The sequence below is a fragment of the Pseudosporangium ferrugineum genome (genome assembly GCF_003002065.1).
Taxonomy (GTDB): domain Bacteria; phylum Actinomycetota; class Actinomycetes; order Mycobacteriales; family Micromonosporaceae; genus Actinoplanes; species Actinoplanes ferrugineus_A.
The window spans coordinates 1-57,290 of record NZ_PVZG01000009.1 but is presented as its reverse complement, the minus strand read 5'-3'; the positions used below and the strand labels follow the sequence as shown (position 1 = coordinate 57,290).

Sequence of the window (57,290 nt, the reverse complement as noted above, 5' to 3'; positions counted from 1 at the left end):
GGACACCCGGAGACGCTGTCGTCGCGGGCCGGGCTCGCCTTCGACCTGTACGGCCTCGGCGACTACCCGGCCGCCGCGGAGCTGCTCGCCGCCGCGGGGCACTTCGACACGCTGGGCCCCGACCACCCGATGGCGCTCTGGGCGGGACGCTTCGCGGCGATGGCGGCGCGGCGGTCCGGCCGGCCCGACGCCGGGGCCCTGGCCACCACCAACGCCGAGCTCTACCGGCAGAAGTTCGGCGACCTCAACGTCGAGACCCTCGGCGCGATGGTCTCCCTGGCACACTGCGCCCGCGACGCCGGCGACCTCGACGAGGCGCACCGGCTGCTCGAGCGGGCCGTCGCGCGCTACCACGCCGTGCTCGGCGACGAGCATCCGTTCACCCTCGCCGCCGGCGCCGACCTGGCCGGCGTGGTCCGGGCCACCGGCCGGTACGCCGAGGCACGCACCATCGACCAGGAGGCGCTCGGCGGCCTGCGGCGCAGCGTGGGCGCCGACCACCCGTTCACGCTGAGCTGCGCCAACGGCCTCGCCGCCGACCTGGTCGCGCTCGGCGAGGGGCAGCCGGCGCGGGAGATCGCCCTCGACACCCTCACCCGGTCCCGCAGCGTGCGCGGCGGCGACCACCCGGACACCCTGGCCTGCGCCTTCAACGTGGCGCTGGACGCCGGTGACGACCAGTCGGCCGAGGCCGCGATCGAGGAGCTCCAGAAGGTGTACGGCGAGGGCCACCCCCTGCTCGCCCGGGCGCGGTCCGGCGTACGCCTGGAGACCGAGATCGAGCCCCCGCCGCTGTGACGCCGGCGGAGCACGACAACCGGCGGATGCTCCGGGCCCGGGACGCGATGGACCGCGCGTACGCCCAGCCGCTCGACATCCGCGCGCTGGCCCGGATCGCGCACGTGTCGGAGGCGCACTTCATCCGTACGTTCCGGGCCACCTTCGGCGAGACGCCGCACCGCTACCTGCAGCGCCGCCGGGTCGAGCGGTCGATGTTCCTGCTGCGCGAGACCGGCCGCAGCGTCACCGACATCTGCTTCGAGGTCGGCTTCGGCAGCCCCGGCACGTTCAGCCGCACGTTCCGCGCGATCGTCGGCCGCTCGCCGCGGGAGTACCGCCGCCGGGCGGCGACCCTGGCCGTGCCGACCTGCTTCGCGAAGGCGTGGCTGCGACCGAGCAGTTTCGGATAAGTTTCCCGCCGCCCGGCTCAGTACCGTGAGCAGCATGTTCACCGAACTCACGCACTCGCAGATCTACGTACTCGACCAGGATCAGGCCCTCGACTTCTACGTGGGCAAGCTGGGGCTGGAGGTCAACACCGACGTCGACCTCGGCTTCATGCGCTGGCTCACCGTCAACGTGCCGGGCCACCCCGAGCGCCAGATCCTGCTCGAGCGGCCGGGCGCCCCGGCGCTCTCGGAGGAGACCGCGCGGCAGGTGCGCGACATGGTGACCAAGGGCGCGTCGGGCGGGTCGCTGATCTTCGCGACCGACGACTGCCGCAAGACCTACGAGACGCTGCTGGCCCGCGGGGTGGAGTTCACCGACGAGCCGACCGAGCGTCCGTACGGGATCGACTGCGGCCTGCGCGACCCCTTCGGCAACAACATCCGCTTCACCCAGCCGAAGCCGGCCTAGCTGGAGAGGGCGGCCTGGCGGGCGAGCAGGTCGGTCAGATCGCCGGCGGGCATCGGGCGGGCGAAGTGGTAGCCCTGCGCCTGGGCGCACTCGAGCTCGCGGAGCCGGGACGCCTGGGTCGCGTCCTCGACGCCCTCGGCGACCGGGGCGAGCTTGAAGGTCCGCGCGATCTGCAGCACCGCCTCGGCCACCGACGCGCCGGAGCCCTCCTGCATCGCCTGCACGAACGACTTGTCGATCTTCACCACGTCGACCGGCAGGGCGCCGAGGTGGCTCAGCGAGGAGAAGCCGGTGCCGAAGTCGTCCAGCGCGATCCGCACGCCGAGGGTCTTCAGCGCGCCGAGCACCCGGGCCGACTCGACGAGGTCCACGAGGGCGACCGACTCGGTCAGTTCGAGCACGAGCAGGGACGGCGGGAGGCCGGTGCGGTCGAGCACGCCGCGTACCTCCTCGACGAGGTCCGGGTTGCCGAGCTGGCTGGCCGAGAGGTTGACGTTCAGCTCGAAGCCCGGGTTCTGCTCCTGCCAGGCCGCCGCCTGCCGGCACGCCTCCTCCAGCACCCAGCCGCCCAGGCGGGGGAGCAGCCCCAGCGACTCGGCCATGTCGAGGAACGCGATCGGCGGGATCATGCCGCGCTCGGGGTGGTTCCAGCGGACCAGGGCCTCGACGCCGACCGTGTGCTCGCCCTCGAGGTCGACGATGGGCTGGTAGTGGACCTCGAACTCGCCGGCGTCGAGGGCGCGGCGCAGGTCCGCCTCCTCGCGGCGGCGGCTCTCCGCGGCGGCGAACTGGGCCGGGTCGAAGCGCCGGGCGAGGCCCTTGCCCTCGGCCTTCGCCTGGTAGAGCGCCAGGTCGGCCTCGCGGACCACCTCGTCGACCGCGGTGCCGGCGCCCCGGGTGATGGCGATGCCGGCGCTGGCCGGGATGGTGAGCACCACGTCGCCGATGATCAGGGGCTGGGCGAGGTCGCGCAGGATCCGGTTCGCCACGGTGTCGGCGATCTGGTCGTCGACCAGGCGGGGGAGCAGCACCACGAACTCGTCGCCGCCGAGGCGGGAGACGGTGTCGTTGGTCCGCACGTTGGCGGTCAGCCGCTCGGCTGCGGCGCGCAGCAGCTCGTCGCCGGTGGCGTGCCCGTACGTGTCGTTGACCTCCTTGAACCCGTCCAGGTCGACGAGGATCACGGCGGTCATGGTGTCGTCGGCGTCGGCCAGCGCGTCGGTGGCGTGGTCCATGAACAGCTTGCGGTTGCCCAGCTCGGTGAGCGGGTCGCGGGACGCCTGCCGGGCGAGCTGCGCGCGTTCCCGGGTGAGGTCGCGGACCAGGTCCTGGTTGGTGCGGGCGCCGAGGAACTGGCGGATCAGGATGATCGCGGCGACGGCGATGGTGAGCCAGGTCAGGCCGGGGCCGATGGAGCCCTCGCGGCCGAACCGGACGCCCGCCACGAGCACGGCGGCGGCGACCGGGGCGTACTGCACGAGCGGCCAGCGCCGGGCGAGCAGCAGGACGATCAGGGACAGGCCGGCGACCAGCGCCGTACCGCCGACCAGCGCCGCCGTGCCGCGGTCGCCCTCGAGGAGCATCGGCCCCGCGATGAGCAGCAGGGACGTGAGGATCATGGCGCCGTCGACGACGCGACGCACACGATCCATCACCTTGCCGGTCCGAGCCATGTCCACCTCCAACGGGCACCATGATCGGTCCGGCCGTCCGCGACTTTAGGAAACCCACTTCACCATGGCGAGCGGGTCCGGGCGTTCCTGGTCACCCAGCGCCCGGTAGGCGGCCGCGGCGAGCTCGGGGGCGGCGTCCAGCCCGCCGGCCAGGACCATCCCGGCCCAGGCGGCCCGGTCACCCGGATTTTTCCGGTACGCCGAGAGCGCCGCACCGTCGTCCCCGCGCACGTACGCGAGATCGCCGGCGGCGCCGTCGAGGGGCAGCCCGCGCAGCAGCCGGTGGGTCAGATCCAGCCGGGCGCTCGCCTCCAGGGCCCGCCGGGGCGCGGGGCGCAGCACGGGCGTGACCGGCGGCGGTCGCTCACCCCGGCGCCAGGCGTCGGCCAGCGCCGCCGCGTCCGCCGGCCCGACGTGCAGATTGCGCAGCCGCCAGCGCAGCCGGTGGTCGCGGTTGGCGCCCTCGGCGAGGCGCCGGACCCGCGGGTCGACCGGCTCGTCCAGCCACGGCCGCACCTCGCCGAGCAGGGCGCCGACGAAGCGCTCGCCGGCCGGGGTCAGGCCGCGCAGGTCCCCGGCGGCGGTCGCCACGGCGGCGCGCCAGCGGGCGAACTCGAACTGTCCGAGCGGGTCGCGGCGGGTGCGCCAGAAGCGGGTGACGGTCAGGTACGCGTACGCGCCGTGCAGGATGCCCGAGGCGGGCCGGGGATCGTCGCGCCAAGGCGAGTAGCCGAGCTCGCCGGGCTCCTCGAGCAGGTCGAAGAGGTATTGCACGCCGTTCAGGATGCTGTGCTGGATCTCGTGCAGCAGCCCCACGGCGAGGGCGGTCGCGTCGGCGGGCTCCGAGATCGCCACGGCGCCGAACGCGTCGGCGGAGGTGGCGCTGATGCCCCGGGCGGCCGGGTCGGTGCGGACCGGCACCACGCAGTCGAGGAGCCCGGCGAGCACCTCGGCGTCGGGGCGCACCCGGTCCACCAGCAGCCGCCACGCGCCGGCGAACAACGTCTGCCAGCGCTGGTGTTCCGCGGCGTCCAGCGCCGCGGTGGGCGGCAGGCCCAGTTCCGCGCGCAGCGGGTCGGTGTCCTCCAGCCGGACGGTGATCCGCAGCCCGTCGTGCTCGGCGGTGAGCTGCCGTCCGTCCTCGCGCCGCGGCCGCGGGATCCGGGCGCGGGCGGCGAGCTCGCTCAGGTGGCCGGTGCCCGCGCTGTCCGGGGTCGCGCCGGCGCGCAGGGCGGTGAGGCAGCGGGCCGCCCACACGCCGAAGAGCGGCCGGGCCAGCAGCTCGCGGACCCGGTCCGGCGCGGCACGCTCGGCGGCGGCCAGGGCGGCGAAGTCTTCCGTACGCGCGAGCACCGCGATCTCCCGCAGCAGCAGAAGGTGCCGGCTGAGCCGGGCGCGGCGCAGCTCGGCGAGGGTCGCGGGGCCGGGCCGGCCGGCGCCGAGCGAGGCGAGCGCCGCGTCGCTGAGCCGGTGCGGCCGGGCGGCGGTGACTCCGGTGGCTCCCATCCGTGCCCTGCCTCCTACAAGGCCGAGTTGAATCCGGCGATCGGCTCGCCGGGGTGCGCGAGGTCCGCCGCGAGCCGGCGCAGGCAGTACGCGAGCGGGCTCTGGTCCGCCGGGTCGCCGTCGGCGTCGGCGTCCGCGGTGAGTTCGGTGAGCGACAGCCCGGAGACGTCGATCATCGCCGACCGCCACTCGGGTGTCGCACCGGTGGTGCTCGTGCCCCCGTCCACGTCCGCCTACCTTCGTCAGGTGGTGCTAGTTGTCGGCCAGCAACGATCAATCTATTGCCGCCACATTACGGCGGTCGTCGGGTCGGGTGATGTCCGGGCGTGTCCCAGGTCGGGGTCGCCCGGGTGGCGCCGACGTGATCTCATAGGACGCCAACACCGCGAAAGTCGGCAACGGAGGACAAACTGTGCTGGGGCGTAATGCCGGAGAGACGGGAGAGCGGGTGCAGGAACAGGCAGAGGACGAGGCGACCGAGGACACCGGCGCCGAGGACGCCCCCGAGGCGCCGGTGATGCCGGCACCGCCGTTCCCCACCTTCCGGAACATGCCCACGCTGCCGCACCAGAACCCCGGCGTCGGGTTCGAGAGCGGACGGGACAGCCGTGCCCGCTGAGGACTCGCGGCCGCCGCTGCCCCGCCGGGGTCCCGCGCCCGCCGTCGACCGGATGGACAACGCCGAGCTGGCGCGCATGGTGGAGGCCGAGCACCCGTACCGGGGCAAGGCGCTCTTCGAGCTCTCCGACCGGGTCCCGCACGACGACGACGCGGCGACCAAGGTGGCGATGCTGAGCCGGCTGCGCTCGCTGCGCCAGGCGCGGCTCTTCGACCGGGTGTCGCTGGCCTGGTCGGCGATCATCGCGCTGCTGGCGGCGGAGACCCCGCACGCGCGGGCGGCCGCCTACGAGGCGTTCGGCGCGCTGGACCTCGAGGAGCAGCGCGACATGCTGGACTATCTCGAGGTGACCGCCATCGAGGAGGCGCACCCGCGGATCGGGTAGGCGGCGCGGGCGGGTGCCCGCGCCGGCACGCGTCAGGCCTCGACCTTCACGTCCTTCCGGAAGGCGACCCGGTCCCGGACCGCCTTCGCGTCGGGTTTCGGTTCCGGGTAGTACCAGACCGCGTCCTCGCTGACGTGCCCGCCCGCCTCGAGCGTGTAGTAGGAGGCCTTGCCCTTCCAGAGGCAGACGGTGTGCGTGTCGGAGGGTCGCAACACGTCCTCGCGCACCGAGGAGCGCGGGAAGTAGACGTTGCCCTCGACTACCACGGTGTCGTCGCTCTCCGCGATGATCTCGTCGTTCCAGATGGCCTTCGACATACCCCGAACGTAGCGCGCCGTCCGGGCGCCGTCCGATATGTGCGACTTATTCGCCTCTCGGGGGTGAAACGCCGTCGTACATTCGGACATTGCCCCCGCCGTACACGACGATCTAAGGTCGATCCGCCCAGGACCCCACCCACGGGAAGCGCCGCCCGCCATGATCACTTCACCCACGCTCCCGGGCGTCCGCGAGCAGGCCCGGCACGCGTTGCTGCTGCTCGGCGCCCCGGCCCCCGCCCGGCTCGTCGTGGACGTGCACACCGCCCTCTTCGACGGCGACCTGTCGATGGCCGGCCTGGCCACCGTCCTGCGCGAGGAGGAGCGGCACTACGACCCGGACGCGCTCACCGCGTACCGGATCTGCCCGGCGCTGCACCACGACCTGACGGTGGCCCGCGGCCAGGTGGCCCTCTCCGGCTGGCCGGCGGCCAAGCGGCTGGTGTCGCCGCGGTCGGCGCGGGCCCACGCGCTCGCCGCGGTCGTCCGGATCGCCGAGTTCGTCGCCATCCGGGCGCACGCCGGCAGCGCCGTCCTCGACCTGCTGCGCCGCCTCGCCGACACGGTTCCCGGCGGCGCCGAGGCGTTCCTGGTGCACGACCCGCGGGCGCTCGCCGACGCCGCCCGCGCCGCCCTCGCCGACGTCCCGGCCGAGCCGGTGCCCGAGGCGGTCGAGCGGCGCTGGGCGGCCCTCGACGAACGGCAGCGGCTGTTCGGCGTGATGAGTCTGCCCCACCAGCGAGGGCGCGGGTGACCGCGGCGTTCGACCGGCTGCGCGGCGGCGTGCCCGCCAAGCGGCACAACGCCCGGACCATCGCCGCGCTGACCGCCAACCCCGGCTGCACCCGGCGCGCCGTGCTCGACGCCGCCGGGATCGACAAGCCGCGGCTCGCCGAACGCATCGGTTTCCCGGGCAACTTCGGGCAGTCCCGGTTCGCGCTCGCGCGCGGCAACGGCTTCGAGGCCATGCTCAAGGCCGACGGCTGCGCGCTGCTGCTGTCCGTGCTGCGCGACGTGCTGCACCTCGACGAGCCGGCCGTCTCGTACGACGACCTCGGCGAGGACGACGACGCCACGCTCGGCGCGCGGCACGGGCGGACCCGGGACCTGCTCGCCGCGGCGGCCGGGGCCGCGCTCATCGACCACCCGCTGCTCACCCTCCAGGTGGCGGGCCGGTCGGTCTTCCTGGAACCGGACCTCATCGCCTTCCACGCCGGCGGCCGGCTGCACGTCGTGGAGATCAAGTCCTTCGCGATCGTCGACGGCCAGGCGGACAGCGCCAAGGTCTCGGCCGCCGCCGTCCAGGCCGCCGTGTACGTCCTCGCGCTGCGCCGCCTCCTCGCCGACCTCGGCCACGACCCGGCACTGGTCAGCCACGACGCGGTGCTGGTGTGCCCGCGCGACTTCTCGCTGCAGCCGACCGCCGTGCTGGTCGACGTCCGCAAGCAGCTCTCCACCCTCAAGCGGCAGCTCGCCCGGCTGGCCTCGGTCTCCGAGCTGGCCGCGGCCCTGCCGGACGACCTCAGCTTCGACACGGCCCTGCCGCCGGAGACGCTGACCGCCGCGCTCGCTCGGGTCGGGGCCAAGTACGCCCCCGAATGCCTCTCCGCCTGCGAACTCGCCGCCTTCTGCCGCCACGAGGCAACGGGCACCACCGCGGCGCTGGGCCGGCCGGTCCGCGACGCGCTCGGCGGGGTCGACACCGTGGCGGAGGCGCTCGCGCTCGCGGCGGGCACCGCCACGCCCCCGGAGGAACTGGCCGAGGCCGCGGCCCTGCTCCAGGCCGCCGCCCGGCTGCGCGCCGAGGCCGTCGGGGCCGCAACGCCTTGAGCACCCTGACGGCGCTCGCCCGTGCCCGGGCCCACGCTTCGGAGAGTGCGTTCTGAGCACGCTGACGGCGCTCGCCCGCGCTCAGGCCCACGCGTCGGGGAGAGCTCAGCCGATCGCGACCGTGCGCCACCTGCATCTGCACGAGCGGCCGCTGGTGCTCGTCCCGTACACGATGGCCGGCGAGCCCAACGCCCCGCTCGCCGCGATGGTCGGCACCGCCGAGGACGACCCGCGGCTGCTGGTCGTGGCGCAGCCGCGCAACCGCGACGACCGGTTCGCCTTCGCGGCGCGGCTGGCCGAGGTGCTGGTGCCCTACGCCGACTCGTTCACCGCGGTCGCCGAGCCGGTGGCGGTGGACCGCGGGCGCGACGTGCGCTGCCGGTTCACCGACGCGCCGCAGCTCTGGGTGCCCAACCCCGGCGGCGTCGACTTCCTGCGGCTGTTCGGGCGCTCGACCCGCTTCCGCACCACCGAGGGCGAGTACGCCGTCCCCGCCTCGGTGCCGCTGCTCGGGCGGTGGCTGACGTTCTTCGCCAACTCCGCCGAGGTTCCGGGCTCGTCGCTGCTGCTCAACGCCGTACAGGCGCTGACGTCGCATTGGGTGACCGGGCAGAGCAGTGCCGAGGACGCCCAGCTCGCGGCCCTGATGGGCTGGCTCGCCCCGCCGCCCGGGATGTCCGTCTTCGCCGCGGCCGCGCGGGCCGAGGACCCGGCGGTGACGCCCCCGGCCGGCCCGGCCACCGACCCGTCGTTCGACAACCACGTGCTCGCGCCGCTGCTCTCGGTGGCCGAGCCGGACGTCGCGGCGCTGACCGAGGTGCTCCGCGGCCAGCTCCTGCCCACCTGGACGCTGATGTGGCGCGCCCTCGGCCTGCTGCGCACGCTGCCGCCGGGCTCCCGGGTCGCCGGCCGCTGGGACGGCGACCGCGACGCCTACTCCGCGTTCGTGCAGCACCTCGCCGACGGCGGCCCGCCCCAGCCCCGCCGCGACGGCGCCGTCGCCGCGGCCGCCCGGCTCAGCCGCCTCGAGAACGCCGCCGCCCGGTACGCCGTCCAGCGCGCCTTCGACGACCCGCTGGTGATGGCCGAGTACCGGCTGGCCGGCGCCGCGTTCACCGCCGAGGTCACCCTGGCCAAGGCCGACCGCATCGACGACACCGGCAAGCGCCCGGTCCTGCGCCCCCGCATCATGGTCGTCACCACCGAGCCGGTACGCGTCGCCCCCGGCGCCGCCCTGACGTCCCCGGCGCGGCCGGCGCAGAAGGCCACGGTGATCTCGGTGACCGCGGCGGACGGCCCGAAGACGGAGGTGCTGCTCGAGCTCTCCGGCGGGATGGGCCGCAAGCTCGTCGCCGAGCCGGGCAGCGTCCCCGAGGTCGGCGAGCGGCTGCTGCTGACCACGCTGAGCGAGGCGTACCGTCCCGGCGCCGCCTTCCCGGAACCGGACCGCACCCCGTGGACGCACGGCGGGCCGCCCGGCCCGGACTAACGTGGGGTCATGTCTGTGATCAACAGTGGGACCGTCGAGCTCGGCGGACGCGAGGTCCACCGGCTCGGCTTCGGCGCGATGCGCATCACCGGCCCCGGCATCTGGGGGCCGCCGCACGACCACGACGAGGCGATCCGGGTGCTGCGCCGGGCGGTGGAACTCGGCGTCGACTTCATCGACACGGCCGACTCCTACGGCCCGTACGTGTCCGAGGACCTGATCCGCGAGGCCCTGCACGACGGCACCGGCTACGGCGACGTGGTCATCGCCACCAAGGGCGGCCTGACCCGCAGCGGCCCGAACGTGTGGCCGCCGCTGGGACGCCCCGAATACCTGCGGCAGTGCGTCCTCATGTCGCTGCGCCGGCTCGGGGTCGACCGGATCGACCTGTGGCAGCTGCACCGGATCGACCCCAAGACCCCGCGCGAGGAGACGTTCGCCGAGGTCAAGTCCTTCGTGGACGAGGGCCTGGCGCGGCAGATCGGCCTCTCCGAGGTCAGCGTCGAGGAGATCAAGGCGGCCCAGGACGCCGGCCTCCCCGTCGCGTCGGTCCAGAACCGCTACAACCTCGGCGACCGGCGCGCCGAGGACGTCCTCGACTTCTGTACGGACCAGGGCATCGCGTTCATCCCGTGGGCGCCGGTCGACGCGGGCACCCTCGCCCGCCCCGGCGGACCGCTCGACAAGGTGTCGGTGCGGCACGAGGGCGCGTCCACGGCCCAGCTCGCGCTGGCGTGGCTGCTGCGCCGCTCCCCGGTGATCGTGCCCATCCCGGGCACGTCGTCGGTCGCCCACCTGGAGGACAACCTCGGCGCGGCGGACGTCGTCCTCACCGACGAGGAGTTCGAGCTGCTGTCCCGGCGCCCGGACTAGCCTCCGCCGTCCTCTACCCCATCCGGTCTCGGCCGTCTTCTACTGCATCCGGTCTTCGCCGTCTTCTACTGCATCCGGATCAGCAGGAACGCTATGTCGTCGGCGCGGCGGGCTGCGGCCTCCACGAGCAGGGAGCACAGCTCGTCGCCCGGCAGCCCGGCGTTGCTGCGCAGCACGTCCTGGATCCGGGCGATGCCCTCGTCGAGGATGTGCCCCGGGTCCTCGACCAGCCCGTCGGTGTAGAGCAGCAGCACCGAGCCGGTAGGGACGGAACGCCGGTGGGTGGCCCGCTGCAGCCGCGGCACGACGCCGAGCAGCGGTTCCGGGTTCACCCACCAGATCTCGACCGTGCCGTCGGGGCGTAACAGCAGGGGCGGCGGGTGACCCGCGTTGGCGAAGGTCACGTCGTAGCCGTCGGCCCGGGGACGCACCCGGGCCAGCACGGCCGTCGCCGCCGCCGGCACCCGCAGACCCCGGATCGCCCGGTCCAGCTGGGTGAGCAGGTGCCCGGCCTCGTCGTCGCGCCCGTACGCATCCCCGCGCACCAGGTTGCGCAGCTGCCCCATGGTGGCGGCGGCCTCGATGTCATGCCCCGACACGTCCCCGACCGCGAGCATCACCGAGCCGTCGGGCTGGGCGAACGCGTCGTACCAGTCCCCGCCGACCGCGGCGCCGTCCTGCGCGGGCAGATACCGGGCGTGCAACTCCACCCCGGGGATCGTCGGCAGCTCGGTGAGCAGGCTGTGCTGCAACACCTCGGCCACGTGCCGCTGCTGCCGGTACAGCCGGCTGTTGTCGATGGCCAGCCCGGCCCGCCGCGCGATGTCCAGCGCGGTCCGCTCGTCGGCCTCGGTGAAGGCCGCCCGCCGAGGCCCGTTCACCAGCGTGATCGACCCGAGCACCCGCGGGCTGGCGGGCGCGGCGACCGGCACGACGACGAACGAGGAATACCCCAGCCGCCCCGCGATCTCGGCCATCTCGGGATTCGTGGTCCGCGCCAGAATCATCTCGGCGGTCTCCCCGTCGCGCCGGATCGGCTGCCCCGTCCGCTGCACGGCGAGCACGGCGGACCGCGCACCGAGCCCGGTCGCCATCAACTCGGCGAACCGCTCCACCTCGGCGGCGGCGCCGGCATCCCGGTGCGAGGCGGCCACATGCCGCACGACGCCGTTCGGATCGACGAGCGTGACCAGGCACCAGTCGGCGAGCCGGGGCGTGACGCCGGCGGCGAGCAGCCGCATCTCCTCCTCGACGTCCAGCGTGCTGGCGAACGCCTCGGTCACCTCGGCGAGCATGGCCAGCTGATCGTGCGCACTCTCGGCGTGCCGCCGCGCCTCGTCGGCCACCTCCCGCGCGATCCGCAACCGCAGCTCGGAGGAGCACGCCTCGGCGAGATCGGTCAGAATCGCCAGCTCATCGGCGGTCCACGCCCGGGGCCGCGTATCGATGGCACACAGCGACCCCAGCGTCCGCCCGTCCGCGTCGGTCAACGGCATCCCCGCGTACGCGACCACCCCGAGGTCAGGAATGGCCAGATTGTCCCTGACCTGCGCATCCCGCCGGGCGTCGGGAAAGACCTTCGGCGCCCCCTCGACGACAACATGCTGGCAGAACGAGTGGGAGAGTGGCGTCTCCCGCTTCGTCCCCCACGGCTCCCCGAGCCCCACCTGCCCGGGAAAGAACTGCCGCTCCCCGTCGACGAGCGACACCAGAGCCACGGGTACGCCGAGCAGCCGCTTCACCAACGAAGCAAACCGGTCGAAAGCCTCATCGGACTCCGCCCCGACACAAACCCGCTGCAGCGAACGAAGACGCGCGGCATCAGCAAGCACACCCCGATCCGGTGCGCCGGCTTCGAAGCGCTCGGCCATGCCCCTCCAACCGTCGCCCCCCGGCGGGTCGGGAGCCAGGCTACCCCCAGAAACCCCGGACCATGCAGCGTGCAGCAACCGGATCCCGCAGCCACGCCAACAGCCGTTCACCCCTGCCGTCCACCCCGCATCGCCCCCGTGCTGCCGGCGCCGGCCCGCTGCTGCCGGCGCTGGCCCGCTGCTGCCGGCGCTGGCCCGCTGCTGCCGGCGTCATCCCGCTCGTGCCGCGGGGTCCGCTCGTGCCGTCGTCGGCCTGCTGCCGGCGGTGGCGCCGCTCCTGCCCACGTCGGCCTGCTGCCGCTGGCGCTGGCTCGCTCCTGCTGGCGCCGGTTCGCTCCTGCTGGCGTCGGCTCGCTCCTGCTGGCTGCCGCCGGGCGTCTGCCGTTGGCGGGTCTTGGCGTGGCTTGCTCCGGCCCTGCCCGGCCGATCCCATTCCTGGGCCGCTCGCCCTCTCGGGTCCGCGGGTGTCAGGGAGCGGGCGTGTCGGCAGTCGTGACCTTGGCTCCTCGTGCAAGCGGCGCCCAGCGTTCCTCCCATCGCTTGCGCACCACCTCGAAGGCGGCGTCGTCCAGTCCATACGTGGACACGGTCACCTCCATCGGGCCCACGGCGGGGCTGTCCAGCGGCTCCCGGCCGGCGATCACGATGAGGTGCTCGTCCGGGTCGACCAGCCACGCGACCCGCGTGCCGGCCCGCTGCGGGGCGCCGCCACCGTCACCCGCGGCGAGGTCGAGCGCCTGACGCCCGGTCGTCGCGCCGGTCAGGTAGATCGTCCGGCGCGCACCCCGGGGCTTCTCTTCCAGCAGGTGGCGCAACTGCACGAGAAAGGAACGCCAGCCCTCCTCGATGGCGTCGTACCGGTCGGCGCCACTGGACGACGTCCCCTCCCGGACCGCGCGCACGGTCGAGCGGTTGCTGTCCCCGGTCACCTCCACATAGGACCCGTCGGGCCACCCCATCTGCCCGGGGGCGAGCGCGATCGCCGCGTCGACGAAGATCTGGCGGATCTCGCCGTCCAGCCCGTCGTAATCCCACCCGAACCACCGTCGCAGAACGGCGGGCCGGGTGAACGCCTCCCACACCGCATCCCGCCCGGCGGCCACGCCAATTTCCACCTCGTACGGTTTCGGCGTCTGTTCATAGGTCACGCTCACTATCCTGCCGTATTGTCCGTATCACGCCACCCGATGCGGATCGATGTCTCGAACTCGTTGCGAAGCCCCGCCCCGCTCGCCGACCCGCGCCCTGCCGGCCTCCTCCGCGAGCGGCGAGCGCAGGCCGGCCGACGGCCTCCCGGGCTCGTGCGGAGGCGGTGGGTGGCGGCCGGTGTGTGGGCTCCCGGGCTCGGGCGGGAGTGACGGGCTGCGGGCGGTGTGCGGCCTCCTCGACTCGAGTGGGAGCGGTGAGCGGCGGCCGGCGTTCAGTCCCGAGCGGATGGTCCTGATCGTCTCCGTGCGCCCGAGCCCGGCCCAGGCACCCGCGGCCGTCAGCTCGCGCCCGACGGCGGAGGCATCGAGCAGGCCCGCCCCCACCAGCCGGCCGAGGGCGAAGGCGGCCCGGTTCAGGGTGTCGTTGCGAGTGCCGACGACCGCGTGCGCGACCCGGTCGGTCTCCGCCTCGAGCGCCGCCGCCGCATAGCGTTCGGGATGCAGAATCGCCGCCGCCGCACAGCCCTGGGAATGCGAGTTCTCCGGCGCCGCCCCGCGCTCCGGACGCGGGCTCGCCACCGCGCCGCGCTCGGGGTGCGGGCTCGCCACCGCACCACGCTCGGGACACGGGCTCGCCACCGCGCCACGCTCGGGATACGGGCTCGGCGCCGCGCCGCGCTCCGGATGCGGGCTCGCCGCCCAGTAGCGCCCCGGATGCGGGCTCGCCGCCGCGTCGCTCTCCGGGGGCGGGATCGTGGCCGGGTCGAACCCTCGTCCGCCCGTGGACGGCGGATCCGGGCCCGCTATCAGGCCTCGCAGCGGCTCCGGCGCCTGTGGTGGATCGGCGGTCGGCCGCACCACCCAGTAATAGAAGGTGCCTTCGGCGTGCCGGGACGGTGGCGCCACCACGTATCCGCCCGTGCCGCGCCAGTCGACGCCCGGCAGGAGGTGGACGCGGTTGCCGTACCCGAGCGGGGTGAACCAGAAGTGCCAGCCGCCGCCGCCCGTGCGGACCTGGGGGCCGGCCGGCAGGGTGCCGTCGAGGAGGTGACGCAGGCCGTGCCAGCCGGCCGCGGAGTCGACGTCGGCGACGTCCATGACTATGCCCGTACGCAAGCCGATGTTGGCTTCCGGCCAGCGTGACCACCACATCTCGATCCGGCGGGGGTCGACCGTCGCGTCGGTGAGGCCGCGCCGCAGGCGGGGATGCTTGCCCGGGCGGTCGCAGTCCGCCCTGCCGCACGAGCATGCGCCGTCGCGGCCGGGGGTGTGGACCGGCAGGACCGGGATCCCGTGCCGGGCGTAGGCGAGGGCAGCATCGAGCATCATTCGAACAAGTGTACGAGGTGAGCGAGCGTCCCGCAGCTTGTCCACAGGGGGGTCAGCGCCGTTCGTCGATGCCGCTTATGCTGCCTCGCAACCGCAGACCCGGCGACCCGTCCGGGCCCCCGCCGACCGTGATCGAGGTGAGCCGCCGCCGTGACGAAGGAGCCCCCCGCCGACGCCGTACCTCCGGTCGAGAGCTACGAGCCGGTGCCCCCGCCCGACGACACCATGCTCGCGCATCCGGGCGACGGTGACCGGGCGGCGGAGCCGGACATGAGCCCGGAAGAGGAACGGCCGGGAGCCGCCGCGGACGATTCGGCGTCCGGGAAGGACGACGGATCACGCGAGCCGGAGGTCCGCCCCGCAGGTGGCGCCCGCGAGGACCCGCCCGCTGCGCGGGGCGACGCGGGCGAGAGCCGGGCGCAGCCGTGGCCGGGCCTGGCCGCGGAGGACCAGGGATGGCTGCATCCGGAGCCGGCGGGTCCCGCTCCGGCGAGCCCGCACTGGACCTCCCAGGACCCCGCGCACCTCGAAACGGTTCCGGCCGCCGCCGTGCCCCCGCCGGGCCCGGTCAAGCCGGTCCGCATCGGTCGCGGCACGGGACGGCTCTCGTCCCGGCTGATCACCGCCTACTTCGCCGGTGGTCTGGCTCTGCTGCTGGCCGGCACGGTCGCCGTCTTCTACCTCGCGTTCAAGGCGTACGGCGGGGAGCCCGGCACCACCGTCGCCGATCCTCGGACCTACCCGTCCCAGAGCCGGCCCTTGGCACGTCCGCCGGCCGCCGCGCCGGTGTCGCCCGGGTCCGCCCGGCCGTCGGTGCCGTTGCGGGCGCGGTTCGGGCCGCAGCAGTTGGCCAACGGGCAGTCGTTCGTGGTGCAGGGGGAGGGTGATGCCCGGTTCAGGATCACCGTCAAGGCGGGCAAGTTCCGCAAGGGCGGCTGTGATGCGTATGCGGTGAAGCCGGAGGAGGGCGGCTATCTTCCGGTCGAGCTCAAGCTCAAGGTGCTGCAGGGCGAGCCGGAGGTCAGCGAGTACGCCTTCCGCTTCCAGAAACCGAACGGGGAGTGGCTGCCCTCGGTCGGCGGGAGCGGGTGCGACGGGCGGAACTACGGCGGGTTCTTCCGGCGGCTGTCGGCCGGGCGGACGTACACCTCGTCGGTCGTCTTCGATGTGCCCAGCGCGAAGGGCGACATCGTCTTCGTCTATCCCCTGATGGACGTCGTGGCCGCGTGGAAGGTGAGGTGATCGCGGGGATCAGGTCGGCGTGAGCGTCCGCAGGACGTGGGCGATGTGGTGTGACGTGCTCCAGGCGATCCAGCTGGCCGAGCTGCCGCCGCCCCGCGCGCTGCGGGCACGGCGGGCGATCTCCGCGTCGCCCCAGGAGAACCGGGCGCCGGCGGACGGCCAGTGCGGGGAATCGACGAGGGTGCGGCACAGGTCGTGGCAGCGGTCGTCGCTGCGGCCACCCCGGCGGGCCCAGCGGTAGATCCACCAGTCGTGGTCCGCGGTGTAGCGCAGGGTCGGGAGCTGGCGGTGGCTGACGCCGTTGCGGCGTACCGGGGAGGTCACGCCGTAGTCGCCGTAGCCGACGCCCGGCTCGCTCAGCCGGGCCAGCACCTGCGCGTCGAGGCGTCCGACGGTGACCGGCCTGTCCGTGGGCAGGCCGTCCAGGTTGGGCGGCATGGCTCCGGCCGCGACCGTGACCGAGCGCCACGGCGTCGAGCGGGCCCAGCGCAGGACGTGCCGGGCGCGTTCCTCGAAGCGGTCCGCGTGGGCCGCGCAGGCCGTCTCGGCGAGGTCGATGACGAGGTCGACGCGTTCCGCCTCGAGTCCCGCGGTGGCGAGCATGCGGGCGGTGGTCACGGTCGCCGCCGCCGCGTTGTGCGCGTCGACGTGCGGCTGAAGACGAAGAACCGCCCGCATCAGGTGCATGCGAGCGGCGAGGCCGTGCTCCACCAGGCGGCGACGGCTGTCGTACGCCCTGAGCACCGGCAACATGGCCACGCCCAGTTCCGCCAGCTCCTCGGCGAGGTCCAGCGGCGGTGACACCAGCGGACTCGGGGGATCCGGCACGGCACCGAGGTCCACGGCGATCGCGCCCGTACGGGGTGGGAGCTGCCGCACCAGCGGAGGCAGCCGTTCCGCGGGGGTGACCTCGACGATCGGGGTCACCCGGCGGGCCGTGGCCGGGTCGAGGTGGTGCAGGGCGGCCATCTCGCCCCGGCGAGGGCGCAGGATGGGGCGGTACACACCGTCCTCCGTGACCTCGGGTCCCGTGAATACAGTCCTTGAACCTTTTTCGACGTGGCGGGGCCGGCTGTGCCCGCCGCTGGTCGACGGCCTGGCACCATCGGGCTCGATGCCAGGTGGAAAAAGGTTCATTCACTCAAAGTAGCGAAAGATCTCGGCCCCGTGCGGATGCAGAGTCCATTCCTCACTTCAGGTGAACTTGCGTCTCCCGGATTGTGTCGGAGGTGCCGGATACGGTGGTCGCCGTGACCGCATCGCTGGAGAGTCCCGCCGCCGAGGCCACCCGGGTCGTCGACGCCGTCCTGCACGACCTGGCGACGTCGCAGCACCGGGGCGTCGTCGTCGACTCGCCGCCCGGCGCCGGCAAGAGCACCCTCGTGGTCAAGGCCGCCGGGGTGCTGGCCGCGACCGGCACCCCGTTGATGATCGTGGCGCAGACCAACGAGCAGGTGGACGACCTGATCGCCCGTCTCGGCGTGGCCTCGCCCGAGCTCGGGGTGGGCCGGCTGTCGGCGGTGGACTACGCCGCGACCGAGCGCGTCCGCTCCCATCCGTCGTGCCGGGTCGCCGCCAAGGTGGCCGACCTGGGCGGGGCTCCGGTGACGATCGGCACCGCCGCCAAGTGGGCGACCGTCACCGACGGCACGTGGCCGTGGGCGATCGTGGACGAGGCGTACCAGATGCGCTCCGACGCCCTGCTCCGCGTGGCACCGCGGTTCGAGCGGGCGCTCTTCGTCGGCGATCCGGGCCAGCTCGACCCGTTCTCCACGGTGGAGGTGGACCGCTGGACCGGCCTCTCCTGGGATCCGACGCAGAGCGCGGTGGCGGTCCTGCTGCGACACAACCCCGATCTGCCCGTACACCGGCTACCCGTGTCGTGGCGGCTCCCCGCCTCCGCGGCGCCCGTGGTGGCCGAGGCGTTCTACCCGTTCACCGGCTTCCGCTCCGGCACCGGCCCCGGCGACCGCACGCTGACCTTCCCGGAGCCGGGCGGCTCACCCCTAGACGACGTGCTCGACACGGCGGCGGCCACCGGTTGGGGCCTCCACGAGCTGCCGGCGCGGTTCACCGTCCGTACGGATGCCGAGGCCGCCGCGGCCTGCGCCGGTCTCGCCGCCCGAGCCTTGGCCCGAAACGGCACCGCGATCTCCGAGGCCGGAACAACCCCGCTCACCGCCGACCGCATCGCCATCGGCGCGGCCCACCGGGACCAGGTCGCGGCGATCCGCTCCTGCCTCCCACCCGAGGCCGCGGACGTGACGGTCGACACCGCCAACAGACTCCAGGGCCGCGAGTACGACCTGACGGTGGTCCTCCACCCACTCTCCGGCCGCCAGGACGCGACCGCCTTCCACCTCGAATCGGGCCGCCTCTGCGTCCTGACCTCCCGCCACCGTCACGCGTGCGTGGTGGTGGCCCGCGCCGGCATCGCCGAGCTCCTGGACGCCCACCCCTCGACGGAACCGGTCCACCTCGGCGTGCCGGTCAAGTTCCCCGACGGCTGGGAAGCCAACCAGGCCATGCTCGCCCACCTCTCCCGCCCCACCTGACCCCGCCCCACCGAACCGGCCTGGCTCGGCTGGGCGGCGTGGTCGACTTAACGCCGTCGCACCTCGCAGCATCGACCCGCGCGCCGTCCGATCGCCGGTCCGGGTCGCTCCGGGTGACCTCGACGGGGGCGTAGCGAGTTTCGCGCGCCTCGCCGGCGCTGCCGTGGAGCCGGACGTCGATTCCGCCGAGGGGTGTGTTTTTCGCCGAAGCGTCAGACCGAGCCGAGGGGCGTGCTTTTCGCGGAAGCGTCAGACCGAAAGGCGCGTCCGTCCGATTAGGAGATTCCTTTCCACTGCAAGCTTTTGTACGCCGACAGCCTCCGCACCGGCAACTTGAGACCGTGCCAACTTCGGTGGCCGTGATCACCTTTCGGTGATGTTCGCATCGCTGTCATGAGCTCGAAATATGGACGCGATTGACTGTCAAATAGAGGACTGACTCGTGAGCCGACATGCAACTTGCACGTGCGGTTCGCCGTGCAAGTTGCATGTTCACGAGTCTCGGACCTGCTGCTCCAGCGTCGCCGCGAGGGTTTGAGCCTCCTGCCGGGTTTTATTGACGAACGTTTCTGAGATCTCGGACGAACCCTCTTCCTGTCGATCTCCGGAGATGAAACTCTTCTAGCCAGACGTAGCGCCAGCGACACGGACGGTGGTGGTACCGAATGCGTCCAGACGTTCTGGTCGGTCCTAGCGAGTGGGTGGTCGAACAGTTCGGTGACAAGGTCGCCGCCGAGCTCTGGACCCGGGTTCCCGAGGCCTTGAGCACGGCGATCGACCGTGAGGTCAGCGGACACCCCTCGACGACGCAGACCGCGGAACGAGTCCTCGCCAACCCGCGTTGGCCCCTGCCGTACGAGGAACTGGTGCTCTTCCTGGGCACCCTCCCCGGCGCCGAGATCATCAGTGTCCCCAAATCGGTCTATCAGCTCGTTGTCATCAACGGGCACGTCGTCGTCCCCTGGTGCTACGGCCAGTCGGCGCGCGACTCCATGCGGGACGCGCCGGTCGGCCGCTCGTTCGGCCGCCTCGCCCGCGAACTCCTCGGCCGCTTCGGTCCACCCTGGCGTCGCTCCCAGGCCGAGTTCCCACTCCCGCTCGACGCCGTCGACGAGCGCGAGGTCGCCAAGATCTGCGCGGCGATCGCCCGCATCGAGCCCACCCCGGAAGTGGTGATCGCCGGCTTCGCGGGCGCCCCGAACCTCGGCCTGCTGCGCGCCTGCCTGGGCGAGATCAAGTCCACCGACAACGGCTCGCTCAACTGGAGCCACATCGACGACCTTCCCCTGCCCCCACCGGTGATCCCGCGCCCGCGCCGCATGCAGTTCCCCTGACCCGACCACCCCGCCACCCGTCGCCCGCCCGGACCCGGTCCAGGCGGGCGACGGCTGTGCGCGGCCCACTCCAGCCGGCCGGCGTTTGTGGATGGCTCGCGCCGGCCGGGCGGCGTTTGTGGATGGCTCGCTCCGGCCGGGCGGCGTTTGTGGATGGCTCGCGCCGGCCGGGCGGCGTTTGTGGATGGCTCGCGCCGGCCGGGCGGCGTTTGTGGATGGCTCGCTCCGGCCGGGCGGCGTTTGTGGATGGCTCGCTCCGGCCGGCCGACGTTTGTGGGAGGCTCGCTCCGGCCGGGCAGCGGTTGTGGGAGCCCCGCTTCGGCCCGAGCCCGTGGGATGGTCGCCGCAGGGAAGCCGGGATCGGCCGGGCGGGCCAGGCGCCCGATCGGCCATGCGCCCGATCGGCCGGGCGCGCGATCGGCCGGATGCCCGCCCGATCGGCCGGATGCCCGCCCGATCGGCCGGATGCCCGCCCGATCGGCCGGATGCCCGCCCGCCCGATCGGTCGCCCGGCCGCGGCACAACACGGCGAGGATGGCTTACCGCGAGCGCGGGAACCCCCCCAGGCCGGCCCGGAGCGGCCTCACGCGGTCGGGCCGCAGCCCTCCGGAATGGCCACCGTGCCCGTTGACGGGGTCTGGGACGTCTGACCGGTCGCGGTGAAGTAGAACCACACGTTGAGCGTCGCCGATCGCAGGCCCGTCGACCACGGGATCACGCTGTGTCCCTTGCGCATGAGGTTCGTCCAGCCGGCGGAGGAGCTCAGGATGTAGACGCCGGGCCGGGTGATGGCGCCGCTGGTGCTGGTCGGGTTGAGGCCGACGACCTCCCAGCGGACGATCGTGCCGGTGGTGAACTCGTTGGTGCCGACGAGCCAGTCGACGGTCCATTCCTGACGGTCAGGGTTGCAGGTCGCGGTGCCGACGACCTCTTCGAGAAGGATGGGACCGTCGTCGGGGTCGTCGGCGGCGGCGGCCGGGGTGGCGATCACCGCGGCGCCTGCCAGGGCGGCGAGGGAGCCGGCGAGCGCGGCCATCAGCCGGCGCACGGGGGTGGAAGACAGCACGTCTGCTCCTGAGGGTAGGCGGGTGGGTCCACTGTGGAGATCGATCACAGTGACTATATGGATAGTGGCACCCTCCCTCAATGCGCCGGGCGGGCGAGGGCTCACACCGCGGTCGGCACGCTGACTCCGGTCAGGCGTTCCGCCTCGGCCCACAGCCGGGCGCGGGCCTCGCCGTCCAGAGCCCGCCGCGGCACCCGCGCCGCCGCTGCCGGGCCGGTCAGGCCGAGGGGGCCGCCGGGGCCGTAGTGGCCGCCGGCGACCGCGTCGGGGCTGGTCGCGGCGTACAGGAGGGGTTCCGCGCCCTGTGAGACCGGCTGGGACGGCAGGAGGCGCCAGATGATCCGGCGGGGCAGAGAGGCCCGGTCCCGGCCGAGGGCGGGGCCGGTCGTCGTCAGGTTGGTGCGGGTGTAGCCGGCGTCCGAGGACGTGCTGAGCAGGGGCCAGCCGTGGCGTCGTGCCAGGTCGGCGAGGTGCAGGGTGAGCATCAGGTCGGCCAGTTTGGACTGGCCGTACGCGCCCTGGGGCGAGTAGCCGCGTTCCCATTGGAGGTCGTCCCAGCGGATCCGGGCGAAGTGGGCCGCGCCGCTGCTCATGGTGGCCACGCGGGGGTTGTCCGCGGCGAGCAGGCGGGGCAGGAGCCGTACGGTCAACGCGAAATGGCCGAGGAAGTTGGTGCCGAACTGCAGCTCGAAGCCGTCGGCGGTGGTGTGCCGGGCCGGCGGTGTCATGACGCCGGCGTTGTTGAGCAGGAGGTCGACCGGCTCGGTGAGGCCCTCGGCGAACTCGCGGACGGAGGCGAGGTCGCCCAGGTCGAGGCGGCGAACCTCGACGGCGGCCCGGGGGTGGGCGTCGAGGATCTCGGCGCGGGCCCGGTCGCCCTTGGCGGGCGTGCGGACGGCGAGCACGACGTGGGCCCCGGCGGCGGCGAGGCGGGCGGCTGCCTCCCGGCCGGTCCCGCTGTTGGCGCCGGTGACCACGGCGAGTCTGCCGGTCTGATCGGGTACGTCGTACATTGCCCACTCCTAAGAGACTGCCGGTCTGTTATTTCGGAAGTTAACAGACTGACGGTCTCTTAACAAGGTCGGTAGCATCGTGCCGTGGTCACCTTCCAGCGCGCCCGCAGCGACGAGCAGCGTGGCCAGCGCCGGCGGGTGATCCTGGACACGGCCGCGGCGATGCTCGCCGAGATGCCCGTGGTCGAGCTCAGCCTCAACGAGCTCAGCCGGCGGGTCGGCCTGGCCAAGTCGAACGTGCTGCGCTACTTCGAATCGCGCGAGGCCGTCCTGCTGGAGCTGATGGAGGAGCAGACCCGCGCCTGGGTCACCGGCCTGGAGCAGAGCCTCGCCGTCGACGCGGCCGCCGATCCCTATCGACGGGCGCACCGGATCGCCACGCAGCTCGCGGCCTCGCTGGAGGCGTACCCGGTGCTCTGCGATCTTGCCGGCACCCAGGCCGCCGTCCTCGAACGCAACGTCTCCCCGGCCATGATCGTGCGCTCGAAGCGCGCGACGGCGCGGGACGCCGCCCGGCTGGCCCGTCTCGTCCGGCGCCACCTGCCCGAGCTGGGCGAGGACGACGCGCTGCGGTTCACGGCCACCGCGGCAATGGTGGCCGGTCCGGTCTGGAACCACACGCACCCGTCGCCGGCGGTGATGGCCGCGCTCGACGCGGAGCCGTCCCTCGCCGGCCTGCGGGCCGACTTCACCACTCGGTTCGGGGAACTGCTGGAGCTGCTGCTCAGGGGGCTGCTCGCCACCGCGTCCCGCTGACGGCGACCGGCGGCGCACATCGGATAACCTGCGAAGAATGCCCGAGCCTGAGTCGCCCACCGTCATCCGGGACCGGGCCGTCTCCGTCGCCGACTACCTGCTCGCCGTGCGCGCGCAGATGGAACGCCCGGCGCGCACCGTGCCCGCGGAGGCCTACTGGCTCGACACCCTGCCCGCCCACCCCGCCTGCCGGCACGGCCCGGCCGCCGACGGCACGACCTGGCTGCGGGTCGGCCTGCCGGAGCTGCCCGGGCCGCCGCCGGTGCCCGCCGAGCTGCGCCGCCGGCTCAACGAGGTCACCCCCGCCGACGAGCCGCGGCTCGACGACGAGGACGACGGCTTCGCCGCCTGGCGGGAGGAGGTCTGGCGGCCGTGGTCGCTGCTGAGCCGCAGCGCCGAGCAGACCCGTACCCTGCATCGTCGGCTCTTCGATCTCATGCACCAGATCGACATGACGGCGGCCACCACCGAGCTCGTGTGGGGCCACGGCATCCTGGAGACCGTCGTGGACGGGCAGCGGGTGCGGTATCCGCTGGTCGCGACGCCGGTGATCATCGAGTACGAGCCCGACCGGTCGCTCATCACGGTCTCCCCGCAGGGGCCGTCGCGGCTACAGACCGACGCGCTGACCGGGCTCGACGAGCGCTACCTGGGGCAGCTGCTCGCCCTGGCCGGGCCCGCCGGGACGATCGAGGCCGACCTGTGGAACGACCTCGAGCGGCGCGAACTGTTCGAGCGGGCGCTGGGCCGGCTGGGCTACGACCGGGTCGTCACCGGCCCCGGCGACGTCGTGGCCGGGCCGCACATCGCCGACACCGGCGTCCTGTTCGCGCGCCCCCGGCAGCGGCTGCTGCGCGGCTTCCTGGAGAGCCTGCGGGACCGGCTGCTCGCGGGCGACACCGCGAGCATCGGCGCGCTCGCCGCGATCGTCGCGCACGAGCCGAGCCGGCTGCGCATGCCCGACGACCGGCCGGAGGAATGGCACCGGGTGGGGGAGCGGCTGCTCATGCCGCTGCCCACGAACGAGGCGCAGGAGTCGATCGCGCGCCGGCTCGCCCACCACCGCAACGTCGCCGTGCAGGGCCCGCCCGGCACCGGCAAGACGCACACGATCCGCAACCTGATCTGCCATCTCATGGCGAACGGCAAGCGGGTGCTGGTCGTCGCGCAGAAGGAGGACCCGCTGCGGGTGCTCCGCGACGGGCTGCCCGAGGAGGTGCGGGCGCTGTGCCTGGCGGTGCTCGGGCGTACGACGGACCAGCTGGTGCAGTTGCAGCTCGCCGCCCGGGAGCTGTCCGACCGGGCCGCCACCCTGGACAAGGGCGCCGAGGCGAACCGGGTCGCGCGGCTCACCGAGCGGCTGGAGGAGGCGGAACGGGAGCTGGCCCGGGTGCTGGGCGGTCTGCGCGCGATCGCGGAGAGCGAGTCGGCCACGTACAGCATCGACGACGTCGCCCTCTCACCCGGGGACGTGGGCGCCTGGCTGCGGGAACGGGCCGCGACGCACGGCGGCATCCCGGACGCCGTCGATCCGTACGATGCGCCGCCGCTGAGCGCCGACGAGTTCGCCGCGCTGCTCGATCTGGCCGCGGGCCTGGCGCCGGCGGACCGGGCGGCGGCGCTGCGCGACCTGCCCGACGTCGCCGTCCTGCCGGACGCCGCGCAGGCGAAACAGGACCGGGCCGACCGGGCGTCGGCCGCGGAGCGGGTGTCACGCTTGGCGTCGGCCGGCGTCGACCCTGATTCCGTACGGGCACACGGCTCAGAAGCCCTGGCTGACCTGATCGACAAGTTGAGGGACGCCGTCGCGTGGCTGCACCGGCGCGAGGGCACGTGGACGGACCGGCTGGGCCGCCTGCTCGCCGACCCGCACTGGGCCACGGTGTGGACCGACCACGTCGCCGCCACCGAGGAACTGCAACACTCCCTCGCCGGCCTGACCCGCCGCCTCGCCGGGCACCGGGTCGCCGTGCCCCCGCCGCTCGCCGCCGAGCCCCGGCGTCTGGCCGCCACGCTCGACGAGGTGGCCGAGCGCTTCGCGGCCGGCAAGGGGCTCAACCGGCTGCTCCACGCCACGCTGTGGAAGGTCGCCGACGAGGTACGCGTCGACGGCGAGCCACTGCGCACGGCCGACGACGTGGCGATCGCCGCCGCCTGGGTACGCCGCACGCAGGCGCAACGCCGGCTGGGCGAGCACTGGTCGGAGTGGATCCAGCGCCTGGGCATCCCGCCGCGCGAGGGCGATCCGGAGGTGTGGGCGGGCGGGCTGCTCGCCGAGGCGGCGCAGTCGCTGGGGTGGGACGCCCGGCAGTGGCCCGAGTTGTCCGGCCGGCTCGCTCTGCTCGTACCCCAGGAAGAGCTTGCCCTCGACGCCGCCCGGCTGGCGGAGATCTCGGCGCTGCTCGACGACGGCCCGGTGGTCTTCGAGCTCGACCGGCTGGACGCCGCCGACCGGGCGATCGCCGATCACCTGGCCCGGTGGCCGCGGATGGCGGAGGCGTGGCGCACGCTCGACGGCTGGGACGACGCGCTCGCGGAGGCGCACCGGCTGCTCGCCCTGCGCCCGGACGTGGCGCGCTACCTGGAGCTGCACGGACGCCTGGTCGCGGTCGCCCCCGAGTGGGCCGGCCAGGTCGCGGCGGGCGTGGTGCCCGCCGTCTCCGGCGCCGCGTGCCTCCAGGCCTGGCAGTGGCGGCAGGCGCAGACGTGGTTCGACCAGGTGGTCGGCAGTGTCGACCCGGCGGTGCTCAACCGCCGCGCCGAGCAGGGCCGGGACAGGATCCGCAGGCTCACCGGTGAGCTGGTCGTGGCGTCGGCGTGGCTCGAGGTCGCCCGCGCGCTCGACGACCGCCGCCGCGCCGCCCTCGCCGACTGGACCACCGCCCTGCGCAAGATCGGCAAGGGCACCGGACGCAGCGCCGCCGCCTGGCAGGCGCACGCCCAGCGGGCCATGGAGTCCGCGGTGGAGGCCGTGCCGGTCTGGGTCATGTCGGTGGACCGGGCGATCGAGCAGTTCGCCGGCGGCGCCCGCTTCGACGTGGTCATCGTGGACGAGGCGTCCCAGGCCGACCTCTTCGCGCTGCCGGTGCTGTCGCTCGCCGAGCGGGCCGTCGTGGTCGGCGACGACCAGCAGATCGGGCCGCAGCTCGGCTTCGTCGGGTCGGTCGGCGGCCTGATCCACAGCCACCTCGACGACATACCGTCCGCCGAGCACTTCGACCCGGAGTCGTCGCTGTACGACCACGCGGTGCGGCGCTCGCCGGAGCGGATCCTGCTCACCGAGCACTTCCGGTGCGTACCGCAGATCATCGAGTTCTCGTCGCGGCACTACTACGACGGCAAGATCCAGCCGCTGCGCGCCGACCGCCCGGCCCTCGATCCGGTCCGGGCGGTCTTCGTCGCGGACGGCGTCCGGCAGCCGCTGGCGGCCTTCGGAGACGTCAACCTCGCCGAGGCGGACGCGCTGGTCGAACGGGTCGCGGCGATCGTGGCGGACCGGGCGTACCGGGGGAGGACGCTCGGCGTGATCAGCCTGCTGAGCAGCAGCGGACAGGCGTCGTACCTGCTGTCGCGGCTGCGCGAGACCATCGGCGAGGACGAGATGGAGGCGCGCCGGCTACGGGTCGGTGACGCGTACACGTTCCAGGGCGACGAACGCGACGTGGTGCTGGTCTCGATGGTCGTCTCCGACAACGACGGCCGGGTGGCGGCCTTCACCAAGCGCGAATACCACCGCCGGATCAACGTCGCCGCGTCCCGCGCCCGGGACCAACTGTGGATCTTCCATTCCGTACGCCCGTCCTCGCTGCACGCCGACGACGCCCGGGCGCTGCTGCTGAACTACGCGCTGAACCTCACCGCCTTCGGCTCGCAGACGGACGCGGAACTGCTCTGCGAGAGCGACTTCGAACGCGAGGTCCTGCGCCGGCTGGTCGCCCGCGGCTACCGCCCGACACCCCAGTTCCGCATCGGCGGCTACCGCATCGACTTCGTCCTCAACGCGCCGGACGGCCGGCGGCTGGCCATCGAGTGCGACGGGGACGCGTACCACGGCCCGGAGCAGTGGGAGAGCGACATGCGCCGGCAGGCGGTGCTCGAACGGGTGGGCAACTGCGTCTTCGTCCGCATCCGGGGCAGCATCTTCGCCCGCGAACCGGAGGCGGCCCTGCGCCCCCTCTGGCAGCGCATCGAGGAGCTGAACATCACCCCGTTCGTCCCCGAGCCCGCCGTCCCTCAGCCCGCGGTCCCTCAGCCCGCGGTCCCTCAGCCCGCGGTCCCTCAGCCCGCGGTCCCTCAGCCCGCGGCGCCTTCAGCCGAGGCGCCGCGGGCGGAGGGCGGCTGAGGCGCCGCGGGCCGGTGGGTCGCTAGACCGTGGCCGCCCGGTCGGCGGGTTCGATGCGGGCCTTGACGCCGGAGTGCTCCGCCAGCAGGTTCAGCAGCGCCGGGCCGTCGAGCAGCTCGAGGGGCCGGCCCGCGACCGCCTCGTGGGCCTCGGGGTCGAAGCCGTCCGTCGCCACCAGGATGCCCTTCGTGGCGCCCGCCTCGGCGACCGCGGCGGCCAGGGCTCCGGCGGTGGCGGCGTCGACCGGGCGGCCCCGTACGGCGTGGATCACGACCTGGCCGCCGAAGATCGGCCGGGGATCGGTGGCCACGCAGCGGCCGTCGGCGATCGGGCCCACCGACAGGCCCATGTTGGCGAACAGGTCGGCGACCGTCTGCTCCCACTCGGCGTCCGCCATGGTCGTCAGGTTGGGGCGCTGGTCGATGTCCGCCAGCACGTTGAACTCCTGGGTGAAGTCGCGATCCGCCTCGCGGTCGAACTCGAGCACCGGGCGTACCCCGTCGAGCTGGTCCGGATTGTCGGAGAGGCCGGCCTGCAGGTGCTTGAGACAGGCGACCGGATCGACCCGGCGCAGCTTGATCGCGGCGAACGTCGCCCGGTCGGTACGCAGCGAGACCAGGCACGGACGGACGAATTGGCCGGTACGCCGGTCGATGGTGTCGACGATGCCGTTGAACAGCACCTCGGCGACCAGGCCGCCCCGGTCCGCCTCGATGATCTCGTGCACCGTCCGCAGCGCCACCATGGAGATGATCTCCGTGTAGCGGCGGCGGACCTCGTCCTGGTCGCGCGGCACCGCCACCAGATCGTCCCGGACCCGGTCGTAGCGGTATTCCTTGACCACCGGGATCACCTCGACCGGCGGCAGGTGATACTCGATCAGCAGATGCTGCTTCTTCGGCAGGTACGCGAGCCGGAAGTGCTGAGGGAAGTCGTCCGGGTACACGGAGTTGCCGAGCACCATGGCGAAGTATTCGACCACGGAGGCCGGGTCCGCGCTGGCCACGGCGGCGGCGAACCGGTCCACCTCCGCGTTGTACGCCAGCAGCTTCGCCTCGTACCGCCGGCGGTTCTCCTCGTACTGGCGGCGGCGCGCCTCGAGCTGGCGGGTCCGGCGGGTCTCGTTCTCCGCCCAGCGCGCCTTGGCCTCCTCGAACGCCCGCTGGGCCTGGGCGAGCTGCTGCTGGTGGAGGCGTTCACCGCCGAGGATCTTGCCGACGCCGCGCGGCTCCGGCGGCGCGTAGCTCGGCCAGGACGGCTCGGGCGCCGGCCGGCCCAGCGGACCCGGGTCGAACGGCGGCGCGGCGATCGGCTTCTTGAACCGGTCGAGGTCGATGTGGTCGTCCACGTCCAGCGTGGACAGCAGCAGGGAATCGAGGTCGGACAGCCGGGCGCGGAGGTCCGCGTTCGCCACCGCGGCATCGGCGCTGCGGGCCTCCGCGTACAGCCGGCGATGCTCGCGTTGACGTTCCGCGTCGGCGGCGGCCTGCTGCGCCGCGGCGATCGCCAGGTCGGCGTTGCGCCGGATCAGCTGGCGTTGCTGCGTGGCCGCCGTACGCGCCCGTTGCTCGGCGGCCGCCTGCGTCGCGTGCGCCCGCTGCATGTCTCGAATGATCCCCATGCGTGGTCCTCGCTCACGTGTCCGAAGGGCCACCATATCCACCGTCTCGCGATCTCGTTACGGCGAGCACCGCCCCGGACGCGGTGGGTGCATAGTGAGCATGGTCACTGGGTAGGTGTCGCACATGGTTCCACAGTCAGCACACGCAGTGACTGTCCGTCATGGATAGGGGGACTTTGTGCTGCTCGACCGCCGTGTCCAGGGCGTCGGCCGATCGGCTAAATTCACGCTCTGATCGGCCGAAGAGCCCCTGATCGTTGTTTTGTTGGGCGAGCTGCGAAAACATTGACGCGGCCGCCCCCTGTTACACAGAGCGGTGACGGGTCGTAATAGGTCAGGGGCATCGTTCATTCGGGAGGGGAGGTGGCGGCGGCGCATGACGGCACCAGACGAGCGTTTCCCGCGTCCGCGCGCCCTCCGCGACCGGCTCTCCCGCCGACCCCGGCTCAGCCCCAACGCGGCACCCACCCAGCCGCACCTGCCCGAGTCGCGCGCGGCCGTGGATGACGAGGCGTGGTTCACGTACACGGCCGACGGCGACCGGATCGTCTGGTCCGAGGCCCTCGCCGCGCTGCTCGGCCGGCCGCCCAGGGACCACGAGCTCAGCCGGCAGCTCCTCGCCCGGCACGTGCACCGCGACGACCACGCCAAGGCGCTCGGTTCGATCACCCGCGCCTGGACGGCGCGCGAGCCGGTGCGGACCACCGTACGGCTGATGCGCGCCGACGGCGGATGGTTCGACGTGGACTGCCGCCTGGAGCCGATCAACGCCCCGGACGGCACCGTGAGTGGCATCCGCGGCGCGTTGCGTGACGTCTCCGCCCGGGAGCGCGCCCGCCGCGAGGTGGCCCGCCTCACCCGCCGCGGCGAGACCGTCCAGGCCTCCATCGTCGACCCCGACCCCGCGACCGGACTCCTCACCCGCGCCCGCTTCGCCGACGAGATCGACCGCACCCAGCGCTCCGGCGGGGGCGCGCTCCTGATCGTCCGCGTCGAACCCGACCGGGCCGACGGCATGCGCTTCGACCTGAACGCTGATCTGCTGCACCGGGCCGCGCGCGTACTCGAAGGCCTCGTCCGCCCGGACGACCTCCTCGGCCGCGTCGGCCCGAACGAGATCGGGGTGCTGCTGCCCGGCGCCTCCTGGGTCATGGCCCGCCGCCAGGCCGACCTCTTCGTCGAGGCGCTCCGCAGCCAGCCGTTCGTCCTGCCCGACGCCTGGGTCCACGCCCGCGCCTGGGGCGGCCTCGTCCGCTTCCGCCCGCACGGCGACGCCGGAAGCCACGACCTGCTCATCGACGCCGAGCACGCCTGGCGCCAGGCCCGCGAGGCGGACCGCCCGCTGACCCTGGTCGCCGACCCGGTGCCGGCCAAGGACCGCCAGGGCTCCTACCGCAACCGCGTCGCCGACGCCCTCGGCACCGACCGGTTCACCCTGTTCGCCCAGCCCATCCTGGAGCTCCAGACCAACCTGGTGCCCCGCCACGAGCTGCTCCTGCGCGTCCTCGACGAGCACGGCGAACCGCAGTCGCCCGCCCACGTCCTCGACACGGCGGAACGCCTCGACGCGGTCTACGACATCGACCTCTGGGTGGTCGAGCGGGCGATGGAGGTCGCGGCGTCGCTGCCCGCGCACTCCTTCCAGATCAACCTCTCCGGGCGTACGGTCGGCGACCCGCGCCTGACCGCGGAGGTCGAGGCCCTGATCGAACGGTACGCGGTGAACCCGGAGCAACTCACCTTCGAGATCACCGAAACGGCGCTGATCGGCAACCTCTCCGAGGCCCGCAACTTCGCCGACCGCATCCGCGACCTGGGCTGCCAACTCGCCCTCGACGACTTCGGCTCGGGCTACGCCTCGTTCCGCTACCTCCGCCTGTTCCCCATAGACCTCGTGAAGATCGACGGCGAGTACGTCCGCAACCTGGTCAACAGCCCGCAGGACCAGGTGCTGGTCAGGGCCCTGGTCCAGGTCTGCCAGGCGTACGGCATCCACACGGTGGCCGAGTTCGTCCAGGACGAGGCGACAATGCGGATGCTGCGCGAGTTCGGGGTCGACTTCGTGCAGGGCTACCTGATCGGCCGGCCGGGGCCGCTCTCGAACCTCGGCCCGGCACCCCGCCTCCGCCGCTCCTGACAGCGGCCTCCCGCCGCCGCCCCACCCCGCGCACTCCCACCACCGTCCGTCGTCTGGCGCCGGTCACCCCTCACCGGTCACCCCTCGCCGGTCACCCACCGCGCGTTGGCCACCGCGCGTTGGCCACCGCGCGTTGGCCACCGCGCGCTTCCACCGCGCGCTTCCACCGCGCGCTTCCACTGCGCGCTCCACTGCGCGCTTCCACTGCGCGCTCCACTGCGCGCTTCCACTGCGCGCTCCACTGCGCGCTCCACTGCGCGCTCCACCGCGCGTTGCCCACTGCGCGTCTTCCACCGCGCGTTGCCCACCGTGCGTCTCCCACCGCCATCTCCCACCGCGTCACCCACGTCCGTCGCCCGTCGTTTGTCCGTCGCCTGGCGCCTTTCACTCGCTGGCGGCAGCGTTGGGTGCCGTTGCCCGTCGCCTTCCTGGCGCTGCGGCCGGCCCGGCCGGCGTGCGGTCCCTGCCGTTCTGTTGCGTCTTGACCGCGGCTTTCGTCCCGTTTCGGCGGGCTGAAGCGGGAGGATTGCGGACCGCAGGATCCGGGTATCGGGCCTGCATGGAGCACTACACGATCGCCACGATTGCCGAGAAGAGCCCGGACTTCCGCCGTGTGCTGTGGACGGGCAAACACACCCAGCTTGTGATCATGACGATCCCGCCGGGCGGCGAGATCGGTGAGGAGGTCCACGAGGTGGACCAGATCCTGACGTTCGTGAGCGGTACGGGTGAGGCCAAGGTCAGCGGCCAGACCCGCAAGGTCAACCAGGGCGACCTGGTGGTGGTGCCGGCCGGCCACAAGCACAACTTCACCAACGAGGGCCCGAACCCCCTGGTCCTGTACACCGTCTACGGCCCGCCCGAGCACGCCGAGGGTGCAGTCCACAAGACGAAGGAAGAGGCGGACGCGCTGGAAGAGGCCGGCAAGGACGAGCCCCCGCAGTCCTGAGCCCGGAACAGCCGCATCCCGCCGTGCCGCCCCGTGGGGAGCAACTTCCCCAAGGGCGTCCGGCGCGGCGTGCGACTTCCGAAGGGCCGGCCACGCTCGTAGGCGGTGGCGGCGGGCCCGAGGAGCGTCAGGCCGAGAGGTGCGAGTTCCGGAAGACCGTCCGGCGCGGTGTGTGACTTTCCCCCCGAACGACACAGCGCCGGGATCGGCCGAGGCCCCCCAGCCAGCCGATCCCGGCGCCGTGCCGGGGTGGAAAGTCCGGCTCGAACATTACCCTTGAGCGTTCAAGGAAGTCGATCGCGCTTGCCCGTTTGTTGGGCTTCTGTTCCCCAACGTATGCCGTGCCGTCGCAGCTCAACGGCCTTGTTTCCGTATTCGTCGAAGTCGTTGCCGGCAGTGGACCCCGGGCCGCCACCACGCCCGCGCGGCGACGACCGACCGCTCCGGACGTTCCGAATCGGACAGTTCCGCGGGCGGCTTTCGGCGTACGCGAGTGTTGGTTCTCGGGGGTTTGTCGCCGGGCCGGAGCAGGCAGCGGGTGCGAACCGGGGTTCGGCCGCCGGGCCGCGACGATCAAGCCACCCGGTCGATGGTCGCTTCCGGGCAGGTCATTAACCTGCTGCCATGGACGAGCCGCGGTGGTTGACGGACGAGCAGCAGCAGGCGTGGCGCAAGTTCGTCGAGGTCCTCGTGAAGGTCCCGGCCGCCCTCGAGGGCCAGCTCCAACGGGACTCGGGCGTGACCCACATGGGCTACCTGGTGCTGTCCACCCTCTCGGAGCGCGAGGACCGCCGCCTCCCGATGAGCCGCCTCGCCAAGAAGGCCAGCGCGTCCCTCTCCCGCCTCTCCCACGTGGTCGCCCGCCTGGAGGCCCAGGGCTGGGTACGCCGCGAACGTGACCCGGAGGACGGCCGGGTCCAGATCGCGGTCCTGACGGACGAGGGCTACAACAAGATCGTCGAAACGGCCCCGGGCCACGCGGACGCCGTCCAGGAACTCGTCTTCGACCGTCTCACCCCGACCCAGATCCGCCAGCTCACCAAGGTCTGCGAATCCCTCCTGGAAACCCCGCCCGACTCCCATTGACCCCGTCCGCGCGGGCGGGGTCAATGGGAGTCGGGCGTCGCGGGATGCTGCTCGCGCGCGCGACGGGATGCTGCTCGCGCGGGCGTGGGTGTCGCGGGATGCAGCTCGCCCGAGCGCGGGCGTCGCGGGAGGTCGCCCGCACGAGCGCGGGCACTCGGTGGGGAAACGCGGGCATTCGGTAGGGCGACCGGCGCGGAGGTCGGTCAGCGGAGGTCGGTCAGAAGCGGCCGCCGCCGCCCCGGCGACCGCCGCCTGCTCCGCCGCCGCCCGTGCGGCGTCCGCGGCTGGCGCTTCCGCCGAAGCCGCCGCCCGACCAGCCGCCGCCCCGGCCGCCGGAGTGGCCGTGGGACCGGCTGCCGCCGGAGAGGATGCCGCCGAGCACGGCGCCCGCGAAGGCTCCTGCGTCGAAGCCACCGGCCCCGCCCCGGCCGTAGCCGCCCGAGCCGTAGTCACCGGGACCGTAGCCGCCCGAGCCGTAGCCACCGGGACCGTAGCTGCCCGAGCCGTCGCTGCCGTAGGCCGCCCAGCCCTGCACGTCGGAGTGGGCGGCGCTGCTCGCGGCCCCGGCCTGGCGCTGGGCCTGCTGGGCCTCGGCGAGCGCGGTGATCGGGTCGGACTCCGCGAGGCTTTCGGCCAGCGCCAGGTGGCGGAAGGCCTCGGAAAGGGACGCCCGCGCGCCGGTGCCCACGGCGCCGCGACGGGTGGTGATGAAGTCGGAGGCCGTGGCGACCTCGGCCCTGGCTACCGGTAGGGCCTGGGTGAGCTGGGCGCGAGCCCGCGCGAGTCGCTGCGCCGCGTCCTGGGCCTCGGCGAGGGCGCGGTCGAGGATGGCGTCGGCGGCCTGGAGGGCGGCGACGGCCACGACCGGGTCCGGCTGCTCGGCGGCCAGGTGGCCGCGCACCTCGGCGACCGTGCGCTCGGCGCCGGCAACCGCCTCAGCGAGCCCGGGCGGAGCAGCCATCCCGCCACCAGCCATCCCGCCACCGGTCGGGCCGCCGCTGGCCGGGCCGCCGCCGGCTGGGCTGCCGCTGGCCATCCCGCCACCGGCTGCGGTGCCGCTCCCGTTCCCGCTGGTGCTGGTGCTGGTGCTGGTGCTGGTGCTGGACAGCGTCGCGCGGCCGGTGGCGATCTCCGACTCGAGCTCGGTGATCAGCGCGTCGGCGGCCGATCGCGCCGCCTCGAGGTCGGTCGCGGCGCGGTGAATCGCGGCCACCAACTGCTCGGCCTGCTGAACGGCCTGCTCCGCCGCCCGCACCGCCAAAGCCGCCTCGGCCCGCCCACCGGAAACCCCGCCCGAGGCGGGCCCGGCGTGTTGGGCAGGGCCCGCGTCCGGGGTGGCGGCCGCATCGGGGGTACCACCCGCCCCCAAGGCCGCGCCCGCGCCCGAGCCTGCGCCCGAGCCTGCGCCCGAGCCTGCGCCCGCGCCCGCGCCCGAGCCTGCGCCCGAGCCCGAGCCCGCGCCCGCGCCTGCACCCGCGCCTGCACCCGAGCCCGAGCGCGCGCCCGCCCCCGAGGCAGGTCCGGCCGCGCTGTCGGGAGTTGGTGGGGTGGTCAGTGCCGCTCGCGCCCGTGCGATTGCCGAAGTTGTGAACTGGAGTCTCTCTCGGGCCTGGTCCACGTTTCCCGACACCGCCGTTACCGTCTGGCCTGACCAGCGCCGGCTCAGTTCGGTCGCCGTGGTGGTGGCCGCGGGCAGGGCCGCCTCCAGCGCAGCGAGGCGGGTTTCCAGCTCGGCGGCCACCTGCGGCGCGCGGGTTTCGAGGTCGCGGAGGCGGTCGAAGGCCTCCGATTCCGCGTCCAGGCGGTCGTCGGCCGCGCGGCAGCGGGCGATGATCTCGGTGAGGGTGCGGCGGCGGGTCTCCTCGTCGGGGGCGGGGTTCTCGTCGAGGCTCATGCGCAGGCGGAAGGCCTCGGCCACGTCCTGGCGGGAGGCCTCCAGCGCCGCGCGGAAGCGGGCCGTCTCGGGGTCGCCGTACTGGGCTGTGGCCAGGTCGAGTTCGCTCTGGCTGGCGCGCAGGTCGTCGTCGAGCTCCAGCAGGAGCGCGTTGGCCTGGGCGGTCAGGTCGGCCGTGGGCGGGCCGGCCCCGAGCACGGGCGGGGCCTGGGCGCGCCGCCTGCGGCGGAGGAAGACCCAGAGCAGGGCGCCGGCGATGATCGCCGTGAGGAGGATCAGGACCCAGGCGTACGAGGAGGAGCCGCCGGCCGCCTGCTCGTAGCCGGTGGCCGCCGCGATCACCGCGCCGGACCAGTCGCCTCGGGCGAGGGCCGGTTCGATGTCCTCGGCCGCGACCTGTTCCAGCTCGTCGTCGGTGATGCGGGCGTAGGGTGGGAAGGAATACGCGTACGTCCGGTCGTCGGTCGCCACCGCGAGCAGCGCGTCGCGGTCGCCGAGGTCGCTGAGCTGGGCCGTCTGGTCCGTCCACTGCTGGGCCGCGGTGTCGTCGAAGGAGTCGACGAGCACGACGAAGAGCTGGATCCCGGTCTCGCGCTGGAGCGAGGCGAGCGCGCGGTCGATCTCGGCGCGCCCGCCGAGCGCCCCGGCGTCGTCGGTCACCTGGGTCGCCAGCCGGCCGGGCGGGTCGGCGCGCGCGGGGGCCGGGATCAGCACGAGGGCCAGGATCAGCAGGAGTACGCGGCGCGCGAAGGTCACCCGGACACCGTAGATGCTCGGTCCGACACTTCGCGCCCACCGCACGGGGTGGCAAGGTGGTCGCATGAGCCAGCGAGTCAACGGAGTCATCGCCCGGGCGAAGGGCGCACCCGTCGAGGTCACCACGATCGTCGTGCCGGATCCCGGCCCCGGCGAGGCCGTCGTCAAGATCCAGGCGTGCGGCGTGTGCCATACCGACCTGCACTACCGCGAAGGCGGCATCAACGACGATTTTCCCTTCCTGCTCGGCCACGAGGCCGCGGGGGTCGTGGAGTCGGTCGGTGCCGGGGTCACCGACGTCGCCCCGGGCGATTTCGTCGTGCTGAACTGGCGCGCCGTCTGCGGTGACTGCCGGGCCTGCCGCAGGGGCAAGCCGTGGTACTGCTTCAACACGCACAACGCGAAGCAGAAGATGACGCTGGAGGACGGCACCGAGCTGTCGCCCGCCCTGGGCATCGGCGCGTTCCTGGAGAAGACGCTGGTGCACGCCGGTCAGTGCACCAAGGTCGATCCGGCCGCCCGGCCCGCCGCCGTCGGCCTGCTGGGCTGCGGCGTGATGGCCGGCATCGGCGCGGCGATCAACACCGGCGGGGTGACCCGCGGCGACTCGGTGGCGGTCATCGGCTGCGGCGGCGTGGGCGACGGCGCCGTGGTGGGTGCGGCGCTCGCCGGGGCCACCACGATCATCGCGATCGACACCGACGACCGGAAGCTCGAGTGGGCGCGCAAGTTCGGTGCCACCCACACGATCAACGCGAAGGGCGCCGACGTGGTCGCCGCCGTACAGGAGCTGACCGGCGGGAACGGCGCCGACGTGGTCGTGGAGGCGGTCGGCCGGCCCGAGACGTACAAGCAGGCGTTCTATGCCCGTGACCTGGCCGGCACGGTGGTCCTGGTGGGGGTGCCGACCCCGGAGATGACCATCGAGCTGCCGCTGCTGGACGTCTTCGGCCGCGGCGGGGCGCTCAAGAGCAGCTGGTACGGCGACTGCCTGCCCACCCGCGACTTCCCGATGCTCACCGAGCTGTACCTCCAGGGCCGGCTCGACCTGGACGCCTTCGTGAGCGAGGAGATCCGCCTGGACCAGGTGGAGGAGGCGTTCGCCAAGATGCACACCGGCGGCGTGCTGCGCTCGGTGGTGATCTTCTGATGGGCGTACGCGTCGGTCACACGGTCACCAGCGGCACCTTCTCGCTCGACGGGGAGACGTTCGACGTCGACAACAACGTGTGGGTGGTCGGCGACGACTCGGAATGCGTGGTCATCGACGCACCTCATTCCGTACGGTCGATCCTGGAGGTGGTGGACGGCCGTGACGTGGTCGCGATCGTCCTCACGCACGCGCATGATGATCATGTGCGGGTCGCCCCCGAGCTGGCCGCGGAGACCGGGGCGCCGCTGCTGCTGCACCCGGCCGAGGACGTGCTCTGGAAGCTGACGCACCCGGGCGTGCCGATGCCGGCGCCGCTGAGCGACGGCCAGGAGATCGCGGTGGCCGGGACGACCCTGCGGGTGCTGCACACGCCCGGTCACAGTCCCGGCGCCGTCTGCCTCTACGCCCCCGAGCTGGGCTGCGTCTTCACCGGCGACACCCTCTTCCAGGGCGGTCCCGGCGCGACCGGGCGTTCGTACAGTGACCGGCCCACGATCGAGCAGTCGATCCGCGGCCGGCTGCTGTCCCTGCCGCCGGAGACGATCGTGCACACGGGCCACGGACCGGACACGACCATCGGCGCGGAGAAATTCTAGGCGGCTTTCGCGTACGCCGGCACGGAACGATCCGCGAGCAGGTCGAGGGAGAGGGCGGCGGTCCAGCTGAACATCGGGGCGCCGATGCCCGCACCGGTCTCCGGGTGGAAGTACTCGTAATGCCCGGAGTCGTGGACGAGTCGCACCATGGCTTCTCGCAGGTCCTCGGCCTCGCCGCGGTATCCGTGCACCAGCATGCCCCGGCGCAGCAGCCAGTTGACGTTGATCCAGATCGGGCCGCGCCAGTAGCGCAACGTGTCGAAGCCGGGCGCGGTCCGGTCGTAGCTGGGCACCGGCAGCCCGGTCGTGCCCGGCAGGCCGAAACGCGGTGACGCCGCCTCGGCCATGATCGCCTCCGCCTGCTCGCGCGGCAGGTCGGGCAGCAGCAACGGCATCAGGCCGCTGACGCATCGGGCCGGGCTGAGGGTTCCCGTACGCACGTCGCGCGAGCGGAAGGTCGCGGTGCGCTCGTCGTACAGATGGGTGGAGATGGCTTCGGTGATCCGCCGCGCGCGCCGGCGGTGGATCATCGGGTCGGCGCCGACCACCGCGGCGATGTGCACGAGGGCCAGCTCGGCGGCGGCCAGGATGGCGTTGAAGGACGGGCACTCCACCAGGAACGCGTGCCGGTGCGCCAGCCCCGCGTCCTCGTAGCCGCCGTCCCGGTAGTTGATCACCAGGCCGAGGTAGCGCGCGTAGTCCACGTCGGTGGGGCGGTGGGCGGCGTCCGCGACCTGGAGGTCGCGGCGCCGGTAGCGGTCGAGCAGGCCGAGGTCGGCCGGTACGCCGGACATCGCGGCATCCCAGGACGGGCTGTTGTCGAGGCCGGACTCCCACGGGTGCACGATGCTCGCGAGGCCGCGCCCGCCGGTGTCGCGCCGCCCGGTGAGGTATTCCTGCTGGGCGACGAGCCGGGGATAGAGCCATTTGAGCTGCTCGCCGGCCTCGTGGGCGCAGCGGGCGCCGTGCGAGGCCGCCCGCCGGTACACCTCCCAGGCGGCGATGGCGTGCATCGGCGGCTGGACCAGCCCGGTGCTGCCGCGGGCCGGACGGTTGCCGTACGCGGGAACGTCCCAGAACGCCGGCCCGGGGAAGTAGTCGCCCTCGGCGGTGAGGGGGTCGAAGACGATGTGCGGAACCCGGCCGTCCGGCCACTGCGCCTCGAACAGGCTGCGCAGGTCGCGCCAGGCCCGGGTGGGGTTCACGTACGCCAGCCCGATGGCGATGAACGCGGCGTCCCAGCTCCACTGGTGGGGGTAGAGCCGGCGGGACGGCACCATGTGGTCGTGGGCCCAGTTGCCGTCGAGCACGGAAGCGGCGGACTTCCAGAGATCAGCAGACATGTCCGTGTGCATCCGTAGACCTTTCCGCCGGGGCCCTGGCAAAACCCTCTTGATCGGATGATGCCGCCTCCGCTGAAGGAATATTGCCTCGCGGATACCGGCGCGCGATCATCCGGACGGTCAGCTCGCGCCGACGGTGAGCCAGAGGCGGCTGCGGCGCCCCGGAAGGTACGGCGAGTCGAGGCGCTTCGCCACCACGCCGGACAGCCCCTGCGCCGCCGCGGTCTCCAGCGCGAACTCGCCGCCGCCGGGGAAGTAGGGCGGCGTCTGCCAGTTGTCGCCGGCCAGGTTGAGGCCGTCGAGCAGCTCGCGGCGTTCGGCGTAGCGGACGAGCTCCAGTGTGGAGTGCCCTTCCAGCCACAACAGGTCGTAGATCAGGTACTGCACCGGCGTGCGTTCCGCCGCGCGCCGGGCGGCGGCGGAGTCCCGCGGGGCCTTGCGGCGCTCCAGCGACTGCGGCGACACCGCCGGGCCGTCGAACGCCACGATCTCACCGTCGAGTACGGCCTCCAGCGGCGCGAGCGCCTCCCCGAGCGGGCGGATCTCCGGATACCAGGAGGTCACGTCGGTTCCCGTGGCGTCGGTGAGGCGCACCCGGCCGCCCGACACGTACGCGAGGGTGCGGCGGCCGGCCCAGCTCAGCTCGTACCCCCAGTCCTTGTCGTCGGGCGGCAGGCCGGCGGCCCGGGCAGCGAGCATGGGTTCGACGGCCTCGGGCATGCTCTCCCAGCCGGGTTCCGGCGGGTCCATCCGCCGGACCATCCAGTCCTGCCCGCCGGTCCGGAAGAAGACGTAGCGGCCGGACGTGCGGTCACCGTGGAACGTGACACCTATCTCATCGTCGCGCCACTTGTCCGCCTCGTAGGTGCCGTGGTCGTGGATGGTCATGTGCCCGCCGCCGTATTCGCCGGCCGGGATCTCCCCGGCGAAGCCGAGGTATTCCAGCGGGTGGTCCTCGGTGTGTTTGGCCAGGTGGTTCCGGGCGCGGTCGCGGGGGAGACCGCGCGGCACTGCGAACGACACGAGCACGCCGTCCCGTTCGAGCCGGACGTCCCAGTGCAGGCTGCGGGCGTGGTGCTGCTGGATGACGAACCTGTTCCCGCCGGTCGGCCGGGGGCGGGTGCGGGGCACGGGCTCCGGGGTACGGCGGGCGTCGCGCTTGCGCCGGTACTCGTCCAGGCGGTCGGTCATGTCCCGATTCTCTGCCCGAACTACACCGTTGTCATTCACGGATAAGTGTCGTACCCCCGTGCCAGGGTCGACCCATGTACGCCGAACGGGCATCGAGACTGCCGCATGTGATCGCCTGGCGCAGCACCGTGCCGCCGGGCTCGCCGGCGAGCCGCATCCTGCCCGACGGCTGCCTCGACGTGATCTGGCAGGACGGTCGCGTCTACGTCGCCGGTCCGGACACGACCGCGCAGGTGGTCTCGGCGCCGGCCGGCAGCAGGTTGTTCGCGCTGCGCTTCGCGGACGGGGCCGGTCCGGGCGTGCTGGGCGTTCCCGCCGACGAGCTGACCGACCGCCGGGTCCCGCTCGACGACCTGCTCCCCTCCGCCGTCGTGCGGGAGCTGGGGGAGGCCGAGGATCCCGCCGCGGCCCTGGAGGAGTTCGCGCGGCGACGATGGCGGACCCCGGAGCGGGCGATGGTCGCGGTCGCGGCGGGGACGCGGGCCGGTGCGCCGGTCGGCGCGATCGCCGATGCGTGCGGCCTCAGCCCGCGGCACCTGCAACGACGATGCCGGGCCGCTTTCGGGTACGGGCCCAAGACGCTCGCGCGCATCGTCCGGATGCAGACGGCCGTCGGACTCGCCCGGCGTGGCCGCCCCTTCGCCGACGTCTCCGTGGCGGCCGGCTATGCCGATCAGGCGCACCTCTCCCGAGAGGTGAAAGCCCTGGCCGGAGTGCCCCTCGGCGAGCTGCTCCGATGACCCGGCCGCCGCGGCGGCCTCGCTCGCCGCCCGCACATCGGACTGTCCGTATTGAACAAATCGGACAGGACGGTGATCGCGGGTTTCCTGGTTCGGTGGCGCCGGGTAGTGTCTTGGCTCCGACGCGTATCGAATACCCCTCGGAGGCGTTGCTGCGATGACCTTGCGCATCCTCGTCGTGGGCGCCGGCATCAGCGGCCTCGCGGCGGCCCGAGGGCTGCGGATCGCGGGCTTCCGGCCCGACGTGGTGGAGGAGCTCCCCGCCAGCATGGCGCCCGGCGCCGGCATCTACCTGCCCGGGAACGCCTCGCGCGCGCTGCGCCTGCTCGGCCTCGACGCGCCCCTGCGCCCGCTCGGCGACCTCATCTTCCGGCAGGTCTTCCAGGACAGTGCCGGTCACGAGCTGTTCGAGCTGGACGTCGCCGGGCTCTGGGCCGGGGTGGGGGAGTCGCGCGCGCTGTCCCGGGCCGATCTCCAGCAGGTGCTGCTCACCGGCGTCGGCGGCGCGGTCCGCTACGACACCGCCGTGCGCGACCTCGACCTCATCGACGGCGCCGCCAAGGTCGAGTTCGGCGACGGCAGCGTCGCGGAGTACGACCTCGTCGTCGGCGCGGACGGCCGGCGCTCCATGATCCGGCAGAAGGCCGGCCTGGGCGGCCCCGCGGTGCCGACCGGGCAGATCGTCTACCGCAGCGTGGTCGGCGGAGGGCCCGCGCTCAGCGACTGGACGGCCCTGCTCGGGCACCGGTCCCAGTTCGTCGCCATGCCGATGGGCGGCCGGCGGCTCTATATCTACGCCGACGAGACCGCCGCGCCCGACACCCCCGGCCCCGCCGACCCTGTCGTGCGCCTCCGTGAGCTGTTCGCCGACTTCGGCGGCTGCGTGCCGGCGATCCTCGACGCCGTCGAGAAGGTGCAGGTGGCGCGCACGGACGAGGTGGCGATCGACCGCTGGTCCGCCGGGCCGGTGCTGCTCGTCGGCGACGCCGCGCACGCCACCGCCCCCAGCCTGGCCCAGGGCGCCGCGATGGCCATGGAGGACGCCGTCGTGCTCGGCGAGGTGCTCAAGGGCGCCGGCGGGGATGTGGGGGCGGCGCTGCGGGCGTACGAACAGCGCCGCAGGCACCGGTGTCACCAGGTCCGGGAGCGGACCCACGAGCGGGACCGGACCCGGGACGTGCCGCCGGAGGAGCGCGACGCGCTGCTGCGCAAGGGCGGCCAGCAGATCTTCGCCGATCACTACCGAGCGCTGGTCGAGCCGTTCTGAGACCTGGGTGGTCTTTGGTCACCCCGCGCCCGCCGGGGGTCGGCCGGGGACTATTCTGCCTGCGAGGTACGCCTTTCACTACGGGCGTACGCAGTGGGACGAACGAGACATCGGAGGCTATCCGTGACGACCGTTGCGCCTAAGCCGATCGTGACGCGGCCCTGGCCGGTCCGACAGCAGGTCAAGGGCTCGGCCCTCGCGCGGATCCTGCGGACCACGGACGCGAAGCAGATCGGGATCATGTACATGATCACCGCCTTCGTGTTCTACATCCTGGGCGGCTTCATGGCCCTGCTCATGCGCACCGAGCTGGCCCGCCCGGGCATGCAGCTGCTGTCGCCGGAGCAGTACAACCAGCTGTTCACGATGCACGGCACGATCATGCTGCTGTTCTTCGCGACGCCGATCGTCTTCGCGTTCGCGAACTTCGTGGTCCCGATCCAGATCGGCGCGCCCGACGTGTCGTTCCCGCGGCTCAACGCGTTCGCCTACTGGCTGTACCTGTTCGGCGGCACGATCACTATCGGCGGGTTCCTCGCGCCGGGCGGGGCCGCGGACTTCGGCTGGTTCGCGTACACGCCGCTGAGCAACTCGCTGCACTCGCCGGGCGTCGGCGGCAACATGTGGGTCGTCGGCCTGGCCCTCTCGGGTCTCGGCACGATCCTCGGTGGCGTCAACATCATCACGACGATCATCACGCTGCGCGCACCGGGCATGACCATGTTCCGCATGCCGATCATGACCTGGAACATCCTGGTCACCAGCCTCCTGGTGATCATGGTCTTCCCGTTCCTGGCCGCCGCGCTCTTCGCCCTCGCCGCCGACCGCATCCTCGGCGCCCACGTCTTCGACGTCGACACCGGCGGCCCGATGCTGTGGCAGCACCTGTTCTGGTTCTTCGGCCACCCCGAGGTCTACATCATCGCGCTGCCGTTCTTCGGCATCATCACCGAGGTCATCCCGGTGTTCAGCCGCAAGCCGGTCTTCGGCTACAAGGGCCTGGTCGGCGCGACCCTGCTGATCGCGGCGCTGTCCATGAGCGTGTGGGCGCACCACATGTTCGTCACCGGCCAGGTGCTGCTGCCGTTCTTCAGCTTCCTGAGCTTCCTCATCGCCGTGCCGACGGGCATGAAGTTCTTCGTGTGGATCGGCACGATGTGGCGCGGCCAGATCAGCTTCGAGACCCCGATGATGTTCGCGCTCGGCTTCCTGGTGACGTTCCTCTTCGGCGGCCTCTCCGGCGTGCTGCTGGCCGCCCCGCCGATCGACTTCCACGTCTCGGACTCGTACTTCGTCATCGCGCACTTCCACTACGTGCTCTTCGGCACGATCGTGTTCGCCGTGTTCTCCGGCATCTACTTCTGGTTCCCGAAGATGTTCGGGCGGATGCTCGACGACCGCCTCGGCAAGATTCACTTCTGGCTGACGTTCATCGGCTTCCACGCCACGTTCCTGGTGCAGCACTGGCTCGGCGCCGAGGGCATGCCCCGCCGCTACGCCGACTACCTGGACACGGACGGCTTCACGTTCCTCAACACGTTCTCGACGGTCGGCTCGTTCGTCCTGGGCGCCTCGACCCTGCCGTTCATCTACAACGTCTGGAAGTCCTACAAGGTCGGCCAGCTCGTCACGGTCGACGACCCCTGGGGTGCGGGTAACAGCCTCGAATGGGCCACGTCGTCCCCGCCGCCGCTCCGCAACTTCGACCGCATGCCCCGCATCCGCTCGGAGCGCCCCGCCTTCGACGCCAAGTACCCGGAACTCGCCGCCGGCGAGCAGTCGATCGCGGGCCCGCCGGAAGGCGGCGCCCGCCCCCTGACCAGCGAATCCGACGGCGGCGCCACCTACCGCGAGGACGCGTCCAGGTAGCCACCGCAGCATCGACGAGCAGCCCGTCCCGGCCAGGCGCCGGGGCGGGCTGCTCGCTGTTTCGGCCCCGCGCCGAGCCGTCGTTCCCACCCTCGACGGCGTCCACGGCTGCCCAGTGTTCCCGGCCCGCACCTCGTCCGGTCCGGGGTGGTGTGTCCGAAGTCGTCCGGGCGGGTGGGTTTCCCGGGGGCTTCCGGGCGGTAGTGGCTTCCCGGGGCCCGCAGTGAGCTCCATCAAATCCGTTGGGAATGTCGTACCCCTCACGGAGACTGGCGGGCGGAGGTTAGGACCCCGATGACACTCACGCCTTACCGCGAGACCCTCGCCCTGCGCGGGATCCCGTCGCTGCTGTTCGTGGCGACGCTGGCCCGCATCCCGATCACCGCGGGGACGGTCACGATCACCCTGCACGTCACCCAGGACCTGCACCTCGGGTACGGGGCCGCCGGGCTGGTCGGCGCCTTCTTCACCATCGGGAGCTCGGTCGGGGCGCCGGTCATGGGCCGGATCACCGACCGGAAGGGGCTGCGGCCCGTCCTCGTGCTGACCACCGTCGCCGAGGTCACGTTCTGGACCGCCGCGCAGGCCATGCCGTACTGGGCGCTGCTCTTCGCCGCGCTGGTCGGCGGGTTCCTGACGCTGCCCGCCTTCGCCGTCGCGCGGCAGTCGATCGCCGCGCTGGCACCCGAGTCGCACCGGCTGCCGGCCTTCGCGCTCGACTCCATCACCACCGAGCTGTCGTTCATGGCCGGGCCGGCGCTGGGCGTGCTGATCTCCACGACGGCCGGGGCCCGCACGGCGATGTTCGCGGTCGGCGCCGGCATTCTGCTGTCCGGCGTCGGGCTCTACCTGCTCAATCCGCCGATCCGCGGCAAGGGCGAGGCGCCGATCTCGGCCGGCGAACGGGTGCCCCGGCGCGCCTGGCTGAGCCCGCGGCTGATCGCCGTGCTCGCCATCAGCAGCGCCGCCACCCTGGTGCTCAGCGGCACGGACGTGGCGGTGGTCGCCGTGCTGCAGCACTCCGGGGAGGTGCAGTGGACGGGGGCGGTGCTCGCCATGTGGGCGTGCTACTCGTTGCTGGGCGGTTTCGCGTACGGAACGGTCAAGAAGGGTTTTTCGCCCCTGACCCTGCTGGCGCCGATGGCCCTGCTCACGATCCCGGTGGGGCTCGGCGGCGGCCACTGGTGGCTGCTCGGCCTCCTGCTGCTGCCGGCGGGAGCCCTGTGCGCGCCGACGATCACGGCCACGGCCGACGCGGTCAGCCGCCTGACCCCCGCGGCCGCCCGCGGCGAGGCGATGGGCTGGCACAACTCGTCGCTGACCGTGGGCGTCGCGCTCGGCGCCCCGCTGGCGGGCGTGGTGATGGACTCGACCTCGCCGTCCTGGGGCTTCGTGGCGGTCGGCGGTGTGGGTCTGCTGGTGGCGGTGCTGGTGCTGCCGGCCGAGGCCCGCAGGCGGGGGCGAAAGGCGGCCGGCACACAGGCGGGGGACGCCCACGCGTGGGAGAACGGCATGGCCGGCCCGGCCACCGACCTCCCCGCGCCGGACGACGCTGCGTCGCCCGCGAGGTGAGGTGAGGGTCGCCGGTCAGGCGGGGAGGACTACCGGCCTGCCCGTTGTGGCGATCTCGGCCTCGGCGAACTGGGTGAGGGCCGTCGCCGTGGTCGCCTCGGCCACGCCGGCGGTCAGGTCCAGCAGGACGGTCGTCGTGAAGCCCGCGGTTCGCGCGTCCAGGGCCGTGGCGCGCACGCAGTGGTCCGTGGCGATGCCCACCACGTCCACCTCCGTCACGTCGCGGGTGCGGAGCCAGCCGGCCAGTTCCTCGCCGGTGTCGGTGTGGCCCTCGAAGCCGGAGTACGCCGCCGCGTGCTCGCCCTTGTGGAAGATCGCCTCGACGCGGCCGGTGTCGAGGGCCGGGTGGAAGTCCGAGCCGGCGGTTCCGGCGACGCAGTGGGCCGGCCAGGAGTCGACGAAGTCCGGGTGCGAGCTGAAGTGCGGGCCCGGGTCGATGTGATAATCCTTGGTCGCCACGACGTGGTCCCAGCGCCCCGCGGAGCCGGCGAGCGCGGACGAGATGGCCGCGGCGACGCCCGCGCCGCCCTGGACGGCGAGGGAACCGCCCTCGCAGAAGTCGTTCTGGACGTCGACGATGATGAGCGCGCGCGGCACGGAACCTCCGAAAAGAAGACGGTCAGCTGGTCGGGACGACGGTGACCGGGATGGCCGGGTCGCCGGCGGAGAGCTTGAGGCCCTCCCACGGGATCGAGATCAGGCACTGCCGCAGGTGGTCGCGGGATTCCGCCAGCGTCGGCGCCTCGACGATCTCGCCGGCGGCCACGTACGAGCGTTGCAGCAGCCGGTCGTTCGCCTGGTGGTCCGGCACGCCCTGGGAGACCACGATCTCCTCGGTCGCCGTACCCGTGGGCTTGTGCCGGCGGATGGCGGTCTTGCGGCCGCCGACCGTGGCCTTGTTCTCCGAGCGCTTGACGACCGCGCGCCCTTCGACCTCGACGAGCTTGTAGACCAGGCCCGCGGTGGGCGCGCCGGAGCCGGTCACCACCGCGGTGCCGGCGCCGTACATGTCGACCGGTTCCGCCGCCAGGGTGGCGATCGCGTACTCGTCCATGTCGCCCGAGACAATGATCTTGGTTTCGGTGGCGCCGAGGGAGTCCAGGAGTTCGCGGGAGTGCTGGGCCAGCACCGAGAGGTCGCCCGAGTCGATGCGGACCGCGCGCAGGTCGGGGCCGGCCACCGCGATCGCGTTGCGGATGCCCTGGGCGATGTCGTACGTGTCCACGAGCAGCGTCGTGTTCTTGCCCAGCGCGGCCACCTGCGACGCGAACGCGGCCGGCTCGTCGTCGTGCAGGAGCGTGAACGCGTGTGCCGACGTACCCGTGGTCGGGATGCCGTAGCGGCTGCCCGCGGCAAGGTTGGACGTGGTGGCGAAGCCCGCGAGGTACGCCGCCCGCGCCGACGCCACCGCGGCCTGCTCGTGGGTACGCCGGGAGCCCATCTCGATGATCGGCCGGCCCCGAGCGGCGGTGACCATGCGGGCGGCGGCCGAGGCGATGGCGCTGTCGTGGTTGAGCACCGACAGGATGAGCGTCTCCAGCACCACGCATTCCGCGAAGCCGCCGGACACCGTCAGGATCGGTGAGCCGGGGAAGAACAGCTCGCCCTCGGCGTACCCGTCGATGTCGCCCGTGAACCGGTAGTCCGCGAGCCAGGCCGCCGTCGTCTCGTCGACGATGCCGGCCTTCCGCAGGAAGGTGATCTCCTGCTCGGTGAAGCGGAAGTCGCGGATCAGCTCGATCAACCGGCCCTGGCCGGCGGCGACGCCGTAGCGGCGGCCGGTGGGCAGGCGCCGGGCGAACACCTCGAAGACGCTGCGGCGGTGCGCGGTGCCGTCCTTGAGGGCCGCGCTGACCATGGTCAGCCCGTACTGATCGGTCAGCAGCGCGGGGGAGAACTCGTCCGTCACGCCCCCACCCTATTGCGGAAGCAGGCGGAGTGCGGGGGCAAGCTCGTTGCGACCGTTCACTCCCAGCTTGGTGTAGACGCGCTGTAGGTGATTCTCCACGGTACGTGGTGAGAGGAAGAGCAGGTCGGCGATCTCCCGGCTCCGGACGCCGCCCGCCGCCAGCTCGGCGACCTGCCGTTCCCGTACGGTCAGGGTGGGCTGCACCGCCATCAGGGCCGGGGTCCGCAGCACGTCGCAGCGGGCCAGCACGTCGGCGAGCAGGGTGCTGGCCGCCAGCGCCTGGGCGTCCCGGGCGGCCCGGAAGATGCGGACCGCGCCCGCCGCCGCCTCGGCCGCGTACACCTGGTAGCCGAGCGCGGAGAGGTCGCGGGCCACCGCGAGGTGGGTGCCGCCGTCGGTGCCGGCGGTGGCGTGGCGGATCAGCACGGGTGCGGCCCGGCCGCCGACCGTCGGCGCCATCGCGGCCATCCGGTCCGCGACCAGGTCCGCCCGGCCGAGCCGGACAAGATCGTACAAAGCGATCAACTCGATCGCGTGGAAGCCGTCCTCACGCAGCCGGTTGGCGAGCTCCAGCAGCATCCGTACGGCGCCGGTCACGTCCCCCGCGCACGCCTGCGTCCACGCCCGGGCCTGCTGCCGCCACGCGTAGTAGAGCCCGGAGGGGCGGGCGGCGGCGGCCTCCGCGATCGTCAGCGACGCCCGGGCCAGGGGGTGGTCGCCGCGCTGCGCCGCGATGATGGCCCGCGCGAAGTGGGCGCTGCCGTCGTAGACGCTCGCCATGGACAGCGTGGCGCAGGCCTGCTCGACGGCCCGCAGCGCCTCGTCGGTGCGGCCGCGCATCCACGCCGCCCGGGACTGGAGCAGCGACACCCACGCCGAACCGAAGCCGAAGCCGCCGGCCTGTGCGAGGTCGGCGAACTCGGCGGCCAGGATCCGGTCGATCGCCGGGAGGTCCAGCGACACCGTCACCAGCGTGCCCTCGGCCATCTGGAGCGCGTACTGCAACGCCGGGATGTCGCGCCGCCAGGCGATCGTCTCCGCCCCGGCCGCCGTCAGCAGCGCCCGCGCGCCGTCCTGGTCGCCGCTGAGCGCCGCGAGCAGGGAGAGCACGCACTTCGCCAGCCCGCGCGCCGGAGTGCTCGCCTCGGGCGCGTCGGCCACCAGCGAGGCCAGCTCCCGGGCGTGCGGGACCTGGCCGATCTGCAGCCGCAGGAACGCCTCGACCGCGTGCGCCCTGGCAGCGTCGGCCGGGTCGGTGAGGGTGACGGCGGCGAGGTCGTCGGCGGCCTCCGTGCGGCCGAGGCCGAAGAACTCCACGGTCGCGCGGGCGGTCATCCGGCGTACCCCGTCGTCGGGCGCGCCGTCCAGGACCGCGAGCGCCGCGTCCGCCTCGTCGGCGAAGAGCAGGGCCGTGGCCAGCAGGTCGGCGGCCGGATAGCCGGCGCCCGCCTCGTACGCCGCCGACGCCAGGCGCCGGGTGAGGGGCACGTCGAACCGGGCGAAGGCCTGCCCCGCCGCGTCGAGCAGCAGGGCGCCGTCCTGGGCCGTGCCCGAATCGAGGCGCCAGACGGCGACCCGCAGCAGGTCGTCGCGGCGCCGGCCACCGGCGGTCTCGACCAGATCGGCGAGCTTCGCCAGCAGGCGCCGGGACCGGGTGACCGGGCATCGCCGCCGCACCACCTCGCCATAGAGCGGATGCGCCAGCCGGACGTCGTGGCGGCGTTCGTCGCGGTCCACGCGGATCAGCCCGCGCTCCTCCGCCGCCTCCACGTCCGCCGGGTCGGCGGCGCGCAGCAGGACCTGTAACCCGATCGGTTCGCCGAGCGAGACCATTTCCAGCACGTCACGGACGCCGGTACTCAGGCTCCCGACGCGGGCGTCGACGAGCTCGGCCAGGCTCGGCGCCAGCGCCAGGCGGCCGGTCCAGCGCCAGAATCCGTACGCCTGGAGCAGCGCGCCGCCCCGCAGTGCCGCCATGATCAGCTCGCGCAGCAGCAGCGGGTTGCCGCCGCCCAGGTGGCACAGCCGCCGCGCCGATCCGATCTCGACCGGGCCGCCGACCATGGTGTTCAGCAGCGCCCGGCTCTCGTCGATGCTCAACGGCGCCACCTCGGCGTGGTCGACCAGCCCCTCGGTCCACAATGCGGTGATCGGCGCGGGCACCGGCTCGGCGGCTCGCAGGGTGGCGAGCAGCGTGGCACCCTCCCGGACCAGCAGATGCACCAGGGCGGCGGACGGCGGGTCGAGCAGGTGGGCGTCGTCCACGGCGAGCACGGTCGGCCGGCCCCCGGCATCCGCGTGCAGGCCGTCGACGGCCCAGCGCAGCAGGCCCGCGGGGGAGAGCCCGGCCGGGGGATCCGGGGGCAGGATCTGCGCGAGCCCGCCGAACGGCAGTCCGGAGCTGGCGGTGGTGGCGGAGGCGAAGTAGACCGCCCGGCCGTCGGCGGGCAGGGGCGAGACAGCCTCGTGCAGCAGCCGGCTCTTGCCGATGCCGGCCGCACCGCTGAGGATCAGCCCACGTTCGGAGTCGCTCGTCGCGACGCTACGGAGGCGGGCCAATTCGTCGGTTCGGCCGACGAATCCCCATTGCTCCACGAGAGTCAGCATATCGAGATGCGTCACAGTCAGTTCACTGCCTGTACCCCTTCTGGCATTGAGTATGAGCCGGTCAGGGGGTGAGTAACCCGGCATCTGTCCCGCGGGACCGCCGCCGTTTACGGTTCGGCGGTGCCCCGCGCGACGTGCCCGGGTGCCGCCTGGCGGGGCGGCCCCGGGCGCCTGCCCGTACGCCCATCGGTCCTCCGCTTCCCGCCGGGATTCCGGCCGTTCCCGGGCCGGATCCCTTGTCGTTTCCGGTGTCGTTCCCCGGCGTTTCCGGTGTCATTCCCCCGCGCTTCCGGTGTCATCCCTCGGCGGTGGAGGCTTCGTCCGGGAGGGCGTGGCACGATGGGGGGCATGGCGTTGCCTCAGGTCGCTCCCGTCGAGACGCCGCAGATCGAGGAGGTACCGGCTGATGACCGGCCGTGGGTGACCATCGTCTGGGACGATCCGGTCAACTTGATGTCGTACGTGACCTGGGTGTTCCAGAAGCTCTTCGGCTACAGCCACGAGAAGGCCGAGCAGCTCATGATGGAGGTGCACAACAAGGGCAAGGCGGTGGTGTCCTCCGGCGCGCGCGAGCGCATGGAGATGGACGCCTCCCAGCTGCACGGCTACGGTCTGTGGGCGACGGTGGACCGCGCGTGACTTTTCAGCTTCAGCTCGATACGGGGTTGGTGATCGACTGATGTTCCGGCGCAACGGCGACCTGTGTGTGGCCTCCTTCGCCGTGGACGAGGTGCGGGTGCTGCGCAAGGTGGCCGGCGAGGTCGTCGGCCTCCTGATGGACGGCTTCGACCACACCGACCCGGTGGTGTCCCGGCTCTTCCCGGACATCTATCCCGACCGGCCCGACGACTCCGCCGAGTTCCGCCTCTACACCGAGGGCGACCTCAAGACGGGCAAGATCGACCAGGCCGGCGCCATCCTCGCGGCGCTGCCCGACGACGGCCCCGGCGAGGTCCGCCTGGACGGCGAGGAGGCCGAGGCCTGGCTCCGGGCGATCAACGACGCCCGGCTGGCCATGGCCACCCGGCTCGACATCAGGGCGGACACCGACCTCGGCGAGGAGCTCGACGAGGCGGTCATCCACGATCCGGCATCGAGCCGGGTGTTCCAGCTCTCCGTGTACGCGTACCTGGGCTACCTGCAGGAATCCCTGCTCAACGCCCTCCCGGGCATCGACCACCGCGCCTGACCGGCAGGGCCGCCCGGCCCGGTTGCCCACTCCTGCCCGGCAGGACCGGCTTCCGGGCGGGCCGGCTTCCGGGCGGGCCGGCTCCCGCGGGGCCGCCCCTTCCTTGCCGGGCCCGCTCGGCCTTCCCCTGCCGGACCCGGCAGGTCGGCCCTGCCCCCTGCCTGGCTGTCTTGGGCGGCTTGTCCGCGGCGCCGCCCGGCCCCTGGTCGGCCGTTCTGGGCGGCTTGCCGGGCGGCGCCGCCCGGCCCCTGGCCGGCCGTTCCGGGCGGCTTGTCCGTGGGTGCCGGGCGGGCGGGCATCAGGCGGCGTCGAGCTCGCGCAGCTCGGTGTCGTCCAGGGTCAGCTCGGCGGCCCGCACCGAGTCGGTGATCGATTCCGGGCGGCTGGCACCCGGGATCGGGATCACCACCGGGCTCTTGGCCAGCATCCACGCCAGGGTGACCTGCTGCGGGCTGACCCCGTGCGCCTCCGCGACCCGGCCGAACGCGGCGAAGCGGTTGCCCAGCTCCGCGGCCCGGCTGCTGCCGCCGAACGGCGACCAGGGCAGGAACGCCACCCCGAGCTCGTCGCAGAGCTCCAGCTCCGGCTCGGACGACCGGAAGGCCGGCGAGAACTGATTCTGTACGGACACGAGCCGCCCACCCAGAATCTCCTGCGCCTGCCGGATCTGCCGCACGTCGGCGTTGGAGATGCCCGCCATCCGGATCTTGCCCGCGTCGAGCAGGTCGCGCAGCGCCCCGATGGAGTCCTCGTACGCGACGCCGGGATCCGGCCGGTGGAACTGGTAGAGCCCGATCGCGTCGACGCCCAGCCGCTTGAGCGAGCCCTCGACCGCCTCCCGCAGGTGGGCCGGGGAGCCGTCCACCGTCCAGGAGCCGTCCCCGGGCCGCAGGTGGCCGCCCTTCGTGGCGACGAGCACCTCGGAGGTGTCCCCGCCCCAGCTCGCCAGCGCCTGGGCGATCAGCGTCTCGTTGTGGCCGACCTCGTTCGCGTGCAGGTGGTAGGCGTCGGCCGTGTCGATCAGCGTCACGCCGGCGTCCAGCGCGGCGTGGATCGTACGGATGGACCGCTCGGTGTCGGGGCGCCCCTCGATGGACATCGGCATGCCGCCGAGCCCGATCGCGCCGACCTGAAGATTCCCAATGCTTCGTTGCCTCATGGTTAACCCATACCCGACGACCTTCCCGGTACGCGGGTGAGCACTGCCACGCCCGGTTACCGCGTACGTCACGGTAATGTGAACAGCGTGCTGACCATCGACAGCGCGATCGTCAAGGCGATCGTCGCCCACGCCCGCCGGGACCACCCCGACGAGGCCTGTGGCGTGGTCACCGGCCCGATCGGGAGCGACGTGCCGACGCGCCACATCCCCATGGACAACGCGGCGCGGTCGATGACGTTCTACGAGTTCGACTCGATGGAGCAGCTGCGGGTCTGGCGCGAGATGGACGACAACGACGAGGAACCCGTCGTGATCTATCACTCGCACACCGCGACCGAGGCCTATCCGTCCCGCACGGACGTGTCGTTCGCCGGTGAGCCGGGCGCCCACTACCTGCTCGTCTCGACCCGTGAGCCGGATGTCGAGGAAATCCGTTCGTTCCGTATCGTGGACGGTGTGGTGACCGAGGAAGAGGTCAACATCGTGGATGCGACGGTGGACGCGTGAACAGGGGTGCGGACGGGGACGCCGTCCAGTCGTACATGTTCGGGCAGAGCCCGGCGTCGGTCTATTACGAGTGTCGCTGAGCGACACCTCCCGACCCGTCCCCGAACGTCTCGGCACACTCTTTCGCAAGGAGCATTACCACCATGGCTATCGAAGTTCGCGTTCCGACCATTCTGCGCAGCTACACCGGCGGCTCGAAGGTCGTCGAGGGCTCCGGTGACACCCTGTCCGGCCTGATCGACGACCTCGACTCCCGGCACAACGGCTTCAAGGGGCGGCTCATCACCCCCGAGGGCGGCCTGCACCGGTTCGTCAACATCTACGTCAACGACGAGGACGTCCGTTTCCTGGGCGCGCTCGACGCCAAGCTCAACGACGGCGACTCCGTGACCATCCTCCCGGCCGTGGCCGGCGGCGCGCTCGGCTTCGCGGCGGCGGCCGCCCTCCTGGGCCCGTCCCACCGGTCCGCCGCTACCCGCAAGCGGACCGAAGGCCGGTAAACCCGATGGCTCGCTATGAGAGCCTCCTCGACGCCTGCGGGGGCACGCCGCTGGTCGGCCTGCCCCGGCTCTCACCGACGGTGCCCGAGGGGGCGCCGCCGGTGCGGCTCTGGGCGAAGCTCGAGGACCGCAACCCGACCGGCAGCATCAAGGACCGGCCGGCGCTGTTCATGGTGCGCGAGGCGGAGGAGTCCGGCCGCCTCCGCCCCGGCGACACGATCCTCGAGCCGACCAGCGGCAACACCGGCATCTCCCTGGCCATGGTCGCGAAGCTCCGCGGCTACCGCCTGGTCTGCGTGATGCCCGAGAACGTCTCCTCGGAGCGGGTCCAACTGCTCCGCATGTACGGGGCGGAGATCATCTTCTCCCCGGCGGCGGGCGGCTCCAACCAGGCGGTGGCGGTCGCCAAGCAGATCGCGGCGGAGCACCCGGACTGGGTGATGCTCTTCCAGTACGGCAACGCCGCGAACGCCCGGGCCCACTACGAGACGACGGGCCCGGAGCTGCTGCACGACCTGCCCACGATCACCCACTTCGTGGCGGGCCTCGGCACCACCGGCACCCTCATGGGCACCGGCCGCTACCTGCGCGAAAAGGTCGACGGCATCCAGATCGTCGCGGCCGAACCCCGCTACGGCGAACTGGTGTACGGCCTCCGCAACATCGACGAGGGCTACGTCCCGGAGCTCTACGACGCCACGGTCCTCAACCGCCGCTTCTCGGTAGGCACCCGCGACGCCGTCCTCCGCACCCGCCAACTCGTCGAGGTCGAAGGCATCTTCGCCGGCTTCTCCACCGGCGCGATCCTCCACGCGGCCCTCGCCGTGGCCCACGAGGCGGTCCGGGAAGGCAGACGAGCGGACGTAGCGTTCGTGGTCTGCGACGGAGGCTGGAAGTACCTGTCGACGGGCGCCTACGGCGGCACGCTGGCGGACGCGGAGGAGGCCCTCGAAGGCCAGCTCTGGGCCTGACAGCCGCTGCCGGGTGCCGGGCGTCGGTGAGCAAGGCCGCGCCACCGGGCGGTCGGGCCGCCGGGGCGGTTAGCTAGCCGGGCCAGGCAGCCGAGACGTCAGGCAGCCCGCCGGTTCGGCTTGCCGCCGGGAGGCCGACCTCGCCCGGGCGGCGACCCCGCCGAACTCGCCGACCTCGCCTGGGCGGCAACCCCGCCGACCTCGCCGACCGCGCCTGGCCGGTGATCGCGCCGACCGCGCCTGGCCGGTGATCGCGTCGACCGCGCCTGGCCGGTGATCGCGTCGACCGCGCTTGGCCGGTGATCGCGTCGACCGCGCTTGGCCGGTGATCGCGTCGACCTCGTCCGGCCGGCGACCGCGCCGACCTCGCTTGGCCGGTGACCGCGCCGGTCTCGGCTGGCCGGTGGCTTGGCCGTCTTCTGGCCTGGGCGGGCGGGGTGGCTAGTAGGCCACCGCGAGCAGCACGTCCGCGGTCAGGGGGGCCGCCGCGGCCACCATCAGCAGCACGGGCAGCACCCGGCGGTGGATCGACAGGAAGGCGCCCACCGACAGCGCCACGCTGATCATGCCCAGGAGCGCCAGCACCCAGGTGTACCAGCCGGGTACGCCGCCGCCGATCTGGGACACCATGCCGCGGACGCCGACGCCCACGCCGGCCAGGCCGAGCAGCGACGCGTAGATCGACATGCCCAGCAGGCGGCCGGTGCCGGGTGCCGGGTCGTCGGGGGCCGGGAAGCGGAACAGCACCTCCTCGTCGTCGTGGGCGTCATGGGCGTCGCGGCCCGCCGGCCGGGTCGGCTCCCAGCCGAACGGAACCACCTCCGGCGCGGTCACTTCCCGCCGGCGGGCCGCTTTGTCGAGATTCGTCGTCGTCACTTGTCGCCCCTCCGAAATGCCCCGGGTGCCCCTTCACGGTGTGCAACGGATTCGACTCACGAGGCGTAACGCGACGGAAAATGACCCAGCTCACGGCGGGTGTGACATAGGTTGTCGATTTGACGACAAATCGATCAGACGTTTACGTGACGCGCTGGTCCCGGCGTAGGCTGCGCAGCGTGATTGACTGGTCTGCATTCTTCGCCGGTGGTCAGTCGGCGGAGTCGTGGACGACCGAGCGTGAACCAGAGGGACCCGCATGCGACTGACCGTTCTCGGCTGTGCCGGCAGTTTTCCCGGCCCCGAGTCGGCCTGTTCCGCCTACCTCGTGGAGGCCGACGGCTTCCGGCTCCTGATCGACTTCGGCTCGGGTTCCCTGTCCGCGCTCCAGCGTTACGCGGGCATCGATGCCGTTGATGCGATCCTTCTCACCCACCTCCACTGCGATCACATGCTCGACGCCTGCACCTACGTCGTGGTGCGCCGCTACGCCCCGGGCGGCCCGATGCCCCCGCTGCCGGTCTACGCGCCCCTCGGCGCCGCCGAGCGCATCTCCGCCGCCTACAGCTCCGAGAACGAGCCCGTCGACGACGTCTACACCTTCTACGGCCTCCAGCCCGGCACCTTCCCGATCGGCCCGTTCACCGTCACGGCCGACCGGGTCAACCATCCGATCGAAACCTATGGCGTACGCGTAGAGCACGGCGGCCACGTCCTCGCGTACTCCTCGGACACCGCCCCCTGCGAGCCGCTGTTGCGCCTGGCACAGGGCGCGGACCTGTTCCTCTGCGAAGCGAGCTACCTCGACGGCATCCCCAACCCTCCTGACCTGCACCTGACCGGCGGCGAGGCCGGCGAGGCCGCCACCAAGGCGGACGTGCGCCGCCTGCTGCTGACACATCTGGTGCCCGCATGGGGTTCCGAGGCCTCTACAGTGGAGGCCGCCTGCGCCGCGTACGCGGGTCCGGTTGAGGTGGTACGCCCCGGTGCCCGCTACGATCTCTGAGCTTGCCGAGGGGACGGCACGAGCGAACCATCGACTCGACAGTGACCTTGGAGTGCCCTGCATGACCGGTGGATCAGTGGGCGGGCGCGGACTGCGCATCGTCCGACTGGCGAACTTCGTCTCACCTCGTTCCGGCGGCCTGCGTACCGCCCTGCGCCACCTCGGCGAGGGCTACCGGCGGGCGGGCCACGAGCCGATCCTGATCGTGCCGGGCCGCGAACGCGCCGACGAGATGACCGAGCAGGGCCGTGTTATCACGCTGCCGGGCCACCACCTGCCGCGCACCGGCGGTTACCGGGTGCTGGCCGGCCGCCGCGAGCTCGCCCGCCTCCTGGACGAGCTGGCCCCGGACCGCATCGAGGTCTCCGACCGGGCCACCCTGCGGTGGACCGGCCGCTGGGCCCGTGAGCGCGGGGTCCGCTCGATGATGGTCTCCCACGAGAGCCTCGCCGGCCTGCTGGGCGTCTGGGGGCTGCCGCACCGCGACTCGCTCGCCGACCGGCTCAACCGTCGTACGGCGGAGGCGTTCGACCAGATCGTCTGCACCACCGCCTTCGCCGCCGCGGAGTTCCGCCGCCTCGGCGTGCCCAACCTGGTGGAGATCCCGCTCGGCGTGAACCTGCGCCAGTTCCACCCCAGCCGCCGCGACCCCGCCGTCCGCGACCGGTACGCCCGCCCGGACGAACTGCTCGTCGTCTACTGCAGCCGGCTCTCCGCGGACAAGCGGCCGGAGCTGGCCGTGGACACCATCGGTGCGCTGCGCGCCGCCAAGGCCCCCGCCGTGCTGGTCCTGGCGGGCGACGGGGCACGCCGGGCCGCCCTCGCCTACCGCGCGGCACGGCTGCCGGTCCGCTTCGCAGGTCACATCACGGACCGTGACGCCGTGGCGGCGCTGCTGGCGAGCGCCGACGTCGCCGTGGCGCCGGGTCCGGTGGAGACGTTCGGGCTGGCCGCCCTGGAGGCGCTGGCCTGCGGAACGCCCGTGGTGGTCAACGCCGCGAGCGCGTTGCCCGAGGTCGTCGGGGAGGCCGGGGTCGCCGTGCCGGGGACGCCGGAGGCGTTTGCTGAGGGCGTACGGAAAATTATGGACCGTCCTGAGCAGGAACGCCGCGATGCTGCCCGGGCCCGCGCGGAGCTTTTCGGCTGGCCGCAGGCGGTCGAGGGTTTCCTGCGGGCGCACGGCGCGCAGCCGGCACTGCGGGCGCCGACCATGCTGGCCCGGCAGACCGCGCGGTCCCTGCGCCCGGCTGTCCCGGTGCCGGTCGCGGCGGGGTCCCGGGTCTGGGCCACCGCCTCCGCCGACCGCGTCTAGTGTGCTGCGCCGGAAATTCGCCTGTTAAGTCGGTGTAGGGTGGGTTGATGGCACGAACCGGGCGCCCGACTGCACCGCTGGTGTTGACCGA

At 73.0% G+C, this 57,290-nt stretch carries 48 protein-coding genes and 1 pseudogene (1 of these 49 running past the window's edge); 30 read left to right on the top strand and 19 right to left on the bottom strand.

The annotated features are described in order from the left end of the window. The 3 genes in view from fxsT to CLV70_RS19730 are tightly spaced (at most 34 nt apart) and all read left to right on the top strand, a layout consistent with a single transcriptional unit that may run on beyond the window. Positions 1-798, top strand: partial view of an FxSxx-COOH system tetratricopeptide repeat protein gene (fxsT, locus tag CLV70_RS19740; RefSeq protein WP_106128007.1) — the end only. It extends 1,626 nt beyond the left edge of the window; only the last 798 of its 2,424 coding nucleotides appear in the window; its start codon lies beyond the left edge, outside the window; the stop codon is at positions 796-798. Positions 799-824: 26 nt separating this feature from the next. Next, the gene (locus CLV70_RS19735; RefSeq protein ID WP_106128221.1) at positions 825-1,190 is read left to right on the top strand and encodes a helix-turn-helix domain-containing protein; all 366 of its coding nucleotides are present in this window, start codon (positions 825-827) and stop codon (positions 1,188-1,190) included. 34 nt (positions 1,191-1,224) lie between these two features. Then, a complete protein-coding gene (locus CLV70_RS19730; RefSeq protein WP_106128220.1) occupies positions 1,225-1,638 on the top strand; it encodes a VOC family protein in 414 nt (137 codons plus the stop codon). Here the strand turns inward: CLV70_RS19730 and CLV70_RS19725 are convergent. From CLV70_RS19725 to CLV70_RS19715, 3 genes are all read right to left on the bottom strand, one after another. Beyond that, positions 1,635-3,290 (bottom strand): putative bifunctional diguanylate cyclase/phosphodiesterase, encoded by a 1,656-nt coding sequence (locus tag CLV70_RS19725; RefSeq protein WP_106128219.1) that lies wholly within the window; start codon positions 3,288-3,290, stop codon positions 1,635-1,637. The genes CLV70_RS19730 and CLV70_RS19725 overlap by 4 nt on opposite strands. Before the next feature lie 66 nt (positions 3,291-3,356). Further along, entirely contained in the window at positions 3,357-4,817 is a 1,461-nt protein-coding gene (locus CLV70_RS19720; RefSeq protein WP_106128006.1) for an aKG-HExxH-type peptide beta-hydroxylase, read from the bottom strand. 14 nt (positions 4,818-4,831) lie between these two features. Beyond that, entirely contained in the window at positions 4,832-5,044 is a 213-nt protein-coding gene (locus CLV70_RS19715) for an FXSXX-COOH protein (protein ID WP_106128005.1), read from the bottom strand. Positions 5,045-5,265: 221 nt separating this feature from the next. On the opposite strand from CLV70_RS19715, the gene CLV70_RS39730 reads away from it, so the two are divergent. Together CLV70_RS39730 and CLV70_RS19710 are read left to right on the top strand one after the other, a co-directional pair. After that, a complete protein-coding gene (locus CLV70_RS39730) occupies positions 5,266-5,436 on the top strand; it encodes a hypothetical protein (RefSeq protein ID WP_158277786.1) in 171 nt (56 codons plus the stop codon). After that, positions 5,426-5,821 carry a hypothetical protein gene (locus tag CLV70_RS19710; RefSeq protein ID WP_245908334.1) on the top strand — a complete coding sequence of 132 codons (396 nt, stop codon included), beginning with the start codon at positions 5,426-5,428 and terminating at the stop codon, positions 5,819-5,821. The genes CLV70_RS39730 and CLV70_RS19710 overlap by 11 nt, the downstream gene beginning before the upstream one ends. A 32-nt stretch (positions 5,822-5,853) precedes the next feature. On the opposite strand, the gene CLV70_RS19705 is transcribed toward CLV70_RS19710, so the two are convergent. Next, entirely contained in the window at positions 5,854-6,138 is a 285-nt protein-coding gene (locus CLV70_RS19705) for a DUF427 domain-containing protein (protein WP_106128004.1), read from the bottom strand. Positions 6,139-6,298: 160 nt separating this feature from the next. On the opposite strand from CLV70_RS19705, the gene CLV70_RS19700 reads away from it, so the two are divergent. Genes CLV70_RS19700 through CLV70_RS19685 form a run of 4 tightly spaced genes read left to right on the top strand, consistent with a single transcriptional unit; the run spans position 6,299 to position 10,330 of the window. Next, complete coding sequence (locus CLV70_RS19700; RefSeq protein ID WP_106128003.1) at positions 6,299-6,892, top strand: hypothetical protein; 594 nt, start codon at positions 6,299-6,301, stop codon at positions 6,890-6,892. Continuing rightward, positions 6,889-7,968: a hypothetical protein gene (locus tag CLV70_RS19695; protein WP_106128002.1), complete on the top strand. Its 1,080-nt coding sequence runs from the start codon at positions 6,889-6,891 to the stop codon at positions 7,966-7,968. The genes CLV70_RS19700 and CLV70_RS19695 overlap by 4 nt, the downstream gene beginning before the upstream one ends. A gap of 52 nt (positions 7,969-8,020) precedes the next feature. Further along, entirely contained in the window at positions 8,021-9,457 is a 1,437-nt protein-coding gene (locus tag CLV70_RS19690; RefSeq protein ID WP_106128001.1) for a hypothetical protein, read from the top strand. 9 nt (positions 9,458-9,466) lie between these two features. Next, a complete protein-coding gene (locus CLV70_RS19685) occupies positions 9,467-10,330 on the top strand; it encodes an aldo/keto reductase (protein ID WP_106128000.1) in 864 nt (287 codons plus the stop codon). 65 nt (positions 10,331-10,395) lie between these two features. On the opposite strand, the gene CLV70_RS19680 is transcribed toward CLV70_RS19685, so the two are convergent. The 3 genes from CLV70_RS19680 to CLV70_RS41130 form a co-directional block, all read right to left on the bottom strand. Then, positions 10,396-12,201 carry a SpoIIE family protein phosphatase gene (locus CLV70_RS19680; protein ID WP_106127999.1) on the bottom strand — a complete coding sequence of 602 codons (1,806 nt, stop codon included), beginning with the start codon at positions 12,199-12,201 and terminating at the stop codon, positions 10,396-10,398. Between the two features lie 467 nt (positions 12,202-12,668). After that, entirely contained in the window at positions 12,669-13,349 is a 681-nt protein-coding gene (locus CLV70_RS19675; protein WP_106127998.1) for an SRPBCC family protein, read from the bottom strand. Between the two features lie 27 nt (positions 13,350-13,376). Further along, positions 13,377-14,678 carry a bifunctional DNA primase/polymerase gene (locus tag CLV70_RS41130; RefSeq protein ID WP_245908333.1) on the bottom strand — a complete coding sequence of 434 codons (1,302 nt, stop codon included), beginning with the start codon at positions 14,676-14,678 and terminating at the stop codon, positions 13,377-13,379. 150 nt (positions 14,679-14,828) lie between these two features. Between CLV70_RS41130 and CLV70_RS19660 the strand changes: the two genes are divergently transcribed. After that, a complete protein-coding gene (locus tag CLV70_RS19660; RefSeq protein WP_106127997.1) occupies positions 14,829-15,920 on the top strand; it encodes a hypothetical protein in 1,092 nt (363 codons plus the stop codon). Positions 15,921-15,929: 9 nt separating this feature from the next. Here the strand turns inward: CLV70_RS19660 and CLV70_RS19655 are convergent, their stop codons facing one another. Beyond that, on the bottom strand, positions 15,930-16,925 hold the full coding sequence (locus CLV70_RS19655; protein WP_106127996.1) for a beta family protein: 996 nt from the start codon (positions 16,923-16,925) through the stop codon (positions 15,930-15,932). 245 nt (positions 16,926-17,170) lie between these two features. Here CLV70_RS19655 and CLV70_RS19650 point away from each other — a divergent pair, with 245 nt between their 5' ends. Together CLV70_RS19650 and CLV70_RS19645 are read left to right on the top strand one after the other, a co-directional pair. Then, complete coding sequence (locus tag CLV70_RS19650) at positions 17,171-18,475, top strand: AAA family ATPase (RefSeq protein WP_425440188.1); 1,305 nt, start codon at positions 17,171-17,173, stop codon at positions 18,473-18,475. A 665-nt stretch (positions 18,476-19,140) separates the two neighbouring features. Further along, the gene (locus CLV70_RS19645) at positions 19,141-19,809 is read left to right on the top strand and encodes a hypothetical protein (RefSeq protein ID WP_106127994.1); all 669 of its coding nucleotides are present in this window, start codon (positions 19,141-19,143) and stop codon (positions 19,807-19,809) included. 583 nt (positions 19,810-20,392) lie between these two features. Here the strand turns inward: CLV70_RS19645 and CLV70_RS19640 are convergent. Continuing rightward, positions 20,393-20,875 (bottom strand): hypothetical protein, encoded by a 483-nt coding sequence (locus tag CLV70_RS19640; RefSeq protein WP_146164100.1) that lies wholly within the window; start codon positions 20,873-20,875, stop codon positions 20,393-20,395. Positions 20,876-20,976: 101 nt separating this feature from the next. Next, positions 20,977-21,888 carry an SDR family oxidoreductase gene (locus CLV70_RS19635; protein ID WP_106127992.1) on the bottom strand — a complete coding sequence of 304 codons (912 nt, stop codon included), beginning with the start codon at positions 21,886-21,888 and terminating at the stop codon, positions 20,977-20,979. A gap of 84 nt (positions 21,889-21,972) precedes the next feature. Here CLV70_RS19635 and CLV70_RS19630 point away from each other — a divergent pair, with 84 nt between their 5' ends. Beyond that, positions 21,973-22,644 carry a TetR/AcrR family transcriptional regulator gene (locus CLV70_RS19630; protein WP_106127991.1) on the top strand — a complete coding sequence of 224 codons (672 nt, stop codon included), beginning with the start codon at positions 21,973-21,975 and terminating at the stop codon, positions 22,642-22,644. Positions 22,645-22,681: 37 nt separating this feature from the next. Next, positions 22,682-26,986 (top strand): AAA domain-containing protein, encoded by a 4,305-nt coding sequence (locus CLV70_RS41750; protein WP_146164099.1) that lies wholly within the window; start codon positions 22,682-22,684, stop codon positions 26,984-26,986. Positions 26,987-27,008: 22 nt separating this feature from the next. Here the strand turns inward: CLV70_RS41750 and CLV70_RS19620 are convergent, their stop codons facing one another. Beyond that, positions 27,009-28,607: a restriction endonuclease gene (locus CLV70_RS19620; RefSeq protein ID WP_106127990.1), complete on the bottom strand. Its 1,599-nt coding sequence runs from the start codon at positions 28,605-28,607 to the stop codon at positions 27,009-27,011. 376 nt (positions 28,608-28,983) lie between these two features. Between CLV70_RS19620 and CLV70_RS19615 the strand changes: the two genes are divergently transcribed. The 3 genes from CLV70_RS19615 to CLV70_RS19605 all read left to right on the top strand — a co-directional run bounded on the left by CLV70_RS19615 (position 28,984) and on the right by CLV70_RS19605 (position 32,779). Further along, complete coding sequence (locus CLV70_RS19615; protein ID WP_106127989.1) at positions 28,984-30,744, top strand: EAL domain-containing protein; 1,761 nt, start codon at positions 28,984-28,986, stop codon at positions 30,742-30,744. Between the two features lie 559 nt (positions 30,745-31,303). Next, positions 31,304-31,693, top strand: coding sequence for a cupin domain-containing protein (locus tag CLV70_RS19610; protein WP_106127988.1), 390 nt, complete (start codon positions 31,304-31,306; stop codon positions 31,691-31,693). A 624-nt stretch (positions 31,694-32,317) separates the two neighbouring features. Next, positions 32,318-32,779, top strand: a complete 462-nt coding sequence (locus CLV70_RS19605; RefSeq protein ID WP_106127987.1) for a MarR family winged helix-turn-helix transcriptional regulator — start codon at positions 32,318-32,320, stop codon at positions 32,777-32,779. Positions 32,780-32,996: 217 nt separating this feature from the next. Here the strand turns inward: CLV70_RS19605 and CLV70_RS41745 are convergent, their stop codons facing one another. Continuing rightward, positions 32,997-35,429, bottom strand: a complete 2,433-nt coding sequence (locus CLV70_RS41745; protein ID WP_281260476.1) for a TPM domain-containing protein — start codon at positions 35,427-35,429, stop codon at positions 32,997-32,999. Between the two features lie 64 nt (positions 35,430-35,493). On the opposite strand from CLV70_RS41745, the gene CLV70_RS19595 reads away from it, so the two are divergent. Next, positions 35,494-36,579 (top strand): S-(hydroxymethyl)mycothiol dehydrogenase, encoded by a 1,086-nt coding sequence (locus CLV70_RS19595; RefSeq protein WP_106127985.1) that lies wholly within the window; start codon positions 35,494-35,496, stop codon positions 36,577-36,579. Then, positions 36,579-37,178, top strand: coding sequence for an MBL fold metallo-hydrolase (locus CLV70_RS19590; RefSeq protein ID WP_106127984.1), 600 nt, complete (start codon positions 36,579-36,581; stop codon positions 37,176-37,178). The genes CLV70_RS19595 and CLV70_RS19590 overlap by 1 nt, the downstream gene beginning before the upstream one ends. Here CLV70_RS19590 and CLV70_RS19585 read toward each other — a convergent pair. Both CLV70_RS19585 and CLV70_RS19580 read right to left on the bottom strand, forming a co-directional pair. Continuing rightward, positions 37,175-38,521 carry an MGH1-like glycoside hydrolase domain-containing protein gene (locus CLV70_RS19585; protein ID WP_106128217.1) on the bottom strand — a complete coding sequence of 449 codons (1,347 nt, stop codon included), beginning with the start codon at positions 38,519-38,521 and terminating at the stop codon, positions 37,175-37,177. The genes CLV70_RS19590 and CLV70_RS19585 overlap by 4 nt on opposite strands. 120 nt (positions 38,522-38,641) lie before the next feature. After that, on the bottom strand, positions 38,642-39,712 hold the full coding sequence (locus tag CLV70_RS19580) for a DNA polymerase ligase N-terminal domain-containing protein (protein ID WP_106127983.1): 1,071 nt from the start codon (positions 39,710-39,712) through the stop codon (positions 38,642-38,644). A gap of 74 nt (positions 39,713-39,786) precedes the next feature. Here CLV70_RS19580 and CLV70_RS19575 point away from each other — a divergent pair, with 74 nt between their 5' ends. The 4 genes from CLV70_RS19575 to CLV70_RS19560 all read left to right on the top strand — a co-directional run bounded on the left by CLV70_RS19575 (position 39,787) and on the right by CLV70_RS19560 (position 45,160). Next, complete coding sequence (locus tag CLV70_RS19575; protein WP_106127982.1) at positions 39,787-40,452, top strand: helix-turn-helix transcriptional regulator; 666 nt, start codon at positions 39,787-39,789, stop codon at positions 40,450-40,452. Positions 40,453-40,609: 157 nt separating this feature from the next. Continuing rightward, positions 40,610-41,719, top strand: coding sequence for an FAD-dependent monooxygenase (locus CLV70_RS19570; protein WP_106127981.1), 1,110 nt, complete (start codon positions 40,610-40,612; stop codon positions 41,717-41,719). Positions 41,720-41,842: 123 nt separating this feature from the next. Beyond that, positions 41,843-43,588: an aa3-type cytochrome oxidase subunit I gene (gene ctaD / locus CLV70_RS19565; protein WP_106127980.1), complete on the top strand. Its 1,746-nt coding sequence runs from the start codon at positions 41,843-41,845 to the stop codon at positions 43,586-43,588. Positions 43,589-43,882: 294 nt separating this feature from the next. Next, positions 43,883-45,160 (top strand): MFS transporter, encoded by a 1,278-nt coding sequence (locus CLV70_RS19560; protein WP_106127979.1) that lies wholly within the window; start codon positions 43,883-43,885, stop codon positions 45,158-45,160. A 15-nt stretch (positions 45,161-45,175) separates the two neighbouring features. Here CLV70_RS19560 and CLV70_RS19555 read toward each other — a convergent pair whose 3' ends face one another. Genes CLV70_RS19555 through CLV70_RS19545 form a run of 3 tightly spaced genes read right to left on the bottom strand, consistent with a single transcriptional unit; the run spans position 45,176 to position 49,664 of the window. Beyond that, positions 45,176-45,757, bottom strand: coding sequence for an isochorismatase family protein (locus tag CLV70_RS19555; protein WP_106127978.1), 582 nt, complete (start codon positions 45,755-45,757; stop codon positions 45,176-45,178). 22 nt (positions 45,758-45,779) lie between these two features. Then, positions 45,780-47,069 carry a nicotinate phosphoribosyltransferase gene (locus tag CLV70_RS19550; RefSeq protein ID WP_281260475.1) on the bottom strand — a complete coding sequence of 430 codons (1,290 nt, stop codon included), beginning with the start codon at positions 47,067-47,069 and terminating at the stop codon, positions 45,780-45,782. A 9-nt stretch (positions 47,070-47,078) separates the two neighbouring features. Beyond that, positions 47,079-49,664 (bottom strand): helix-turn-helix transcriptional regulator, encoded by a 2,586-nt coding sequence (locus CLV70_RS19545; RefSeq protein ID WP_106127977.1) that lies wholly within the window; start codon positions 49,662-49,664, stop codon positions 47,079-47,081. Positions 49,665-50,024: 360 nt separating this feature from the next. Between CLV70_RS19545 and clpS the strand changes: the two genes are divergently transcribed. Beyond that, a complete protein-coding gene (clpS, locus tag CLV70_RS19540; RefSeq protein WP_106127976.1) occupies positions 50,025-50,315 on the top strand; it encodes an ATP-dependent Clp protease adapter ClpS in 291 nt (96 codons plus the stop codon). A 40-nt stretch (positions 50,316-50,355) separates the two neighbouring features. Continuing rightward, positions 50,356-50,865, top strand: coding sequence for a DUF2017 domain-containing protein (locus CLV70_RS19535; protein WP_106127975.1), 510 nt, complete (start codon positions 50,356-50,358; stop codon positions 50,863-50,865). Positions 50,866-51,163: 298 nt separating this feature from the next. On the opposite strand, the gene CLV70_RS19530 is transcribed toward CLV70_RS19535, so the two are convergent. Then, positions 51,164-52,024 carry an aldo/keto reductase gene (locus CLV70_RS19530; protein WP_106127974.1) on the bottom strand — a complete coding sequence of 287 codons (861 nt, stop codon included), beginning with the start codon at positions 52,022-52,024 and terminating at the stop codon, positions 51,164-51,166. A gap of 87 nt (positions 52,025-52,111) precedes the next feature. Between CLV70_RS19530 and CLV70_RS19525 the strand changes: the two are divergent. The 3 genes and pseudogenes from CLV70_RS19525 to CLV70_RS19515 all read left to right on the top strand — a co-directional run bounded on the left by CLV70_RS19525 (position 52,112) and on the right by CLV70_RS19515 (position 54,005). Continuing rightward, a pseudogene (locus CLV70_RS19525) lies at positions 52,112-52,614 on the top strand (M67 family metallopeptidase). 63 nt (positions 52,615-52,677) lie between these two features. After that, positions 52,678-53,034, top strand: a complete 357-nt coding sequence (locus CLV70_RS19520) for a MoaD family protein (protein WP_106127973.1) — start codon at positions 52,678-52,680, stop codon at positions 53,032-53,034. A gap of 5 nt (positions 53,035-53,039) precedes the next feature. Then, positions 53,040-54,005: a PLP-dependent cysteine synthase family protein gene (locus CLV70_RS19515; protein ID WP_106127972.1), complete on the top strand. Its 966-nt coding sequence runs from the start codon at positions 53,040-53,042 to the stop codon at positions 54,003-54,005. Positions 54,006-54,446: 441 nt separating this feature from the next. On the opposite strand, the gene CLV70_RS19510 is transcribed toward CLV70_RS19515, so the two are convergent. Continuing rightward, positions 54,447-54,881 carry a hypothetical protein gene (locus CLV70_RS19510; RefSeq protein WP_146164098.1) on the bottom strand — a complete coding sequence of 145 codons (435 nt, stop codon included), beginning with the start codon at positions 54,879-54,881 and terminating at the stop codon, positions 54,447-54,449. Between the two features lie 259 nt (positions 54,882-55,140). On the opposite strand from CLV70_RS19510, the gene CLV70_RS19505 reads away from it, so the two are divergent. Further along, on the top strand, positions 55,141-55,887 hold the full coding sequence (locus CLV70_RS19505) for an MBL fold metallo-hydrolase (protein WP_106127970.1): 747 nt from the start codon (positions 55,141-55,143) through the stop codon (positions 55,885-55,887). A gap of 61 nt (positions 55,888-55,948) precedes the next feature. Next, entirely contained in the window at positions 55,949-57,199 is a 1,251-nt protein-coding gene (locus CLV70_RS19500) for a glycosyltransferase (protein WP_245908332.1), read from the top strand. Positions 57,200-57,290 lie beyond the last annotated feature (91 nt).

Excerpts from the sequence above, each read along its gene's own strand:
- CLV70_RS19725 (WP_106128219.1), bottom strand. The coding sequence starts at position 3,290 with ATGGATCGTGTGCGTCGCGTCGTCGACGGCGCCATGATCCTCACGTCC.
- CLV70_RS19700 (WP_106128003.1), top strand. The coding sequence starts at position 6,299 with ATGATCACTTCACCCACGCTCCCGGGCGTCCGCGAGCAGGCCCGGCAC.
- clpS (WP_106127976.1), top strand. The coding sequence starts at position 50,025 with ATGGCGTTGCCTCAGGTCGCTCCCGTCGAGACGCCGCAGATCGAGGAG.
- CLV70_RS19530 (WP_106127974.1), bottom strand. The coding sequence starts at position 52,024 with ATGAGGCAACGAAGCATTGGGAATCTTCAGGTCGGCGCGATCGGGCTC.
- CLV70_RS19585 (WP_106128217.1), bottom strand. The coding sequence starts at position 38,521 with ATGTCTGCTGATCTCTGGAAGTCCGCCGCTTCCGTGCTCGACGGCAAC.
- CLV70_RS19520 (WP_106127973.1), top strand. The coding sequence starts at position 52,678 with ATGGCTATCGAAGTTCGCGTTCCGACCATTCTGCGCAGCTACACCGGC.
- CLV70_RS19580 (WP_106127983.1), bottom strand. The coding sequence starts at position 39,712 with ATGACCGACCGCCTGGACGAGTACCGGCGCAAGCGCGACGCCCGCCGT.
- CLV70_RS19570 (WP_106127981.1), top strand. The coding sequence starts at position 40,610 with ATGACCTTGCGCATCCTCGTCGTGGGCGCCGGCATCAGCGGCCTCGCG.
- CLV70_RS19535 (WP_106127975.1), top strand. The coding sequence starts at position 50,356 with ATGTTCCGGCGCAACGGCGACCTGTGTGTGGCCTCCTTCGCCGTGGAC.
- CLV70_RS19590 (WP_106127984.1), top strand. The coding sequence starts at position 36,579 with ATGGGCGTACGCGTCGGTCACACGGTCACCAGCGGCACCTTCTCGCTC.
- CLV70_RS19505 (WP_106127970.1), top strand. The coding sequence starts at position 55,141 with ATGCGACTGACCGTTCTCGGCTGTGCCGGCAGTTTTCCCGGCCCCGAG.
- CLV70_RS19720 (WP_106128006.1), bottom strand. The coding sequence starts at position 4,817 with ATGGGAGCCACCGGAGTCACCGCCGCCCGGCCGCACCGGCTCAGCGAC.
- CLV70_RS19610 (WP_106127988.1), top strand. The coding sequence starts at position 31,304 with ATGGAGCACTACACGATCGCCACGATTGCCGAGAAGAGCCCGGACTTC.
- CLV70_RS19620 (WP_106127990.1), bottom strand. The coding sequence starts at position 28,607 with ATGGGGATCATTCGAGACATGCAGCGGGCGCACGCGACGCAGGCGGCC.
- CLV70_RS41130 (WP_245908333.1), bottom strand. The coding sequence starts at position 14,678 with ATGATGCTCGATGCTGCCCTCGCCTACGCCCGGCACGGGATCCCGGTC.
- CLV70_RS19560 (WP_106127979.1), top strand. The coding sequence starts at position 43,883 with ATGACACTCACGCCTTACCGCGAGACCCTCGCCCTGCGCGGGATCCCG.
- CLV70_RS19705 (WP_106128004.1), bottom strand. The coding sequence starts at position 6,138 with ATGTCGAAGGCCATCTGGAACGACGAGATCATCGCGGAGAGCGACGAC.
- CLV70_RS41750 (WP_146164099.1), top strand. The coding sequence starts at position 22,682 with ATGCCCGAGCCTGAGTCGCCCACCGTCATCCGGGACCGGGCCGTCTCC.
- CLV70_RS19605 (WP_106127987.1), top strand. The coding sequence starts at position 32,318 with ATGGACGAGCCGCGGTGGTTGACGGACGAGCAGCAGCAGGCGTGGCGC.
- CLV70_RS19685 (WP_106128000.1), top strand. The coding sequence starts at position 9,467 with ATGTCTGTGATCAACAGTGGGACCGTCGAGCTCGGCGGACGCGAGGTC.
- CLV70_RS19575 (WP_106127982.1), top strand. The coding sequence starts at position 39,787 with ATGTACGCCGAACGGGCATCGAGACTGCCGCATGTGATCGCCTGGCGC.
- CLV70_RS19615 (WP_106127989.1), top strand. The coding sequence starts at position 28,984 with ATGACGGCACCAGACGAGCGTTTCCCGCGTCCGCGCGCCCTCCGCGAC.
- CLV70_RS19735 (WP_106128221.1), top strand. The coding sequence starts at position 825 with ATGCTCCGGGCCCGGGACGCGATGGACCGCGCGTACGCCCAGCCGCTC.
- CLV70_RS19635 (WP_106127992.1), bottom strand. The coding sequence starts at position 21,888 with ATGTACGACGTACCCGATCAGACCGGCAGACTCGCCGTGGTCACCGGC.
- CLV70_RS19515 (WP_106127972.1), top strand. The coding sequence starts at position 53,040 with ATGGCTCGCTATGAGAGCCTCCTCGACGCCTGCGGGGGCACGCCGCTG.
- CLV70_RS19595 (WP_106127985.1), top strand. The coding sequence starts at position 35,494 with ATGAGCCAGCGAGTCAACGGAGTCATCGCCCGGGCGAAGGGCGCACCC.
- CLV70_RS19500 (WP_245908332.1), top strand. The coding sequence starts at position 55,949 with ATGACCGGTGGATCAGTGGGCGGGCGCGGACTGCGCATCGTCCGACTG.
- CLV70_RS19645 (WP_106127994.1), top strand. The coding sequence starts at position 19,141 with ATGCGTCCAGACGTTCTGGTCGGTCCTAGCGAGTGGGTGGTCGAACAG.
- CLV70_RS19730 (WP_106128220.1), top strand. The coding sequence starts at position 1,225 with ATGTTCACCGAACTCACGCACTCGCAGATCTACGTACTCGACCAGGAT.
- CLV70_RS19680 (WP_106127999.1), bottom strand. The coding sequence starts at position 12,201 with ATGGCCGAGCGCTTCGAAGCCGGCGCACCGGATCGGGGTGTGCTTGCT.